Origin of the sequence: Sporosarcina luteola, from assembly GCF_023715535.1 — a bacterium.
Lineage (GTDB): Bacteria > Bacillota > Bacilli > Bacillales_A > Planococcaceae > Sporosarcina > Sporosarcina luteola_B.
In genome coordinates this window covers 401,857-443,563 of the sequence record NZ_JAMBOI010000003.1, presented here as the reverse complement: position 1 = coordinate 443,563, position 41,707 = coordinate 401,857, and the positions used below count along the sequence as shown (strand labels likewise).

The window sequence follows — 41,707 nt, the reverse complement described above, 5'->3', positions numbered from 1 at the left end:
CGCAACTTTCGTGGAAGAGCAGTTGGCTTTTTAACTGCTCTTTTACGAAAGTACACCAAGCGCAGCGCGGTAGGCTTTTCGAAAAAAACGCTCATTTTCTCGTGTCCACTTTCTTGACCGAAGACCATTTGCGCTCAAAGAAGTAGCTTCGGCGCTCAAAGAAACGGAATTCGCGCTCAAAGAAGTAGCTTCCGCGCTCAAAGAAACGGCATTCGCGCTCAAAGAAGTAGCTCCGGCGCTCAAAGAAACGGCATTCGCGCTCAAAGAAATGGTTTCCGCGCTCAAAGAGACGGCACCAGCGCCCAAGCTAACCGATAAACCAATTAAAGTTAAACAATGACTTGATTCTAATTAACCCGAATGGGGTAAAGTGAGTGTAACTGTCTACAGAGAGGGAGAGGAGAATGGACGAATTTAATCAAAGACCCGGCAATGAAGAAGAAAAGCCGGTCATTCAAGAAACAGAAAGGCATGAAGAACCGCCAAGATATAGCGAAAGACCAGTCAAATCGAAACGTCGTGGCGGCTTTCTACCAGCCCTCTTTGGAGCAATTCTCGGGGGACTCATCGTCTGGTTCCTCATGAATTCCACTTTCGACAATGAGAAAGTGACTCCACAAGTTGGCAGCGAGACGACTGGTGAAAACAACCTGACGAGCGAGAGAGTCTCCATCGATATTAATACGGATGTTACTGATGTAGTATCGGAAGTCGCAGATACGGTTGTCGGCATCACCAATCTTCAAACAGTGCGTGATTTTTGGTCGGCGACGGAAACGACGAGGGAAGGCAGCGGATCGGGAGTCATTTATAAGAAAGAAGGCGACAAGGCGTATATCGTCACAAATCATCACGTCGTCGAAAACGCTGAGGAGTTGGAAATCACGTTCGATGACGGAACGAAAGCTGACGGAAGACTTGTCGGCAGTGATATGTGGACTGATTTGGCCGTCGTGGAAATCGATGCAGCCCATGTTAAAACAGTCATCGAATTTGGAGACTCTGACGCTTTGAAACGCGGAGAAACGGTCATTGCAATCGGTAATCCGCTCGGCCTTGGCTTTGCAGGTTCCGTAACAATGGGGATTGTCTCTGGGAAGGACCGATCGATACCGATGGACTTCGATCAGAATGGGACGGTCGATTGGCAGGCGGATGTCCTTCAAACGGACGCTGCCATCAACCCTGGCAACTCGGGCGGCGCGCTCATCAATATGGCGGGCCAGCTCGTCGGTATCAACTCGATGAAAATAACGGAAGCAACCGTTGAGGGAATCGGACTTGCCATTCCTATCAATATTGCGGTACCGATCATCAATGATCTTGAGAAGACCGGTACGGTTCAGCGGCCGACAATGGGCGTGAGTCTCTTTAACTTGGAGGATGTACCTTCTTCGGAGCGAAAAGGAATGCTCAAGCTGCCAGAGGATATAGCAGGAGGAGTCATCGTCACTCAAGTTTTCCGCAATACGCCGGCTGAAGCGGCCGGCGTGCAGCGATATGACGTCATTGTGGAAATGGACGGTAAGAAAATTACAGACATGGTCGGCTTGCGCAAGCATCTATACAATGACAAAAAAGTTGGCGACATGATGAAAATGAAAGTATACCGTGATGGAAAGCCGATCGATATTGAAATGGAACTGAAGGACGGCAATACATTCTGAGGAAATTAACATAAAAGCGAGCGGAAAACCGAACAGAGTGTTACACTTTTTACAAGGATGTAATAAATACTTATCCACAACAGGCGGCATAGCAGAACATCAGCTATACTGCCTGTTTTCCTGTTGAAGTTATAGACATGTGGATAAGAAAACAAAATTGTGAATAACTTTGTGTAAAAAATAAAGGATGAAAGAAGTGTGGACCATGAAAATATATAGCTGTGAAACCCATATCAATCATGCGCTCGATGTGTTTGTTGCGAAGGAGGAGACATTTCCGATCATGGAAAAAATCGCCGACGTGAAAAAGTTATCAACAAAATGCGAGTACTGCGACACACCCGCATCGTATATTGTGGCGAACGAATAATCGGGCACAATATGTAGTTTTTCCTGTGGATATGTGTATAAGTTCTGTGTATAACATTTCAGCAAAGGTGGACAACCCTGTGAATATTACAATTGTGTCAGTTGGCAAACTAAAAGAAAAATATTTGAAAATGGGCATCGATGAATATGCCAAAAGGCTCGGAGCTTATGCAAAAATCGATTTAGTGGAAGTGCCGGATGAAAAAGCGCCCGAATCATTAAGTGAAGCCGATATGGAAATCGTTAAGAAAAAAGAAGCGGATCGGATTCTCGCGAAAATCAATCCAGATGCATACGTTGTTGCGTTGGCGATTGAGGGCAAAATGAAAACGAGCGAAGAATTGGCGGCGGGAATGGAATCGTTGATGACATATGGCCGAAGTAAAGTTGTCTTTGTCATCGGTGGATCTCTCGGATTACATAATGACGTGTTGAAACGTGCAGATGAGCTGCTTTCTTTTTCAAAGATGACTTTTCCACATCAGTTGATGAAATTGGTTTTGTTGGAGCAGGTTTATCGGGGATTTAGGATTATGCGGGGTGAACCGTATCATAAGTAAAGGCGGTTTTAAAAACGGAAAAAAGCTAGTCAAGACTTTTAAATAAGTATAAGTCTTGCCTAGCGGACCTATTTTGTATGGAATGTTTAAATCAATAAAGCAAGTTTTCTTAAATGATTCCTAAATGTATTCCATAGAAAAATTACTGAATGTCCCCCAGTTCTCTTGCCTAGCAAACTGAGGATAAGTGGATATAAAATTAACGATGATAGTAGCGTTATCGAGGGTAGGGTATTTGTTGAATAGGAATCTATCGCCATATCGAATAGCTGTTAGTGCAAGTGGTAACTCACGTCTAAATATTTCATTGCGTTTTGCGGATGCATTTTGATTGTATTCTCCCTGGTCTATATATAAATATACATAGAAATAGATGCATTCCTCATTACTAATCCATTCGCCTAAGACCTCATCTCTCATCTTAGTATTAACTCTATCCCAAGCATATTCATTTCCAATCGTTAAAAATAGATCTGCAGTATCATCTGAGTGAGTAAGTGTGTAACGTCTTGGAATGATAGGGTCCATTATAGTAATATCATGCCTATATTGAACGAATAGTTTTTCTGGGTTGAACTTGACCAAGCGATCAACTCCATTCGTTTTTATATCAATATGCGGATACTTATTAAACAGTTAAAAGGATATACCATGGGGAACGTATCATAAGTAAAAAGGCGGATATAATAGAAAAATTGAAAAGGGGCCTCTAAAGGCCCCTTTTCAATTTTCATTTTCCTCTTTATAAAAGCGTTCCCCAGATTCAGGGTTGAAGTAAACTATCAATTTTTTATTTGTGATCGGATCAATTGAAATCTCATTTGTCCGTATGAATCCTTTTGGTACTTGCCTGCCATGTTTTGTTTTGAAACGGCGATCCCAAATGAGCCATGATCCAATGATTAAAACAATGAGAATAAGGAATTGGATACTGTAAAATCCTATAATCCATTTCATTAGTTATCTCTTTTCTACAATAACTGCTGTTCCATAGGCTACGATTTCACTCATATTTTGACCGATTTCACCTGAGTCAAAGCGCATCATAATAATAGCGTTTGCACCCATTGCTGTAGCATTTTTCACCATACGATCCATTGCTTGTTTTCTGGCATCTTCAAGCATTTCCGTATATTGATTTATTTCTCCGCCTACTAGCCCCTTAAAAGCAGCAGCAATATCTTTACCAATTCCTCTTGCTCTTACGGTTAAACCAAATACTGGACCTAACACTTCTGTAATTTGGTGATTAGCAATGTTTTCAGTTGTTACGATCATCATATGGATTCACTCCTTAACAATAATATTAATTATATGTCCAAATGGGTGCGTTTACCAGTTCATTTTAGAGAGATCACGGTGAACCGTACCACAAGTAAGTAAATAATAAAGGGACAGATTCCTCGGCTTACTTAGCCGAAAATCTGTCCCTTTTAAAAATATTGTTCTTAATAATTAAGTAGTTCTTGATTTCGAAATTTAAATAAAATAGATTTGCCCTGATTTCAAATTCTTCCCTTGTCTTCGGTAATTCTGTTTCCCGTATTGACTCCTCGTATTCCTCTACTAGCTTCAGTGCAATCGTGGTATCTCCCGAATCAACATGTTGACTGATATTCAGAAAGATACCGGCAAGCATGCCTCTTTGTTTGATGTCTAACTCTGATGAAGAAACAATGCTTATGATGCCAACCATCTGTTTTAGAATTTCCAGTTGATCCTCTCGCATTTCGAGATAATAATAATCCTTATTTTCTTTCCGCAACAGATGATTTTCTACATCTTGTATTGCGATGTTTTTAGCCTGGTTCAGGATATTTTCCACTTCGATTACCTCTTTGCCATCCCACTTGTGCTCACTATCATTTAAAAGCAAAGAAAACTGATAGAGAATGGCGCTGAATTTAGTTTCGATTTCCGTTCTATACTTTTTAATTTCATTCGTAAAGCTTGGCATAATGCTGTTGATGAGTAAGGCGATTCCTATACCAATGAAAATAACGTAAAGTTCATTCAATAAGTTTTCCAAGTTGGCTTCCTTCACTGTGTAAATATGTAAAATGACAACCATACTTGTGACGAAACCTTCCTGAATACGTAATTTTATAAGGGCTGGAACAAACAACAAGATAAATAAAGTTAATACTATTGGATGATACCCTAATAATTCAAAGCAGATGGAACCAAGAAGTAAAGATAATAGAGACGCGAAGAACTTCTTCCGGATGGAATGTAATGTTCTTTTTTTTGTCTTCTCAATACACATAATAACGATAATCGCCGCAAATGTTGCAAACTCCAAGTCGAATAGACTTGCAATCCAAATTGCTAGTCCTGCGCCTATTGCAGTCTTAATTGTCCGATATCCCATTCCAACCATAAGCATCACCTACTGTTTCTATACTTTCATTATACCCAAGCTAATGGCATTTAGTTATTCTGTGCTTGGACTTTAAAATAAGATTGACTTCATAGAATAAATATATTATTCTTCAATATGGTTTATTATACCATTTATAGTAATGATTATTTGATATAATTTAAGAAATGGCTTACAATTACAAATGTAAACGCTTCACTTTTTATATCTAATTGAATAGCAATTTCTTAAAAAATTAGGAGGGTTATTATGTTATTAGAAGAAAAAGTTGCATTGATTACAGGAGCTGCGTCGGGTCTAGGAAGAGCACAAGCAATTGAATATGCAAAAGAAGGCGCAAAGATCGTTATTACTGATGTGAATGAATCAGGATTAGCTGAAACAGAGAAATTAATTAAAGATATTAATGGAACTGCACTAAGTGTTATTGCGGACGTTTCTAACAAAGAAGATGTACATAAATTGGTCAACAAGGCTATCGAAGAGTTTGAAACAGTAGATATTTGTGTTAATAATGCAGCTATCTTGGCTGATTTTAAAGCTTCTCTCGATATTACGGAAGAAGAATGGGATAGAATCATGGCTGTTAACGTAAAAGGAGTCTATTTACTGACGAATGAACTTTTACCTTATATGCTTGAGAAAAAGAAAGGAACCTTCATTAATATTGCTTCAATTGGAGGAACAATTGCAGGTGTCGGAGACGCGGCGTATATCACTTCAAAGCACGCGGTTGTCGGATACACGAAACAGCTGACATTCAGTTACGCTAAAGATGGCATTCGCGCTGTTTCACTTTGCCCAGGCTTAGTCGATACGCCAATGGTACGATACGCAATTGAGCAAGAACATCCAGCAGCAGCAAGACAAGTAGCTTCTATTCCTTCTGGGCGTGTCGGAAGCCCTGAAGAAGTTGCCGCTTTCTCTGCCTTTTTGGCAAGCGACAAAGCTCAGCATATCAACGGTGTCGAAATGAAAATTGATGGTGGTCAATCCATTGGGTAAGTAAGGAATAAATTTTTTTAACGGGTTGACACTAGTCAACCCGTTAAAATTGATTAAGAAACTGTAAGACCTATGGATAAATACAATCTAGGAGGCAATTTCACATGGGTAATCTACTAATACGAAATGCACATATTAAAGATGGAGAAGCTCATAAAGACATTAAAATGAGTGGCGGCAAGATTGTAGAAATAGCGGCTAACATCCACAATGACAATAACTATAAAGAGATTGATGCAAAAGGCAATGCGGTACTACCGACACTCATTGAAAGTCATATCCATCCTGATAAAGCTTTTCTGGAAGAACGTAAACCGAATTTATCAGGTACTTTAGAGGAAGCATTGAAGAATACAGCTGAATTAAAGAAATTATATACATACGATGACGTGAAAAAACGTGCTGAAAAAGTGTTAAGGTGGTCGGTGATGAACGGAACCACAGTAATGAGAGCACACCCTGATGTGGATCCCTTTGAGAAGACGCTTGGGGTGGAAGTGCTTCTGGATTTAAAAGAAAAATATAAAGAAGTTCTAGATATGCAGATTGTTGCATTCCCTCAAGAAGGCATTATTCAATCACCTGGCGTACTGGAGATGATGGAAGAATCCATCAAAATGGGAGCCGATGTAGTTGGGGGTTGTCCTTATAGTGAAAAGACGATGGAAGACACAAAAAAACAACTGAAAATCGTTTTTGACTTGGCGGAAAAATACAATTTACCGATTGATATGCATGCCGATTTTGGTACAGATGCGAATGATCCTCAAAATACATGTATCGAATTAATTTGCGATATGACAATCGAACGAGGATACCAAGGCAGAGTTGCAATTGGACATGTGACAACATTAGGGTCGCTTGATCCAGAAGTAGCAGCACCTATCTTTGATAAAATTGCTAAAGCAGAAGTTTCAATCGTACCGCTGCCCGTTACAGATATGTTTATGACTGGACGTGCCGAGAGAAAAAATATTCCTCGCGGTATGGCACCTGTATTGGCAATGATGGAGCGTGGAGTAAATCTAGCTTATTCATCCAATAATATTCGAAATGCTTTTACGCCATTTGGCAATGCTGATTTAATCGCCGTTGGGTACTTACTGCAAGTTTCACAACAAATGGGCTCCGCGGATCAACGTCGTTCAGTTTTAGATATGGTAACTTATAACGCAGCTAAAGCAATCGGGATTACGGATACTTACGGTTTGGAAGTTGGTAAAAATGCTGATCTAGTTATCTATGACTGTGATGATCTGAGTAATCTAGTGAATGATCAGCCACTAATTCGTTATGTCATTAAAAATGGTAAGATCATTGTCCAAAATGAATTAACACGAAATCTGGCACCTGTATTAATGGAAGATTAATAACATATTTCAACTATTATTTTTAATCCGGAAAGGTGAAGAATATTGACTGTAACTAATATGCTAAATAATTCCCGACTAACTGTCTCTGACACTCCACCTTATGATGCGCTGCAAGCATTTGTTCGAGAAAACCACATCGCAATTAATGGAACGGGTGAAGGGAATCTAGAAGACCTTGTGTTTGCAGTAAAAGATGTATTTAAGATTTTAGGAAGCACTTATAGTAATGGGCATCCGGAATGGCTGCGGACGCATGCTCCAGATGATTTCACTTCTAGCATGGTAACTAAATTATTAACTGCAGGAGCCGATTTAGTAGGGAAAACGGTTTGTGACGAGTTATGTTACAGTATTAGCGGTGAAAACTGGAATTACGGTTCGCCCATTAATCCTCACGACCCTAGACGTTTTGCAGGAGGGTCTTCGAGCGGAACGGGAGTTGCTACAGCAGGTGGTTTAGTTGATTTCGCCATTGGAAGCGACTGCTTAGGATCCGTTCGGGTTCCTGCAAGTTATACCGGCATATTAGGAATGCGTCCTACGTATGGACGAGTTGCAAATGATGGAGAGGCGCCATATTGCGAGAGCATGGATGTTCTAGGATACGTAGCCGGCAATACAGATATTTTCAGACGAGTTTCTGAAGAAATATTAGGACAAGATACTAAACAAGTACCATTTAATAAGTTGCTTATCGCAGATGATTGTTTTGATTCGATAAACAAAGATGTCGCAGAAGCACTACAGCCTGCTGTTACCCATTTAAAACAACATTATGAACAAGTTGAACATGTTAGACTAAGTCATAATGGTTTAGAAGAATGGACAGAGATTTTTAGAATTATTCAAGGGTATGAAGTGTGGGAAAGCTACGGTGGTTGGATTAGAAAACATCGTCCGCATCTGTCGCCTGGTCCAAAAGAACGCTTGGCGTGGGCATCTACCATTACCTTGAGCGAGTATAAAGAGGCATTAACTAAAAGAAAACCTATTATTGAAAGAATGAATGAAGTTTTGACAGACGGTGCACTGCTTTGCTTACCTACGGCTGCTTCTGTAGCGCCTTTACGAAATAGCTCTACGGAGGAAATAAATGCAGTCCGTGCCCAATCTAGCAACCTGTTATGTATTTCACCTTTATCCGGTACTCCACAGATTACTTTGCCACTAGTTAAACAACATGATGTGCCACTTGGTATTTCGTTAATTGGCGCCCCTGGTTGTGATTTACAGCTAGCGCAGACTGCCGCGGATTTAGTTGATAGTTATACTAATTGAATTGAAAACCTGAAAGATGAGCCGGATATAGTATCCGGCTTAACCTTTCGATTTTTAAGATATGAACTAGGTAATTATCATTCCTCTGGGAGGTATAGGTCAATATGAGTCAATTAGGTATTGGAGCAACACAACAAAAAGGCATGAGGGCGGTTGCTCAAGAGGAAATAAAGGTAACGCAAGACGATGTTACTTTATTCAAGTCTAGAGGGTACGAGAATGAGGACTTGTTACCGAAAACAAAAGAAAAACGAAATATGGGTCCCTTAAATTATTTTACATTATGGATGGGGAACTTACATAATATCCCGAATTACGCTGCTGTGGGTGGTTTAATAGTTTTAGGAATTGCGCCTCTGAATATAATGATAGCATTGATACTAGGTGCCATTATAACTGGTCTATTCATGGCTTTTAATGGACAAGCAGGTTCAAAATACGGTATTCCCTTCGCGCTCCATTTGCGGGCGACATATGGAGCGGCTGGAGCTAAACTTCCGGGCATTTTACGTGGTATTGTAGTGGCGATAGGTTGGTTCGGTTTACAAACCTTCGTCGGATCTCAAGCCCTGCTTATTATAATCGGAAAATTATGGCCAAGCTTCTTGAAAATTGGCGGTGACGTTACTTTCCTCGGAATCGGTATGCCGGGACTAGTATGTTTTATAATCTTTTGGCTTGTGAATGTAGCGCTCGGCATAAGTGGGAGCGGATTTTTAAATAAATTCAATACAATATTAACAGTCTTCATTTATGTTCTGTTTATCTCCATGGGAATTTGGGGAGTTATCGTTGGCGGTGGTTTCAGTAATATTTTAAACTACGCCATTGAAGGACCGACTCAATCCATCAACCCTCTTTTTGCTTACATATTGATCATTAGTGCCGTATTGGCATTCTGGGCTGCACCAGCAACAAGCGTTTCTGATTTTACGCAAAATGCAAAGTCAAACAGGGACCAAATGATTGGACAGTCATTGAGCTTAATTATTGGTTACATCATTTTTGCCTTTACTAGTATCTCCATTCTCATCGGTAGTTCTATTTATTATGGAATGGAACAATGGGATGTACTAAATGTTATTAATAAATGGGATAGTTTGCCGGCTATATTCTTTGCAATGCTTGTTTTATTGCTGATTACTGTCAACTCAAATGTAACGGCAAATGTCACTCCAGCTGCATATCAATTAACTGCGCTCTTCCCTAAATGGGTTACTTATCGAAGGGGAGTATTCATTGCGAGTATCATCGGTTTCTTGATTATGCCGTGGAAATTAATGGAGAACCCTGACAGCATTTATACCTTCTTGAGCGGAGTTGGCGCCATTTTAGGTCCTGTAACTGGTGTTATGATCTATCAGTTTTTCTTCGTAACTAAAAAAGAGATTGATCTTGACCAACTCTATTACGATTCGAATGATCCGACAGCGGTCAGTAAGTATAAGGGTGTCAACAAGAATGCATACATTGCAACGATTTTAGGAGTAGCCGTATCCCTAAGTGGTAATTTCATCCCCTTGCTTTCAAGTATTTCTGATATCTCTTGGATAATTGGATTTGCGACGGCATTCATATCATATGGATTACTTGTTAGGTTTTCACCAACAATTAATAACGTATAAACTGTTAAAACGGCGACTTGGAGTCATGCATGATACAATAATTAGGTTGTAAATACTTCGATTTATTTAACACGAAAGGTTGAGTTTGTATGAAGATTGGTATCATCGGCGCGGGAGCCATAGGCGGACTGTATGGTGCAGTCTTGTCCGAAACAGGACATGACGTTTACTTGATCGATATATTTAAAGAACATATAGACGCAATCAATACTAAAGGACTTACAATCTTCCATGGCGACGAGAAAAAGGTATATACGAATCTCAAGGCGTTCACTGATGGGAGAGAAATTGGCGAAGAACTTGATATAGTCATTGTTTTAGTCAAAACATATATTACTGAAATTGCTATGGAGCAAAATAAAAATCTCTTTGGCGATAATACAATCGTGTTAACTTTGCAGAACGGCATCGGTAATATTGAAAAAATCGCTAAATTTATTGATGAAAGAAAAATTATTGCAGGGAATACGAGTACAGCTGGCTATATTGAGGAGCCTGGTGTCATTCTCCACACAGGCAGTGGAGGAACTGTGATCGGTGAGGTTGATGGTCAAGTCACTGATCGTATCAAAGAGATTCAACGCATGTTTGACCATGAAAAACTCGGGGAATCAAAGATTTCTGAAAATGTAATGTCATTAATTTGGGAGAAGTTAATCGGCAATTGCGGCATTAATCCGTTAGGTGCACTGACCGGCCTGAGAAACGGCGAGTTGGTGGAAAACGAGGAGACTTCTAACTTGCAGGATAAAATTGCGGAAGAATGTCTGATGGTTGCCAAGAGAGCGGGCATTCCTTTACGTTTTACTGACTCCTCTATTATTAAAGACTTGGCTAGGAAAACCGCGCCAAATCAGACTTCGATGCTGGTAGATGTATTAAATAAAAGAAGAACTGAAATTATGGCTATTAATGGCGGAGTTGTTGAAAAAGCCAAAGAACTTGGCTTGGAAGTTCCGATTAATGAAATGCTCGTCAATTTAGTGTTGGCGAAAGAGAAAAGTTATTTAACCAAATAACAGTTGATACTGTTCATTTTGGTCTTGGAATAGTAATGCAAACGAGGAGGATTCAATTATGATAAGTAATTCAGATTTGAAGCACCTGCGACGTTGTATTGAATTAGCAAAAACTGCGCTAGAGAAAGGGGACGAGCCATTTGGTTCAGTCCTTGTCTCGGCTAGCGGGGACGTACTTGCGGAAGACCATAACCACGTAGCAGGTGGAGACCATACACAACACCCAGAATTTGCTTTGGCACGATGGGCGGCTGCGAACATGACGCCTGTTGAGAGAAGCAAGGCAACGGTATATACCTCTGGTGAGCATTGTCCTATGTGCGCAGCGGCTCACGGCTGGGTAGGGTTAGGCCGGATTGTTTACGCAAGTTCCTCCGCTCAGCTCGTACAGTGGTTGAGTGAAATGGGGGTTGCCCCATCACGCGTCCGTAATCTTCCTATTGAAGATGTTATTCGTGATACGACAATTGACGGACCTGTCCCTGAACTAGCTGAACAAGTTCGCGAACTCCATCGTCAGTTCCATGCAAGCAGATGATAGACAAAGCAATTAACACATGACTCAGACTGTAGACAAACACTATGAATTTGGGTGTTAGCCTACAGTCTCTTTTCTTTTGAAATAGAGATAAAGCTACAATGTTGATTTGCGCTACGAGCGGACGCTTTCCGCGGGCACGGCTTCAGCCGCTTCCCTCGCTGCGCTCAGTCCAGGGTCTTCAGCTCGCGCTGTTCCCGCAGGAGTCGCCGCTCTCCGCTCCAATCAACGGTGTTTTCTATTAACTGAATGTGGTGATGGATATTATGACGAGGAATCAAATTAAAGAACGCGAACAGTTGGAAATGCTGACCATAAAGAAGTTGGTTCCTCATGACCATCTGGTGCGCAAACTGGGTGCCGCCCTTGATCAGCCACCAATAGATGATTCAACGTTATATCTGGCAAGATTACTTGGGTGTAGTTGAGGACTTGCGTCACAATCATGAAATCAAAGAAATATACGGGAAGCGTAAAGAGACGATTGAACGTGAACGTGTCTTTGCCGATGCCAAAGATAAGCATGGCATGCGATGGACGACTTAAAAAAATGTACATACAGGCGATGCTGACTTTTGCTGCCTTAAATCTTAAGAAGCTGGCCAGTTGGACGTGGAGAGCGCCGGATATGGAGGCTGAAATGATACCTCTGTCTTAAAGGATTTTCAAGTTGATTGGAGTGCAGGGCGGCGACTCCTGGGGGATTAGCGCAGCGTGAAGACCCCGCAGGAGCGAAGCGACGAGGAGGCTGAGGGCAAGCCCCCCGGAAAGCGTCCGCCCGGAACGGAAATCAACGTTATTTCAGTCTACTGACAGTTAGAATGTACATGTTTAAGCAAAAGGGTTGGAAATCTATGATTTCCAACCCTTTTGTCTACAGTCTGAGTCCAATCTCCAAAGAGGAGATTGGACTTTTCTTATTCTCAAATATGAAATATCCATACAACAATCGGTCCAAGAACGGATCCGATGATTGCACTTAATGCCATTGTGATAGAGCTCATCGAAAAGGTGAGTTCACCGTATTCAGCGGCTTTGGCAGTCCCGATTGCATGCGATGCACTTCCAAGGGCAATGCCTCGGCCGATCGGGGTATGCACGCGCGTCCATTTGAAAATAGAAGGTGCAACTATTGCGCCAAAGATACCTGCAATCATAACACAGACAACCGCCAGCGATGCACTTCCGCCCAATCCTCTGGCGACTTCAATTGCAACAGGAGTCGTAAGGGATTTTGGGATAAGGGAAAGGGCTAATGAGTGGTCGATCCGGAAAAGTTTAGCAAGGAGAGCAACACTGACCATCCCCGAACTTGCGCCAACCAAAACCCCTCCTATTATGGGCAATAGATTATCAAGTAAAAAACGACGTTGGTTATACAAAGGATAAGCAAGTGCGACAACGGATGGACCTAATAGGGAACTTATCCATTGCCCTCCAACCATATATCTGTCATATGAAATATGAAACAATGACAAGATAATGATAATAATAGTAGTCGCAGTTAAAACAGGTATGAGAACTGAGTAAGAATACCGCTTATAGACTTTAGCCATCGCTAGATATGCAATGATGGTTACTAAAATCATACAGAAGGCGAATGTGGCTTGCTGCATTCTTGATCACCCTTTCTGTTTTGTGCCTTTTTCTCAAAAAATTGTCCTGCCGTACCTGTAATTGCAATGGAAATGACTGTGCTTACTAGAACAGCAAGGATGAACAGTGCACCTTGAAAAGAGAGTAACGAGGAATAGTTCATGACACCGACTGTTGTTGGAATGAAAAACAACATTAATAAACTGAGTAGAAATCCCGCTCCACTTTCTATCCATTTCACCGGAATAATTTTAAAACATAAACAAGTGAATAGTAATAAGAGTCCTATAATACTGCCCGGAATGACTAAGTGGAAAAAGTTCTGAATAACGTTTCCAATATACGAAAATATATATAAAATACAAATTTGTAAAACAACGATGAGAGTTTTCATAATGTGTTGCTTAATTTGAAACAACGTCCTTTCTATCTAGAAAAAATTTTCTTTTCCTGATGACCAACCCTTCATCAGCCTTTCGCAGTTGGAAGTATATCATTGCTCTCCTCCCTTTACAACACTGGAATAGGTCATTCACAGAATAAATCTGCTCCATTTCTAATCATATATTAATCTATCTCTCAAAATATATTAGCTTTTGAAAGGTACATTACAGTTATCAATGATTTCAAGGAGGAATTTTACATGAAAATTGTAATTGTACCATCGGGATTTAAGGAATGTTTAGACGCTGAAGAGGTTGCGATCGCGATGGCTAAAGGGGTAAGACGGTTTGATGAGGAAATTGAAGTTGTAGTTGTCCCGATGATTGACGGAGGGGAAGGGTTTGCAAAAACAATTGTGAGCTTAAAGGCCGGTGAATTAATTTATAAAGAAGTGACGGGCCCTGTTGGAAAGAAAATTGTAAGTCATTTTGGGATTTTTACTGAGAACGATAAACGGACGGCTGTAATTGAAATGGCGGCTGTTGCTGGGTTGAAGCATGTTCCCCGAGATCAAAGAAACCCGTTGAAAACGACTACATACGGGGTAGGTGAACTGATACTCGCAGCCCTAGATCTTGGAGTCGATAATATCCTGATTGGGTGTGGGGATTCCGGTACATCTGATGGCGGCTCGGGGATGGCACAAGCTCTTGGCGTTAAGTTTTTCGATCATCATCGTAAGCAGCTGTTCATCCAAGGTGGTGAAGATTTGCTAAAGGTTGCCCATATAGATTCAACACATGTAGACAAACGACTCGCGGAAGTTTCCATCGATGTTGCTTGCAATTGGACGAACGTACTGTGCGGGGAGAAAGGGGTCGCTCGAGTCTTTGGCCCACAAAAAGGAGCGACTCCCCACCAAGTGGAAAGGTTGTCGGCTGCACTGGAGCACTATGCCGCTTTAATTCAAAAGAATAGTTCACTCGATGTCAGAACATTGCCAGGCAGCGGTGCATCCGGCGGGCTTGGAGCAGGATTAATTGCCTTTACAGGCGCAACCCTTCACCCGAGGTTCGATCTTATTAAAAATTATATTGATATAGAGCAAAAAATTGCAGGGGCGGATATTGTACTCACGGCGGAAGGCAGTATCGATTTTCAAACACCGAACGGAAAAATTCCAGCTGAAGTGGCTAGGATTGCGAAAAAGAATCAAATTCCGGTTATAGCGATCACAGGTACGATCGGTAAAGGTGCAGATCTAAACTACCAGGCAGGTATCGATGCATATTCAAGCATCATTCAAAAACCGACAACATTGGAAAAGGCGATCAGCAAAGCACCCCAATGGATTGAAGACAGTATTGTAGCAGTTCTTCGCCAAGTGAGCGTAGGACTACGGATTGCTAGAAGAAAAATGGCATAGATGAGGTGGTGGACCGATGATTACGAGAATGAATAAAAGAAGGACAAAAGAAAGCTTCGCAGTTGCTCTAGTCGACAGAATTTCAACGGCAACATTAGGGATTATTAGTGTCCATGTCTTCTACTTGATGATCATTGCTTCAGCCGCCCAACTTGGCTATGCTGCCAAGGTTTCTTTATTTGCATTCTTGTCTGCCATGACTTTATGGGTTGCGACCAAAATTCCTGCGGGTTTTGTAGCAGTCTCGCTACTCATATTTATTGTATTATTCAAGGCAGGTAAACCAGAGCTCCTCTACAATTCCCTTTCGGAGGAGATTGTATGGCTGATGGTCGGCTCATTTATTATAGGTGAAGCGGTCAAACAATCAGGGCTTGCAACGCGTTTCGTTGAGTCGATCGTAAAATATTCCAGCAATAAGAATAGAGTGCTAGGAGGTGTTTCGTCGGCATTGTTCGCCTCCGCCTTTTTTATCCCATCCACTTCTGGAAGGGCCGCTCTTTCCATGCCGATGTTGGAACAGTTGCGCAACAAGTTTTCCGCTAAGGAACAAAGCGTTTTGGCAATCATGGCGCCAGTCGTTATTTTAATGAGTACTTCCGCAACATTAATAGGAGCCGGCTCCCATCTGATTGGAATAGGGTTACTGGAAACGACGGTCGGACGGTCCATTTCCTTTGTCCAATGGCTTATTTGGGGTGTACCGTTTGCCCTCGTTATCACTATTATTTCAGTCGTGGTTATAAAGTTCATGTTATGGCCAAAAGAAGCATCGAACGAATTTGAATCGACGGAGAGCAGAAATGATATTTTGCCGAATAGAACATTTGGGAAAAACGAAAAAAAGACATTGGTCATCATATTTATTTTGATGGCCGGCTGGCTGTCAGAGAGCATCCATGGTTATGATATTGCTTTTATTACGATGCTTGGCGCGGTGCTTATCATGCTTCCAAACTATGGAGTGATTACTTGGAAACAAGGAATCAAGGCGGTATCATGGAATCTTATTCTATTTGTAGCTGCGGCAACTGCACTTGGCCAAGTCTTAGTAGACACTGGCGTTGTCTCTTGGATAGAGAATGGGATGTTCAGCGCTATTCACCTGTTTAGCGAGGCGCCTGAGTGGGTGGTTGTAAGTATTATTTTACTTGTAACGATCACGAGCCATTTATATATTACATCTCATACGACTAGGGCGATTGTCTTCATCCCAAGTTTTATATTGTTCAGTCAAAGTATTGGAATGGACCCAGCTGCGGTAGTTTTTCTAAGTTTAATAGGGATGAATTACTGCATAACGGTACCTGTCAGCTCGAAGGCATTACTGCTTTTCTATGAAGAAGGTGAAGTTTCCTACGATGCAAAGCAGCTAGCCAAAATCAGCTCCGTATTAATGCCGATTTACTTACTAGTCATGCTGTTATTTTATTTTACGTACTGGCAGTGGACAGGACTGCATTTATAAATGAGGTGATAAAATGTCTGACCATATATTAATTATCGAAGATGATAATAAAATTGCTCGAATCATTCAGCTAGAACTGGAGTATGAAGGTTATGAAGTAAGCATCGCCCACACAGGCAGGGAGGGTATGGCCTTAATTGAAAACGAAAAGGTAGATTTGGTGATTCTGGATGTCATGATTCCGGAATTAAACGGAATGGAAGTACTGCGACGTATCCGTCAGGCGAATAACGAAATTATTGTTATTATGCTAACAGCAAGAAGTTCAGTGTTTGACAAAGTGAACGGCCTTGACTTGGGTGCTAATGATTATATGACAAAACCATTTGAAATTGAGGAACTGTTGGCCAGGATCCGCACGAACCTGCGTTTCAAGCCGAAAAGCGTTTCGGTGAAAAAAACAATCCATAAAATTGGCTCTGTTGAGATCAATACAAATACGAGAGAAGTGTACAAATTCGGCAATTTAGTGGAGTTGACTCCGAAGGAATATAATTTGCTGCTCTACTTGGTGACGAATAAAAATCAGGCGATAGAGCGTGAACAAATTTTAACAGAAGTATGGGGCTATGACTATTATGGAGATACAAATATAGTAGATGTTTACATCCGCTATTTACGAAAGAAATTAATTGACTCAAAGGAAGAATCATTCATTCAAACTGTCCGTAGTGTCGGTTATATGATAAAGGATTAACATCATGAAATTGCAAACGAGAATACAGTTATTTACGACGGTTGTATTAATCGTGCTGTTACTAGCTGCAAATACGAGCATTTATTTTATCTTTAAAAACACAAGTATTTCATCAGAACTAAATCGTTTGTCGAACATCTCCAATCATATTCTTATAGAAATGAACGAGAAACCGGAAATTTCAATGGAATCCATGTTGCAAGCATATTTACTAAGTGACGGACTGATCCGAACTGTAGTTAAAAGAGAAAGGCACCCGTCCATTCAGGTTTTTACTGACAATACCTATCGAACAATTCCATCCAGCTATTATGAAAAACAGTTTGAGGGAGTCTTTGAATTTGAAGATTCGATGTTTGCTATCGTTTCCATTCCTGCAATAAGTGAAGGCGGAGAAATTATCAACCTGCAGTTGATTGAGAATATTGATCTGTTGTATGAAAATATACAGGAATTAAAATGGGTGTTAGTGATGACTACAATAGTCGTTATCATCATTTTATATTTCACAAGCGGTTTTGTAGGAAGGTTAATTTTACTACCGATTCAACGATTGACGAACACGATGAACACGATTGAAAAAAGAGGGTCATTTGAAAAGATTGCTGTTGCTTGTGAATCGAAGGATGAGATAAATAAAATGGCCATGACCTTTAATCGAATGATGATAAAGCTAGAAGCTAGCTACTTAAAGCAAGAACAATTTGTTTCAGATGCTTCTCATGAATTGAAGACGCCTTTGACGGTCATAGATAGTTACATAAAAATGTTGAAGCGTTGGGGGAAAGAGAGACCGGATATGCTTGAGGAAGCTATCAACTCAATTGAATCGGAATCGCGCCATATGAAATATTTAACTGAACAGCTTTTGCAATTGGCGAAAGTGGAAGAGGGTATTGAATATGAAAAAGAAGTGGTGGATATTGCCGCTATTGTTCGAAGCACGATTCAGCGGCTGCAGCCGTCCTTTAAACATACAATTCACTTTCTGAATGATTCCGGTTATAGTTACGTCAAAATACATGAACAAAGCTTTGTTCAATTGCTTGTTATTTTGCTTGATAATGCTAATAAGTATAGTGACGACAGCATAACGGTGGAAATGACGGAAAGTAACGGCTTTGTAAGTATTACGGTGAAAGACAGGGGAGTCGGCATACCGAAAGATGCACAAGCCTTTGTATTTGATAGAATGTTCCGGGTTGATAAGACACGAAGCCGCAAAACGGGCGGAACAGGACTTGGCCTGGCAATTGCAAAAAAGGTCGTAGAGCAGCATGACGGCAAAATCATTCTTGAAAGTGTAGAAGGAATGGGTTCGAATTTTATCGTGACCCTTCCGAAGCTGGAGGTATAAATAATGAAGGTGAAGCTCCTTCTGATAGGCTTTATTATTCTTGGCCTATTGTTTTCGCTGTTTCAGATTTTTGGTGATTCTTCAGCGGAATTCACTGAACAAGAAGCTCAAGATATAGCTATAAAGCTCTACGGTGGAACAGTGCTCGACTATGCCGAGCAAAATGGAGAATATGAAATAACGCTTGAAAACGATAGAGGTATTTATTATTTGGTTGTCGATGGGAAAAACAAAAAAGTGAATACAATAAAACTTATTGAGAAAAAAGACGAACTTGATTCCGCAGGAGGAAAAGTCGTTAGCGGTACTATCGACATCCCTGAAAATGAAGATCATGTAGACAGCAAAATAAACAGAAGTGAAGAAAAGTTGGAGGCGATATATGAAAAGAAGGCAATAGAAATTGCTTTGAAGCAAGCCCATGGAATCATTACGAATGTTGTAAAGGTCACTACACAAAAAGGTGATCATTATAAAGTAACAATTGATAGCGTGAAGGAAGTTGCCCATGTATATGTTCAATCAGACACAGGTAAAGTATCCTCAGTGTCATCCATCCCGAAAAAACAAAGGTATGATGACGATGATGATCATGAGGGCGAAACTGAAGATATTGCCGATGATGATTAACATGCCGCCAAGGTATTTTTAATGAGAAGTAGAAAACACCAGCTTCTACCGGCTGGTGTTTTTAGCCATCAGTATTCTGAAGTTCCTCGTAGAGTGCATGAGCCTTTTGCTCGGCTATTTGCTGATCCTTATCATAGATGGTGATCAGTTTGTTTCCAATAATAAAGTTGAATTGTTTCGTCATGTTATTCACCTACCTTTGAATCTATCTCTATGAATACCACTTCTGAGCGGTTTCTAAACATCACGCATAGTTTCTGGATATTTTACAATACTAAGATCGCCGCAACTTATCTTATGTGCAGGAGGGGAAAACATAAATGGCGAAGGATTCAAAACCGAGCTGGAAAAAGGACCATCCGAGCACTTTCTTAAGCAACTCTGTTCTTAAGGCGGATCGATCGGTAAAGCAGGCGATGTCACATCCGGAAGAGATGGCAGCGGAGCATGCGTTCAACTCGATCCTACGTGCTGAGAATGCATTCGCGAACGCCGTGGAACGCAATGAGCATATGGATACAGTTCAGCAGAACAAAGAACAGTTGGACTTGATGAGACAGCAATTGAATGAAGTGCATGAGCAAGTGGAAGATCAGTAAGAACTGTACGGCCATGACCTCCGAAGACTTTCGGGGGTTATTTTTACGTTATACTTACTGTATAGGAATAAAGGAAGTGAATGATAAATGATTTACGCAATTATAGTATTTATATTTGCAGGACTTGCTGAAATAGGCGGAGGTTACCTCATATGGCTATGGTTAAGGGAGGGTAAGCCGTTTTACTGGGGTATGTTGGGTGGCGTAACTTTAATTTTATATGGTGTAATAGTTACCTTTCAATCATTCCCTTCGTTCGGCAGAGTGTATGCTGCGTATGGGGGGATATTCGTCGTTCTTTCCGTGTTATGGGGATGGGGCATTGATAGAAAAACACCTGATTTATATGACTGGCTAGGTGCGGCTATTTGCATAGTCGGTGTTTCGGTGATGTTATTGGCACCGAGGCATTAAAATTCGAAATTGATTGTGTTCCTGCTATCCATGCAAACATTGATATAATAGAGGAGTGTCACAAGCTGAACGATAGCTTTGACACTCTTTTTTCATATGACAGATTAACTGGGGAGTTGAACTATAAATGAACAAGAAAGCAATCGCGGATTTTCGCAAACGTTTTAAGTTGGATACAGATCTATTGAGAATCATTGATATTTACAATGTTTACATTCGGCAGGAGAGCAATGAAATCTATCACGAGGTGAGCCAACCTTTCGCCCTCTTGGATCGGGAACAGCAAGAATTATTCCTCTCCAATTTCAAAAAAGTACTGGGTGGCAAACTGGATGCAAAGCTTTTCGAAGTGAAGTTCCGAAGTCAAACGGAAGAGGAAATAGACCATACGCAGCAGGTTCTATATGATGGTCTCCAGTCGGACAACGTCGAGGAATGGAAGGCAGAAATGCAAAAAATTGCTCAAAAGATGATTCAAGATACGCAATATGAAAAAGACATCGTTGTCACGTTCATACGAGGGAATTATTACAGACCGACGAAACGGCATAGCGAAGAGGCAGAAGTGGCGAACAGGGATGAAGTGTACAAAAACCCATTCATTCTCTGCAGCATGAATCAGACCGATCTGCCGAAACAATCTCTTGTATTTGATTTCAATGAGAAGATATTCAAGTCTCGTATTACGCTTGACCCGGTCATCAATCTGACGTCCCCGATCGGCGGCTTTTTATTCCCGTGCTTTACGGATAATGCGGCAGACGTCAATCACGTCCTATATGCTGCGGGGAAAGTGAATAAGCCTAATTTCCACTTTATCGAAAATGTGTTGGATGGCGAGGAAATCATGACTGCCGAGGAAGATAAAGTCGTTTTTGAAGAGATTGTAAAGTCGGTTGTCGGTGATGAAATGAATACACGAACGATTGCGAGCGTATATGACGAGATTCAGCGCATGATGGAAGTGGATGACGAGGATGAGGAAGATGAGAGCATTCCTACCTTGGACACAAAAGAAGTTACCCGCGTCCTGAAGGCGAGCGGCGTGGAGGATGTCGATACCGAGAAGGTGGAAATGGCATTCCGGAAAGTGATCGATGATGACAAGTATGAGATGAAAGCAAGCCATATCGTCCCTAGCTATACTTCGAAATCGATCAAAATCCAAACGAAAGTAGCAAATATTGCAATCAGCCCGCAGGACTTGCGCTTTGTAAGGCAAGTTGAAGTGAACGGTAAAACATGCATTTTAATTGAGGTGGAAGAGGACACGATGATTGAAGGATTTACACTCCTTTCGGAAGAGCTGTTGGATTAAAAGAGAAATGGAACACGTTTTTAATAATTTCTCATTTTAAAGACAAGCTAAGGGAAAAGAGAAAGGTGATCACATGGATACCAAACATGGATCAGAACGTGCACAGCATGAATAAACCCTTCACACCACAGCTTGTCTATTTTGAACCAAATGCATTGGAATATCCGCTTGGAAAAGAATTGAAAGAGAAGTTCGAGAAAATGGGGATTGAAATCCGTTTTACGACATCACATAATCAAATCCGGGATTTGCCGGGTGAGACGGATGCCCAAAAGTATCGAATCGCTAAATCGACGTTAGTCGTCGGGATTCGAAAAACGTTGAAGTTCGATACATCGAAGCCGTCAGCGGAGTATGCCATTCCATTAGCCACGGGATGCATGGGGCATTGCCATTATTGTTATTTACAGACGACAATGGGGACCAAACCGTATATACGGACATACGTGAACGTAGAGGAGATCCTCGAAGCGGCCGACAACTATATCGAAGAACGGGCACCTGAAATCACCAGGTTCGAAGCAGCTTGTACATCGGATATTGTGGGAATTGATCATTTGACCCATTCATTGAAAAGGGCAATTGAACATTTCGGCCAAACTGAACTGGGGCGGCTTCGGTTCGTGACCAAGTTCCATTACGTGGATCACTTGCTCGATGCAAAGCACAACGGTCATACGCGATTCCGGTTCAGTGTCAATGCCGATTACGTTATCAAAAACTTCGAGCCAGGCACCTCTCCTTTAGCGAAGCGCATTGAGGCCGCTGGAAGGGTGGCTAGGGCAGGTTATCCGCTAGGCTTTATCGTAGCGCCAATTTACATCCACGAGGGCTGGGAGGAAGGGTATCGGCATCTGTTTGAGCGACTCGATGAGGAATTGCCGCAGGATGCCCGGGAAGACATCACCTTTGAATTCATTCAGCACCGTTTTACGAAGCCTGCGAAAAGGGTCATCGAGAAGAACTACCCGAAGACAAAACTCGAATTGGATGAGGAGAAGCGGCGCTACAAATGGGGGAAGTACGGCATCGGCAAATATATTTATCAGAAAGACGAAGAGGATGAATTGAAGGATCGCTTATATAGCTATATGGAACAGTACTTTCCGAAGGCCAAAATAGAATATTTCACGTGAAACAAAATGAGTAGCGCAATATAACAAAAAAGTATCAGCACACCCCGCAAGTTTCGGGAGCAGCTGATACTTTTTTGAATTAAATCACAATCACGCCGAGTAGAACTGCAATGATTAAGAGGGTGATACTGAGTCCCCACATCATCATGAAGGAATAGCGGATATGTTTCCCCATTTCCAATCCGGCGAGTCCTAACGCCAGCCAAAGCGCTGGTGATAACGGGCTGACAAATGTACCGATAATGTTTCCGATGATCATTGCATAAGCCGTAGAAAGTGATGGGATGCCGAACGAAAGAGCAACCTGGTCAATAATCGGCAACAGGGCAAAATAGTATGCATCCGTGCTTAACAGCAAGTCGAAAGGTACTCCGAATACACCGATGATGATATGCAAATATGGAGTGACGAATGCCGGCAAAACTTTCACAAGATCCGTAGCAATCGAGGTCAGCATATTCGTACCGTTTAAGATTCCTAAGAAAGATCCAGCCGCCAAGATAATCGTCGCCATCATAATACCGCCTGGCGCATGCTCTTTAATGCGTTCCATTTGGTCTTTAACTTTCGGGAAGTTGAGTGGAAGTGCAATACTGACACCGATCATAAATGCAAAACCTGCTGGAATGATACCCCATACAAGAACGCCGATGACAGCAATCGCGAGAAGGGCATTGATCCATAGAAGTTTGGGACGCTTTAAATCATTCTCTTCTGCAACAGTGGCCGCCAATTGTGCTTCCGCAATTGTTGCATCGGAAACTCCTTCTTCCATCACACCTTCGCCTAACGAAGCTTTTTTCGCTATTAAGCGTTTTTCACGATAGCCTAGAGCGACGGCAATGATAATTAATAATACAAGGCCTATAATCTGAATTTGAATAAGTGGCCTCCATAGCTCAGTCACATCCACATCCAGCACAGAAGCTGTTCTACCGAGCGGACCAGCCCAAGGCACCATATTCATAATGGCGGCAGCTGTTCCAACAAGCATCAGGAGCAAATATGGATTCATTTTTAACCTTTTGTACAAAGGCAACAATGCCGGGATTGTAATGAGGAATGTCGATGCGCCGGAACCATCCAAGTGTGCGATTGCGGCAATGATAACAGTGGCAACGGCAACTGCAATGACATTTCCCCGGGAAATTGCAATCATTTTATTAATAAGCGGGTCGAATAAACCGACGTCTTGCATGATTCCGAAGAATAAAATCGCAAAGATGAACATAATGGCAACGCTTGCAACTTTAGTTGTACCTTCTGTGAAAAACACACCAATTTCATCGAAACTGAAGCCTGCAGCAAATGCCCCTGCAACTGGCACTAACACGAGTCCGACAATGGGAGAAACTTTCCCGCTAATAAGTAAAGCTACAATGATGACGATTGTTATCAAACCTATAATACTTAGCATATTGTCTCCTTTCCAGTGAACCGGAGTGCACTTATGAAAGAGAAAGGCATTCATGTAAGCGGATACATACTTGATGAAAGTCAAGAATCACCGTACCCGTACAAAAACCAACCTCTCTATTTCAAAATATTCTATAGTTAGAAATTTATCATAAGGAGGTTAGGAGTATAAGATTATTCAACTAAAAACACTATTGAGCGTTCTGATCGTTTTGTTCATTCTGTCCACGGTATGTATCTTCGTTCCGGACGGCCAATATCCCCGTATTTCAACTGGGCATCCGCTTCTTTTATGGACACTAAATATTCCAGATACCGCCTGGCTGTCGATCGGCTCACCCCTACTTTGCTTCCGGCGTCTAACGCTGTAATGCCGGACTCATCGCTTTCATGAAGAATCACATTTATTTTTTCCAATGTAAGTTGATCGATCCCTTTCGGCAATCTTTCATCTGTGTCTTTATATGGCGTTGTAGTAATTTGCAAGCCTGTCAGGAGATCGATTTCTTCTTGCATGAGCTCTGTCTTTGTCGTCAAAAGATGCTTTTGCTTTCGATAGCTCACAAAGGTCCGTTCAAATCGGTCAAAGTCCACCGGTTTCACGATATAATCGAAAATCCCTCCACGCAATGTTTCTGCAACCGTCTCCACCTCTTTTGCGGCCGTCATCATAATGACATCGATTTCCGTGAACTCGGATCTTAACGTCCAAAACAAATCTAATCCTTCGACGTCCGGAATATAGACATCTAGTAAAATAAGATGCGGTAACTCTTCCGTGCTGCGTAAATAAGTAAGTGCTTCCTCACCCGTCTTCGCAACGTATGTCACAATAAATCCTTCCACGCGATTGACAAACTGACGATTAATTTCTGCAATCCGAAAGTCATCTTCAACAATGACTACATGAATCGGCTCAAGCATACGATTCCCTCCCTTCTTTCGGCATGGACAGCACGAAGCTTGCACCGCCAAGATCTCCTTCTTCCAAATAGAGTTCTCCATCTACTCCCTCGATAAGTCGCTTCGTAAGCGCGAGCCCAAAACCGCCGTGTTCGCCTTCTTTTAATGTAAAACCCTGCTCAAAAATCAACTTCACATATGGATCGGGTACGCCCTCGCCGGCGTCGTCTATTTCAAAAATGATATCATTGCCGATATCGGTAAAAGAGATAACTATTTTCCGGTCAGCAGGCGGGTTTTGATTCACTGCATCCATCGCATTGTCAATCAGATTCCCGATAGCGGTCAACAGGGCTTCCCTTTGCTTTTCGCTTAAACGGGTTGCGAGTCTGCTATCTTCTTGCACTGCAATATTGATTCCCATCTCACTGGCCTGATTTAATTTGCCAAGTAAAAGGCCGCTTACCTGTGGATCGGCCACTTTCTGAATGAGCAGTCGGATCCAGCTTTTTTGAATGGAACTTTCCCGTTGAATATAGCGAAGCGCCTCTTCCTTTTTATCTAGTTGCAATAAGCCGAGAATCGTATAGAGTTTGTTCGAAAATTCGTGTGTTTGGGCGCGTAGTGCATTTGTATATTTTTTAATCGTTGTCAATTCATTTGTCAATAAATCAATTTCAGTTTTGTTCCGGAAGGTGAATACTGTTCCGACCAACGAATCCTCGAAATAAATAGGCACCTTATTGGCAAAAACAATTGTATTGCCGATCATCATCTCTTGATCAATCCGATCGTTTTCATCTTGGAGAAAACTGAGTAGCTGTTGCGCGGGTGCGAGGTCTTTGATTGACACTCCTTCATATTGTTGAGGAGGTAGGACTTGATCGAACAATAGACGTTGCGCCGCAAAATTGATCATCGTAATCATACCGTTTTGATTAACAGCGATAATGCCTTCATGCGTCGATTGAAGTATCGTCTCTTTTTGGATGAATAAATGAGCGATTTCCTCCGGCTCTAAGCCAAACAACACTTTTTTAAGATACGATGCAATCAGAATGGCAACTATAATGGCGACAATAGCAACAGTTAACAAGACGATCCATAGGTGGATATTGTAGGACGTTACTATTGCTTGGATATCATCCACTAAAAATCCTACCGATACGACGCCTACAATTTCCCCGTCCAAATACACGGGGACTTTGGCGCGCACAGAATCGCCCAATGACCCGGCTGCCTTGGAGACATATGATTCACCATGGACCAACGCCCTTTCACTGTCTTCCCCGACCATTTTCTCTCCGATTTTGTTTGTGTCAGGATGCGCGTATCGGATTTCTTCTTTATTGCCGACGACTATGAACTCGGCCTTTGTCGCTTTTTGGATAGGTGCGACAAGGGGAGTAATAATGGAAGCGGGGTCTTCGTGGCTAAATGCATCAGCCAGCTCAGGAATATGCGCCACGCTTTCCGCTACACTGAGCGCGCGATTGCCAACTTGTGCTTCCATCGTGACAGATATGAAATGACCAATAAAAAGCCCGATCACCATAATAATCGCAATGATGAGGGAGCAAACTAATAAAACCATTTTCATTTTGAAGCTAATAATGATAGTTGGTTGTAGATGCGGATTTTTACCCCGTCTTTTATGTAGTTGATTCATATTCGTCGCTCCGATTCATTTTAATCGTAATAGTAATTCAAGATAATATGTTAGTATTTGTTTATGTCTTCGATAACGTACATCATGCAGAAAAAGCTGTCCAATCGCATATAGTAAAGTGAATTATTTCATAGGCAATAAAAAAACATGAAGTAGAGGTAATGTAGTATGAATGACAAGTTACAAAAAAATGCCGATGCTGGCTATCGGCTTGCTGAGAAGAAAGCTGCCGAATATTTCGCATCACTTTCGGGACAGCGAACAAACAAGACTTATGCTACTACCTTAACGAAAGATATACTTAATTGGAAACAGAATCATATACATCATTATTCACTGTTCTCGCGGTGGAAGGGAAAATCCAATTCGCACGGCTACCACCATTATATACAATGGCTTGACTACACCGGGAAACTCGATAATTACTTAGATCGAAGCATCTCTTATATTTTCTTGCGGGACCTAGGGAAGTCCTTGGATTCGCCGCATACGCAGAACAGGATACGGCTTGTAGTTAATGATAGTAAAGAACAACTACAAGGACGTACTACGGAGATGTTCAGCATGGCGGGCTTGTATCGTTGGGCTCAAAAAGAAGGCGTGGAAACAACGATGATCTGGTTAATTAGCAAACTGAAGTCCGTTTCCGCAAATATTCCAGAAGGGATGAATGCAGAAGAAGCTAAGCGGAAACTGATGAAGATCATTGCAGGAGTCATCTTGCACCAGATTGAAGAAATGGGTGAGGAGATATCGTCCGAAGAACGTACCCGGAAGTTAGATCAAGCGATAAGACTTGGCTACTCGTACGGCCTCACCTATCCATTCATTGATGATCTCTTGGATTCGGATGTCCTATCCGGTGAGGAGAAGGGACAATTTTCCGGTTTGATACGAACAACCCTTGTTACAAGGTCAGTACCCGAACTAGGGAAGTGGACCGATACTAATAAAGAGTTGATGCAATATATTCATTCCGAACTTCGAGACGCTTTTGCGTATATTAAGGGTTGTTTGCGCCAAGAGACAAAAAATAATTTCTTCGAGCAATCCTACGTATTTTTTCATTCTCAGGAAGTGGACCGTGAAAAAGATCTGTTAAACGATAAATATACGAATGAAGAGCTTTACATTCCGGTTATCTTAAAATCAGCCTCTTCCCGCTTGATTGTCCGCTCGGTACTTAGTGCAGAAGGGGATGACGGGTTTGACAACCGCACATTCTTTTACGGCATTTACAATCAGCTGGCGGATGACTTCGCGGATATGTTTGAAGACTTGGAAGCTGGCGCGGTTACTCCCTACACCTACTACATGAAATATCACCACATCCGTCCGGATCTCATCAATCCATTCGAGATGTATTGGACGGTCATCTCCAATTTAATTCATAATGTATATCATTCGGATACGAAGACACGAGACGTGATTCTGAACCGTGCAATCAACGGTTTGAAACGATTTAAAGAGCGCATGGGAGTCGAAACATACAATGAGGTGATGGAGCTGTTCGCAACGGGGAATCTCAAATTCGATCGACTCATTCAAAAGGTGGTACGAAAAGCGGATGATGTTGACTTCTTTGATAAATTGCTCCGGGATCATATTATCTACAATTTCAAAGATGAACGGGAAGAGCGGGAAGTCTTTAAAGACATGGTTGAAACAATGCGGAATGAGATAAACGATTTCTTACATATCCGCGGGAATAATAATGTTACATTCATGGAAGAGCCGATCATGGATGCTGCAAATTACAGTCTGCAAGGCGACGGAAAGCGACTTAGACCGATAATGACATGGGTCATGGGCGTTCACGAATATGGATTGGATCCGTCTGCAATTATACCCCTATTGAAATCATTGGAATATATGCACACAGCCTCTCTGATCTTTGATGATCTTCCATCCCAAGATAATTCGTCCATCCGCAGGGGGCGCCCAACGCTGCATCATAAGTATAATACAGCCACAGCGGAGTTGACCGGCCTCTATCTGACCCAGAAGGCGGTCGAGGAACAAGCATCGCTCAAACAATTCGACCCCGAAACCGTGCTCCGCCTGATTCATTATTCATCTGGAAAGACGACGGATATGTGTAAAGGCCAGGCGATGGACTTGAATTCCAAAGGCAAACAATTGACAGTCGAACAGTTAAATACGATGTGCTTTTACAAAACCGGCATCGCCTTTGAGGCCTCCCTCGTCATGCCGGCAATCTTAGCGGGAAAACAGGAATCTGAACTTGAGGCATTGAAACGATTTTCTTATCACGCAGGCATCGCTTTCCAGATCAAAGATGACTTGCTAGACGTTGAAGGCGACCTGGCATCCCTCGGAAAGCCAACCGGCAAGGACGCCGAAAACAACAATTCAACCTTCGTATCAATCCTAGGCACTGAAGGCGCCCGAAAAGCAATGTGGGACCACTACTGCACCGCCATGGAAACATTACAACAGATGCAGCACAAAACAACCTATTTAAAACACTTCTTACACTACATCATGAATCGTAATAACTGATGAGCTGTCAGAATCTTTCCGGTGCCTGTGCAGCAAACTATTCAGATTATGAACTACAATTGCATAAAGAAAAAACAAAACCCACTCACCTCCGAGTTGGGTTTTGTTTTCGTGTATTATAATACGATGGATTGAATAGTCATAAATGGGTCTTGCACAGGCACCCGAACAATTCCTGGTACTATTTGTAATAGTTTTCGTGGTATGATGAAATCTGAATATATCAGAAAATACGACAGTGGAAGATTCTCTGCACTATAGTGTTTTGAAGCATGAATGGGAAGAAAAAAATTCATTATGATGAAATGAATTTGGGGAGTTATAATGACTAAAATTGGCCTAATACGACATGGAATTACTGAATGGAATGTTCTAGGAAAGGCACAAGGTATCTCTAATATTCCTTTGAATGAGGAGGGTATTCAGCAAGCAATCAAACTTGGAGACCGACTATCAAGTGAAGAATGGGATTTGATTATTTCAAGTGATTTATCAAGAGCTAAGAAAACCGCAATAATAATTGGTAGTAAGATGAATCTATCAGTGGATTATTTAGATAAAAGAATACGGGAAATAAACTGCGGGCAAATTGAAGGAACTACTGAAGAAGAAAGAGTTATTCGATGGGGAAGGAATTGGCGTGATTTAGATCTAGGTATGGAAAGATTTGAACTGGTAGCTAAAAGAGGAATTGAATTCATTGAGGATATAGCAAATCTACATAAAGGAAAAAGAGTCTTAGTAGTGAGCCATGGTGCTTTGATCGGCCTAACTCTACAACATTTGATACCTGAAAGATTTCCGACTACTTATATTGAAAATACTTCTATAACAGTACTTCAGAACATCGAAGACGTTTGGGATTGCAAACTTTATAATTGCACTCATCACTTACAATAACTTTGTATTAAATTGAAGAATCAGGCTCCCATTTTAAGATTTCATGAGGGGAGCCCATTTTGTTATGAGTAACTTCTAAAAATTAAATCCGATGAAACTGGTTTTAAGCCAATTTCCCTCGACCAAATAGATAATTGACCAATATGGTGGATTTCATGGGAGAAAATATGGCGAATGATCTTGCCGTATGTAAATGAATAGGTCTTTCCGTTTCTGCTATTAATCTCCACTACTTTGCTCTCATAGTCTCCAGTCCAATTACGAAGAAAGCTTTCAGTTATTTCTTTTGTGAAATTTGAAAACTTTATTACATCATCTAATTTGGTAATGGAGTCCTTTTCACTATAAATATAAGGTTCTTCTAGCATATGGTTCATCCATATCAATTCACAATCAATTACATGAGATAGAGTTTTTAGGATACTCCCCATACCGCCAACTCTCTCAGCTCGTAACTCTTCTTCAGAAATTGATTCACACCATGTAAACCAGTCTTCTCTAACTTGCCAATTGTACAAAAACATATCTAACAATTTACTCGCTCCTTTTAAAAAATCCTATGTTAATAATAATCTTATATTTCAATTATGTGTTAAAATTTGCCTATGCAGGACTTCTTTCTAATTGGAAGGTTGTTTTGAAAGGGTTATAAGATAGTATTGCTTTTGCATTGAAAAAGTTTGGAGTGATTTGATATTGATTAAAGCAGCGATCTTCGACTTAGACGGAACGCTATTGAATCGAGATGAATCTGTGAAATTGTTCATCGACAATCAATACGGCCGGTTACATAGATTCGTAGGCCATATTCCAAGGGCGCAGTTTGCAGCAAGGTTCATCGAATTAGATAACCGTGGATATGTTTGGAAAGATACAGTTTATCAACAGCTAGTTGATGAATTTAAGGTTAAGGATATAACGTGGGAGGAACTACTTCAAGACTATGTCGATGAATTCCAGAACAACTGCGTGCCTTTCCTTGGTCTTATCGAAATGTTGGAGGAGATAAAAAGAATGGATTTGAAGCTGGGGATCATCACGAACGGCAAAGGGCAGTTTCAAATGGACAACATAAGAGCGCTTGGCATTGAGGACTATTTTGATGTTATTTTAGTATCCGAATGGGAAGGCATAAAAAAACCTGATTCACAAATATTCGAAAGAGCATTGGAGCGGTTAAATGTTTCGCCTACTGAAAGCATATTTGTAGGGGATCATCCTGTAAATGATGTAGAGGCTGCTAAGAATGTTGGAATGATTGGGGTTTGGAAAAGGGATTTTCAATGGAATGCAGTGGAAGCCGATTTTATTGTTGATGATTTGGCAGAAGTGCCTTTGATTATAGAGAAGATAAGTGCCTCGTAAGAAAAAAAGGGGGAAATACAGATGCAGTCGAAAGCAATAAGTAAGCCTATTATTATGATCTTGGGGACATTCCATATGGGCAGCACTTTAGATATGATTGAAATAGAGAAGGACAGTATGCTATCAGCACAAAGGCAGAAAGAGATCAAAGAGGTGGTCGGCCGTTTAAAAGATTTCAAGCCTACGAAAATCGCTTTGGAAGTTGAGAAGAAGAAGCATGGTCCCATCAATGAGGAATTCACGCACTATTTAAAGGGCGACTATCAGTTGCAAGAGACCGAAATCGACCAGATTGGATATAGACTGGCAAAAGAGATGGGGCATCAGGAAGTTTACGCTGTCGATTGGATGGAAAAAGGTGCTCTTCAAAGAGAGATCAGTGAAGTTGCTGAATGGGCGAAAGAGCATCAGCCCAAGTTGTATGAAGAATTATTTGGGCCGTTGTACCGGCTTGTGTTAACAACCGCAAGAAAGAGTGTCAATGATCTACTACTTTATTACAATCAGCCGGAAGTAGTCGAACAACTTCATCGCAGCTATGTGAATATGGCGCGCATTAAAGACACCAAGCAATATGTCGGCATGGACTGGCTGATTTGGTGGTATCAACGCAACCTCATCCTATTCTCGAATCTCTCGGATTTGGTCACTACTCCAGACGACCGCATCCTCTTCATCGTTGGCGGCTCCCATGTCAGGATTGTAGAGAACTTCGTCAAAGAGAGCGGGCTTTTCGAAACTGTGTCCGTGCAGTCATACTTACAGTAATCCAAAAAAACGATCGCATCCTTTAATTGGACGCGATCGTTTGAGCATTTATGGAGTGAAGCTCTTTCCAATCATGAATTTCATAAGTAGGCTGGGCCAAGCCATTATTCTCTTTTCGTTTCGGATTGTACCAGCATGTATCGATTCCGTAGTTATTGCCGCCGCGGATATCCGACGAAAGTGAGTCTCCTACCATCAGGACACGTGATTTGTCTTTGATTTGCAGCTGCTTGAAAACATGCTCGAAAATTTCAGGCTGTGGCTTTTGGTGACCGATCTCTTCGGATGTGAAGATCGCTTCAAAAGTATCGGCTAGACCGGAAGCGGCAATACGAGCTAATTGAACTTCTTTAAAGCCGTTCGTCAAAACCGCAATCCTCGAACCCTTCAGAGAACGAAGCATGGATGCTACTCCGTCGATCAAGTGGACTTCTTTCCCTAAATAATCAAGATACAATTGGCCGAACTGTTCTGCATCCATGTCAAGACCATGTTCAAGGAACAACCGTCTGAACCGCTCCGTTTTAAGCTCCGCAAGCGTTATCCTACCTTGCTCCAAATCCTCCCATAGCACCGTGCTGACTGTCCGGTACGTGTCCCTGAAGTCCGCTAATGCGTTCGGTAAACCGTGTGTAGTGAACACATTCGTGAACGCATGTTTTTCTGTCTCAACAAAATCCATCAACGTATCATCCAAATCGAATAAAAACACATTATATCTCATTCTCACATCTCCTGACTGACGTAGCTGTAAATCCAGTATAACACCATTATTTATGTTTTATTGATCGGATAATGAAGAAGATCATAGAACCGAACATTGTGACGAGAAAGATAGGCATGAATAGGATACCGAGCGATTTAGCTTTTCCAAATGCCAATTGCACAATATTATAATCCACGAAGACAAACAGCAGGACGCATTCATTTTTTATTATATTTAATAATAAAATAGAGTTTTTGTATTGGAATTCAATGTTATTTTCATTGAGATTTATATAATTATGCCATTCCGGATGTTTTTCGAGAAACGTCATGAAAATGGCTAACAAGGCGGCAATAATCGGAAGAAGGATGAGTTCCCATTTTGATCCCCAACGATTCACTTCACCAGCTGCATTAAAATGTACGGGAACTTGGTCAGGCAACTGCCCCCAAACAGCGATCAAATGGACGAGTCCTGCCGTAAAGACAATCAGTGTAAAGAGGTCGAACACTTTCTGAAATGTGGATTTCGGGATATTCAACTTCGGTTTATTATACTTGTATTTATCCATAACTATTAACACCCCTTTGATGTTTTCTTTACGTGGTTGGCCAGGAAAAAGTTTCATAAGGTCATCAAGACCCTGTTTGGTGCCTGTGCAGCAAACTATTCAGACAATGAACTACAATTGTATAAAGAAAAACCAAAACCCACTCATCATTGAGACGGCTTTTCTTTTCCGGTATTTTCATTCATTCCGGTGAATAGTCATAATTGCACCATGCACAGGCACCCAAACAATTCTCACTCAATTCACCTAAACAATTAAACAATTATGCATATGGGGGCATCCTGACAAAAGATTGTGATATAATATATGAGGTTATTATTGAACAGAAAAGGTGTGTTCCTAGCTCGCGTCTTGTCTTGTTTTGACGCCTAAGAAGGAGCGTCTACATCCTTTCTGCAAATTCAGGATATAAGGATGATAAAAATGAGCAACGGAGAAACAAAATCAGACGTCATCTTAATTGGCGCCGGAATCATGAGTGCAACTTTGGGAACAATGTTGAAGGAATTGGCACCGGACTGGAAAATTACAGTGTTTGAGAAGCTCCCGGGCGCAGGAGAAGAAAGCTCCAATGAATGGAACAATGCGGGGACTGGACATGCTGCACTGTGCGAGCTCAACTACACCAATGAAAAGCCAGACGGAACTTTAGATATTAGTAAAGCAATTAAGGTCAACGAACAGTTCCAGCTCTCTATGCAGTTTTGGTCTTATCTCGTGAATAATCAATTGATCAGTAATCCAGAAGACTTCATTATGCCATTGCCTCATATGAGCTATGTGCACGGGAAAGACAATGTTGAGTTTTTGAAAAAGCGTTTTGAAGCGCTTTCCAATAATCCGCTGTTCGAAGGGATGGAATTCTCCGATGACCCCGAGCAGTTAAAGGAATGGCTTCCGCTCATGATGAAAGACAGGACCGTGAATGAACCACTGGCAGCGACAAAGATTGATGCAGGCACGGACGTTAACTTTGGCGCTTTGACACGCATGTTATTTAACCATTTGAAGAATAGTAATGTTGATATAAACTATAACCATAGTGTGAACCAATTGAAACGTACAGCTGATGGTCTGTGGGAACTGAAAGTGAAAAATCTCGATAGCGGAGCCGTTGAACGCCATACCGCGAAATTCGTCTTTATCGGTGCCGGAGGAGGAAGTTTACATCTCTTGCAAAAATCCGGTATTCCTGAAGGAAAGCATATTGGGGGATTCCCGGTAAGTGGTCTCTTCCTAGTGTGCAAAAATCCCGAGATTGTCGAGCAGCATCACGCCAAAGTTTACGGCAAAGCTTCGGTAGGTGCTCCGCCGATGTCTGTTCCGCATCTTGATACAAGATATATTGATAATCAAAAATCATTGTTGTTCGGACCGTTCGCCGGCTTCTCGCCGAAGTTCCTGAAAACGGGCTCCAATATGGATCTCATCACTTCCGTGAAACCGAGCAATGTCATTACGATGTTGGCGGCAGGCGCGAAGGAAATGTCATTGACGAAATACTTGATTCAGCAACTGATGCTATCGAAGGAACAGCGGATAGAGGAGTTGCGCGGCTTCATCCCGAGCGCGAAAAGCGAGGATTGGGATACCGTCGTAGCCGGTCAACGCGTCCAAGTCATCAAAGACACGGAGGCGGGCGGCAAAGGGACGCTTCAATTCGGTACGGAAGTCGTCAATGCTTCAGACGGCTCGATCGCTGCATTGCTCGGAGCCTCCCCAGGAGCTTCCACTGCCGTTCACGTCATGCTGGAAATTCTAAATAGATGCTTCCCGCAACACATCAAAGAGTGGGAACCGAAAATCAAAGAAATGATTCCTTCTTATGGCTTGTCGCTCGTCAACAATCCGGATCTCCTTAAGGAAATCCATGCGACAACCGCGCAGGCGCTTGGTCTTGTGGACCAGACAGACGAACAGGAATCTTCAAATGAAGAAACAGAGTCATTGGTAGAAGAATCTGTTGTTGTTGAAACCGGGGATACCGAGCAAGACCCAGCCCTGGGAGTAGACAGGGAAGTGCCAAACGTGGATGACACGTTGGTTGTAGAAGAAGAGCCAAGTATAAAAGAATAAACTAGGAAAGCTGACTCGGAATCGTACCGTAGTCAGCTTTTTTTGCTTGTTCAGAATGTATAGCGCGCCACTTGTTCGTCGCTAATAAGTAGCCCTTCGACTTCTTTAAACCCCATCTTTTCATAAATGCGTTTTGCATGTTCATTTGCCGGTTCATAAGAAAGCGTGATTGTATGATGGTGATCTTCTTTAATGGACTGAATATCATCAATTACAAGTTGAATCGCTTCTTTTCCATACCCTTTTCCCTGATGTTTTTGGTCGATCATCATTCGATAAATCCAGTATTCATGATCGTCTTCATCGATACCGTAAAGGGCAAATCCGATCATTTCCTCGCCCAGGTAAATTCCTTTGGCGTGGAAGTTTTCAAGGAAATTCAACTGGGCAAGCGACACCGCATTTGACGCGACGAAATTCACTTGATCTCCCCGGACGCGAAGTGAAATGGCTTTCACCCAATTGTCCTTCGTAATTGATTCTAAATGCAGCATGTTCATCTCCCCTTTGCTAAATTATAATCGATGATTTGGCAGCCTTGGAAGTCTAACTTTTTAGAACAGGAAACTTTTTCAATAACCAGGAACAGTTTGAAATTACCAATAATAGTATATAAATGATAATATGACAGCCTAGTCAGATTGGGTTATAATAGATAACGTCGCAATCACCCTTCAAATCGTGGAAAGGGGATTTTTTTATGATTACATTACATAATATCAGTAAAAGTTATTCGGGTTATCAGGCTATTCAATCAGTCTCCCTGTCAATAGAAAAAGGCGAAATTCATGGCATTATTGGGGCGAGTGGCGCCGGCAAATCGACGCTTCTGCGACTGATGAATTTGTTAGAAAGCCCAGATGACGGGGATGTGGTGGTCAATCATCAGATGCTGACAAACTTGAACAGCAAACAACTCCGCCAGGCGAGGAAATCAATTGGAATGATATTTCAGCATTTTAATTTGGTGGCAAATAAAACAGTGTATGATAACGTCGCTGCATCGTTGGAGTTGGCTAAATTCCCTAAAAAAGGTCGCCGATCCCGAGTGGAGGAATGCCTTCATTTTGTCGGATTGGAAAGTTATATGGACAAGTACCCTGCCCAATTGAGCGGCGGGCAAAAGCAACGCGTGGCAATCGCCAGGGCATTGGCGAACAATCCGCAGGTTTTGCTATGCGATGAACCGACGTCTTCGCTCGATCCGAATACGTCTGCAGAGATTCTAACTGTGTTGCAAAACATTAACCGGAGCTTCGGAGTGACGATTGTCATTGTCAGCCATGAGATGGATGTGATCAAAAGTATCTGCAACCGCGTCACGGTCATGAGTGAAGGACAAGTATACGATACGGTTTCCATCCAGCCGAGAGGGATTGGAATGATGAACAACAGCCCGAAGTTCTTTGTGGATCAGCTGACAAAGGACGGTGACGTGGGTCATGCCTGACGTTTTACTTCAATATGAAGCGGAAATTTGGAGTTCAATAGGGGAGACCTTCATAATGGTTGGGGTTTCAATCGCTGCAGCCGTGTTCGTCGGGCTTCCCGTCGGCACATTGCTCTTTTTGTGCAGGAAAGGGCAGATCTATGAGAATCCGGTTGTCTTTTCAGTATTGAATTTATTGGTGAATATCATCCGTTCATTCCCGTTCCTATTATTGGTCGTTTTCCTCATCCCGTTCACAAGGATGCTCATTGGAACCGCAATCGGAACGACGGCAGCAACCGTGCCATTATCGATAATCGCTATTGCGCATTATTCCCGTCTCGTTGAACAATCTTTACTCGATGTGCCGAAAGGGGTAATGGAGGCGGCAATCGCTATGGGGGCGTCGGTCAGACAAGTCATCTTTAAATTCTTATACGTCGAGGCCCGCTCAGGACTCGTTTTAGGATTAACGACGTCAATCATCAGTTTCATATCGTATTCAACGATAATGGGTGTCGTCGGAGGCGGCGGCATTGGAGACTTTGCCATCCGGTACGGTTACCAGCAATTCAAAACGGATTTAATGATGTACATGATTATCATAATGGTCATACTGGTGCAGCTCATCCAATTTACGGGGACAACTGTATCAAGAATGATAGATAAACGATAACAGGAGGAAACAACATGAGAAAACTATTATTGTTGATGGCGTTGCTGCTCGTTTTATTAGCAGGCTGCGGCAAGGATAAAGCAGCGGATACCCCTGCTAAAGTAGAAGAGAAAGATGAAACAGTGACGTTGAAAGTCGCTTCGTTGATTCCGCCAATGACGGAAATTCTTGAGCTTGTAAAACCGAAGCTTGCTGAGGAAGGAATCAATCTTGAAGTTGTTGTATTAGGCGATAATGTCCAGCCGAATAGCGCACTTGCAGCGAAAGAAGTGGATGCGAACTTCTTCCAACACGTTCCGTATATGGAGGAATTCAACCGCAATAATAATGCAAACTTAGTTCCGATTACACCGATCTACTTTGCGAATTACGGTGTTTACTCCAAAGACTTCGCATCAATTGATGAACTGCCGGAAGGCGCTGTCATCGCAATGGCGAACGACGTTTCAAACATCGACCGGTCGTTGTCATTGCTCGCTCAGCATGAAGTCATTACGTTAGGTGAAAAGAAAGACACATATTATACAAAAGCGGATATTACCGACAATCCGAAAAACTATAAGTTCGAGGAAGTCGATTTGCTGATGCTTGCGCGTATGTATGACGATGCAGATGCAGTTGTTATGACACCGGCATATGCCGCGCCACTTGGATTGACACCGAAAAGCGATGCATTGCTAACAGAAGGAGTCGAAAATGACTTTGCAATCACGTTAATCGCACGTGAAGACAATAAAGACTGGGAGCCGATTCAAAAGTTGGCAGATGCAATGACAAGCCCTGAAGTACGCAAGTTTCTAGAAAAGAACTACGACGAAACCGCAATTCCAGCGTTTCAATAAAAGATGAGAAGAGCCATTCCGGTTGATTTTGCAAATTGGAATGGCTCTTTTCATTTGCCGCGCAAAAGATATCAATCATTTCGGGACAGATATCGATTATTTCACGGGATATAACGATCACCATACGACTAATATCGTTCATTTCCCGAAAGTTATCGATCATTTCCCAAGATATATTGTCATTTTAGGACTTCTGACCCATATGTTTTGCTTAAAAAAGCCATGCCCTTTTCAATTTAGGCATGGCTTTTGTCATTCAGCGTTTCAGTTTGTCCTCTTCGACAATATCAGTTGGTTCTTGTTGCAAATAATATGCGCCCTTTGTCAGTATCGCGATGATGACCGTCAAAATAGCGGCGAGCACCGCAGCGAAAAACGCGGCTGTCGATTGGAGGAATAATCCCATATAGCCAAGTGCGGCAACTGTGCCGATCACACTTGAAACGAGGAGGGAAACAACGCCGACCGGATTCCACTTATACAAATACTCTTGTGTGGCAACATAATAATTCGGTCCGATTTTCAACCATTTTTTTACGACTAGCGCATCCGTCACCAAGATGGACGCCCATGAGAACAGGAAGACTCCTTGGAATGTCATGACCGTAGCAAGATGGTCTACAATGCCGCCGAGCATTAGAGCAATCGCCGTCAATGCGGAGACAACGACCCAAAATCGTCGGCCGGGGGTGAAACGGAAGATGTTTTCAAAGAAGTTTGATAAGGAGAGTGAACTACTATAAATATTTGTGACATTAATACGCAATTGCGTCAACATGGTAAATAACGCACCGCCGATTCCGAGCAGCAGTACAATATAAACGCCTGGATCCGACTCCAAATAACGGACACCGAACCAGATGCCTAATCCTCCCATAACGCCATAACAAAAAATTTGAGGAATGAACCCGATTGCTAAAGATCCGATTTTGATATCTTTAGGGCGTAAAAAGCGGGCATAATCTGAAGCGAGAAGAGCGGTCAAGCCCATAATCCCATTATGCATACCGATGCAGAACAGCAGCGCGGTTCCGCCAAGCTGGACTCCTTCTGGCATGTAAGAGAAAACAGGACCCGTATAAATAGCAGGTTTGATAAAAGAAATGACAATCGCAGTGATCAAAAAGAGGATAAAAATTGGTAATGACCATTTTTGCAGCTTGTCCAGTTGTTGAATTCCAAACCAATTAAGAGGAATAACAATGAGTCCAAATACGAGGATTAAAACCCATTTCGGAAAGGAGGGTAGAAAATGATGTACGGCTGATATTAGAATTAGGCCTTCAAAAGCACAATACATAATAAAATTCGATGCGTAGATGAGTGATGTCAAAGATGCTCCAATATAGCCGAAGCCGCCGCCCCTCGATAGGAGGTTCACATTCATGCCGGTTTTCGCAGATAAGTACACAATGACTGTACCGAGTATACCCGCCACGATAATTGCGTAGCCTGCGGATAAAAGGGCATTGGGTGCTCCGAATTGAAGTGCCATCACACTTCCCATTTGGAAGTAAAAAATCGCTGTAGCGATACCGAACGTAATGTTCGTTATGCTAAGCCAGCTAGCTTTTCGTTCCTCGCGAGGTACACGGTCCAAAGAATAATCCCGAACGACCTCTTCTCCTGTGTCTTGTTGCAATGTAGTAGTTTGTTCTGTTGTCATAAATTCCAGCTCCTTATTGTGAATCGCTCACTCCTTTAGCCCTTAGGCAAATTTAAAATCAAACTTCTTTTTATTAATGCTCACCCCACCATTTTATCAAAAAGTAATGAAAAAACCAATCGTTTTGATTGGAGTAGACCTGAATTATTGCGTGAATTTCAATTTAAATTCAATACGTCCTTAGCTAAAAAAATATGGAATAGCAACAATTATTAATGAACTGACAATGAAAAATGCCTGGTTCGGTAGCGATTGGTTATTTTTGGCGTCGTTCGGCATGTATGAAAATCCTCATTTAGCAAAAGCTAATTATAATTGTTTATAGAGGAGGAATATGTATGGGAGCGCTTCGACGTATTGCATTGGCATTGGTTATCATAGGAGCATTGAATTGGGGATTGATCGCTTTTTTCCAATTTGACTTGGTTGCGTCATTATTTGGCGGACAGGATGCATTTATGTCAAGGGTGGTTTATGCCCTTGTAGCAATTAGCGGATTGATTTGTTTAGGTCTTTTATTCAAACCGGATGAGAATAAGGAAGCCGTTGAGACTCGGAGCCGCACTTCCACTCCGGCCTATACTGAGTTCGGAGAAGAACCGGACTTCACGAAGGAACGAAAGTTATCTGATAAAGACGAACAATAACAAGAGTGACAGCTAACCCACGAATGTGGGCTGCTGTCACTCTTCTTTTTCTTCCTCAATAATTTCCTCGATTTTCTCCATTTGTTCCTGAACTTCTTCCTCCACGTCAGTTGTGGCGGGAATGATAGGCTCGGTGTTGTAATCAGTCCGTTTTCCATAACGGAGCAATTCGTATAAAACCATGCCATTGTTCGGTTTTCCGTTCACGGTGAACATTGGGACAATATCCAACAGCACATAGTAGAATACATAAAATATGAAGCGTTCCCAAAAGGTCCGAAAATCTTCCAAGAAACCATTCGCCAGCAAAGTATTGATGGCAAAAGCCACCGCAAGATTAATGAGGATAGGCCCGGCGTAAATGCATATATATGCAAACTTGTTATCCCTTTTCAAGGAATCAAAAGAAAACCAACTATATAAGTGATAATATCTTCGAATGTCAAAAATGCCGATTTTTTTAAAACGAGGTCCCGATCCGATCGTCAGCCTTGGATTCTTGACGCCAAAAATGGCACTTATGATAAAATATCCGGATTCCCTAATGAACGTGACAACTGGCAGAATGATGAAGACGGAGATGATCAACGAAATTAAATCTGAAAGTCCAAACATAGCAGCCCCTTCTCTTCAAACAAAAAAATATTTTGTCACCTCTACTCAACCTACCCAAAGGAAGGGGAGTTGAATCTTTGCCTGACGAGCAGGAAT

The 41,707-nt window shown here is 41.9% G+C and carries 43 protein-coding genes and 1 pseudogene; 28 read left to right on the top strand and 16 right to left on the bottom strand.

Translation table 11 applies throughout. The annotated features are described in order from the left end of the window. The first annotated feature begins 404 nt into the window (after nucleotides 1-404). The 3 genes from M3191_RS09305 to rlmH all read left to right on the top strand — a co-directional run bounded on the left by M3191_RS09305 (nucleotide 405) and on the right by rlmH (nucleotide 2,596). Nucleotides 405-1,667: a S1C family serine protease gene (locus M3191_RS09305; protein ID WP_251700106.1), complete on the top strand. Its 1,263-nt coding sequence runs from the start codon at nucleotides 405-407 to the stop codon at nucleotides 1,665-1,667. A 205-nt stretch (nucleotides 1,668-1,872) separates the two neighbouring features. Beyond that, nucleotides 1,873-2,037: a CxxH/CxxC protein gene (locus M3191_RS09300; RefSeq protein WP_251700105.1), complete on the top strand. Its 165-nt coding sequence runs from the start codon at nucleotides 1,873-1,875 to the stop codon at nucleotides 2,035-2,037. Nucleotides 2,038-2,116: 79 nt separating this feature from the next. Continuing rightward, the gene (rlmH, locus tag M3191_RS09295) at nucleotides 2,117-2,596 is read left to right on the top strand and encodes a 23S rRNA (pseudouridine(1915)-N(3))-methyltransferase RlmH (RefSeq protein ID WP_251700104.1); all 480 of its coding nucleotides are present in this window, start codon (nucleotides 2,117-2,119) and stop codon (nucleotides 2,594-2,596) included. Nucleotides 2,597-2,716: 120 nt separating this feature from the next. Here rlmH and M3191_RS09290 read toward each other — a convergent pair whose 3' ends face one another. The 4 genes from M3191_RS09290 to M3191_RS09275 form a co-directional block, all read right to left on the bottom strand. Next, entirely contained in the window at nucleotides 2,717-3,181 is a 465-nt protein-coding gene (locus M3191_RS09290; RefSeq protein ID WP_251700103.1) for a staygreen family protein, read from the bottom strand. 138 nt (nucleotides 3,182-3,319) lie between these two features. Further along, complete coding sequence (locus tag M3191_RS09285; RefSeq protein ID WP_251700102.1) at nucleotides 3,320-3,553, bottom strand: hypothetical protein; 234 nt, start codon at nucleotides 3,551-3,553, stop codon at nucleotides 3,320-3,322. A gap of 3 nt (nucleotides 3,554-3,556) precedes the next feature. Further along, entirely contained in the window at nucleotides 3,557-3,877 is a 321-nt protein-coding gene (locus M3191_RS09280; protein WP_099675914.1) for a YbjQ family protein, read from the bottom strand. Nucleotides 3,878-4,004: 127 nt separating this feature from the next. Further along, nucleotides 4,005-4,976, bottom strand: coding sequence for an aromatic acid exporter family protein (locus M3191_RS09275; RefSeq protein WP_251700101.1), 972 nt, complete (start codon nucleotides 4,974-4,976; stop codon nucleotides 4,005-4,007). Between the two features lie 249 nt (nucleotides 4,977-5,225). On the opposite strand from M3191_RS09275, the gene M3191_RS09270 reads away from it, so the two are divergent. From M3191_RS09270 to M3191_RS09240, 7 genes and pseudogenes are all read left to right on the top strand, one after another. Beyond that, nucleotides 5,226-5,981 (top strand): glucose 1-dehydrogenase, encoded by a 756-nt coding sequence (locus tag M3191_RS09270; protein ID WP_251700100.1) that lies wholly within the window; start codon nucleotides 5,226-5,228, stop codon nucleotides 5,979-5,981. 104 nt (nucleotides 5,982-6,085) lie between these two features. Continuing rightward, a complete protein-coding gene (locus M3191_RS09265) occupies nucleotides 6,086-7,351 on the top strand; it encodes an amidohydrolase family protein (RefSeq protein ID WP_251700099.1) in 1,266 nt (421 codons plus the stop codon). Between the two features lie 45 nt (nucleotides 7,352-7,396). Then, a complete protein-coding gene (locus M3191_RS09260; RefSeq protein WP_251700098.1) occupies nucleotides 7,397-8,632 on the top strand; it encodes an amidase in 1,236 nt (411 codons plus the stop codon). A gap of 104 nt (nucleotides 8,633-8,736) precedes the next feature. Next, nucleotides 8,737-10,257 carry an allantoin permease gene (gene allW, locus M3191_RS09255; protein WP_251700097.1) on the top strand — a complete coding sequence of 507 codons (1,521 nt, stop codon included), beginning with the start codon at nucleotides 8,737-8,739 and terminating at the stop codon, nucleotides 10,255-10,257. A gap of 89 nt (nucleotides 10,258-10,346) precedes the next feature. Further along, a complete protein-coding gene (locus tag M3191_RS09250; protein ID WP_251700096.1) occupies nucleotides 10,347-11,276 on the top strand; it encodes a ketopantoate reductase family protein in 930 nt (309 codons plus the stop codon). Between the two features lie 58 nt (nucleotides 11,277-11,334). After that, the gene (locus M3191_RS09245) at nucleotides 11,335-11,814 is read left to right on the top strand and encodes a nucleoside deaminase (RefSeq protein WP_251700095.1); all 480 of its coding nucleotides are present in this window, start codon (nucleotides 11,335-11,337) and stop codon (nucleotides 11,812-11,814) included. Between the two features lie 384 nt (nucleotides 11,815-12,198). Beyond that, nucleotides 12,199-12,472 (top strand): annotated as a pseudogene (locus tag M3191_RS09240) (transposase); the annotation flags it as partial. A gap of 265 nt (nucleotides 12,473-12,737) precedes the next feature. On the opposite strand, the gene M3191_RS09235 reads toward M3191_RS09240, so the two are convergent. Together M3191_RS09235 and M3191_RS09230 are read right to left on the bottom strand one after the other, a co-directional pair. After that, complete coding sequence (locus tag M3191_RS09235) at nucleotides 12,738-13,430, bottom strand: LrgB family protein (RefSeq protein ID WP_251700094.1); 693 nt, start codon at nucleotides 13,428-13,430, stop codon at nucleotides 12,738-12,740. Then, the gene (locus M3191_RS09230; protein ID WP_251700128.1) at nucleotides 13,400-13,804 is read right to left on the bottom strand and encodes a CidA/LrgA family holin-like protein; all 405 of its coding nucleotides are present in this window, start codon (nucleotides 13,802-13,804) and stop codon (nucleotides 13,400-13,402) included. The genes M3191_RS09235 and M3191_RS09230 overlap by 31 nt, the downstream gene beginning before the upstream one ends. Nucleotides 13,805-14,053: 249 nt before the next feature. Here M3191_RS09230 and M3191_RS09225 point away from each other — a divergent pair, with 249 nt between their 5' ends. From M3191_RS09225 to M3191_RS09205, 5 genes are read left to right on the top strand one after another with little or no spacing between them, the layout of a single operon-like run. Beyond that, nucleotides 14,054-15,220 (top strand): glycerate kinase family protein, encoded by a 1,167-nt coding sequence (locus M3191_RS09225; RefSeq protein WP_251700093.1) that lies wholly within the window; start codon nucleotides 14,054-14,056, stop codon nucleotides 15,218-15,220. Nucleotides 15,221-15,236: 16 nt separating this feature from the next. Next, the gene (locus M3191_RS09220; RefSeq protein ID WP_251700092.1) at nucleotides 15,237-16,688 is read left to right on the top strand and encodes an SLC13 family permease; all 1,452 of its coding nucleotides are present in this window, start codon (nucleotides 15,237-15,239) and stop codon (nucleotides 16,686-16,688) included. A gap of 13 nt (nucleotides 16,689-16,701) precedes the next feature. After that, complete coding sequence (locus tag M3191_RS09215) at nucleotides 16,702-17,385, top strand: response regulator transcription factor (RefSeq protein WP_251700091.1); 684 nt, start codon at nucleotides 16,702-16,704, stop codon at nucleotides 17,383-17,385. Nucleotides 17,386-17,389: 4 nt separating this feature from the next. Then, nucleotides 17,390-18,742 carry a sensor histidine kinase gene (locus tag M3191_RS09210; RefSeq protein ID WP_251700090.1) on the top strand — a complete coding sequence of 451 codons (1,353 nt, stop codon included), beginning with the start codon at nucleotides 17,390-17,392 and terminating at the stop codon, nucleotides 18,740-18,742. 3 nt (nucleotides 18,743-18,745) lie between these two features. Then, nucleotides 18,746-19,372 carry a hypothetical protein gene (locus tag M3191_RS09205; protein WP_251700089.1) on the top strand — a complete coding sequence of 209 codons (627 nt, stop codon included), beginning with the start codon at nucleotides 18,746-18,748 and terminating at the stop codon, nucleotides 19,370-19,372. A 61-nt stretch (nucleotides 19,373-19,433) separates the two neighbouring features. Here M3191_RS09205 and M3191_RS18540 read toward each other — a convergent pair whose 3' ends face one another. Beyond that, a complete protein-coding gene (locus M3191_RS18540; RefSeq protein WP_285853279.1) occupies nucleotides 19,434-19,556 on the bottom strand; it encodes a hypothetical protein in 123 nt (40 codons plus the stop codon). A 136-nt stretch (nucleotides 19,557-19,692) separates the two neighbouring features. On the opposite strand from M3191_RS18540, the gene M3191_RS09200 reads away from it, so the two are divergent. From M3191_RS09200 to splB, 4 genes are all read left to right on the top strand, one after another. Then, entirely contained in the window at nucleotides 19,693-19,971 is a 279-nt protein-coding gene (locus M3191_RS09200; RefSeq protein WP_251700088.1) for a hypothetical protein, read from the top strand. 87 nt (nucleotides 19,972-20,058) lie between these two features. After that, entirely contained in the window at nucleotides 20,059-20,385 is a 327-nt protein-coding gene (locus M3191_RS09195; protein ID WP_251700087.1) for a YnfA family protein, read from the top strand. A 127-nt stretch (nucleotides 20,386-20,512) separates the two neighbouring features. Then, on the top strand, nucleotides 20,513-21,703 hold the full coding sequence (locus M3191_RS09190) for a DUF4317 domain-containing protein (protein WP_251700086.1): 1,191 nt from the start codon (nucleotides 20,513-20,515) through the stop codon (nucleotides 21,701-21,703). Nucleotides 21,704-21,810: 107 nt separating this feature from the next. Then, entirely contained in the window at nucleotides 21,811-22,839 is a 1,029-nt protein-coding gene (gene splB, locus M3191_RS09185) for a spore photoproduct lyase (RefSeq protein WP_251700127.1), read from the top strand. Nucleotides 22,840-22,918: 79 nt separating this feature from the next. Here splB and M3191_RS09180 read toward each other — a convergent pair whose 3' ends face one another. From M3191_RS09180 to M3191_RS09170, 3 genes are all read right to left on the bottom strand, one after another. Continuing rightward, a complete protein-coding gene (locus M3191_RS09180; RefSeq protein WP_251700085.1) occupies nucleotides 22,919-24,256 on the bottom strand; it encodes a CitMHS family transporter in 1,338 nt (445 codons plus the stop codon). 215 nt (nucleotides 24,257-24,471) lie between these two features. Further along, nucleotides 24,472-25,179, bottom strand: coding sequence for a response regulator (locus M3191_RS09175; protein ID WP_251700084.1), 708 nt, complete (start codon nucleotides 25,177-25,179; stop codon nucleotides 24,472-24,474). Next, on the bottom strand, nucleotides 25,172-26,827 hold the full coding sequence (locus M3191_RS09170) for an ATP-binding protein (protein WP_251700083.1): 1,656 nt from the start codon (nucleotides 26,825-26,827) through the stop codon (nucleotides 25,172-25,174). The genes M3191_RS09175 and M3191_RS09170 overlap by 8 nt, the downstream gene beginning before the upstream one ends. A gap of 168 nt (nucleotides 26,828-26,995) precedes the next feature. Here M3191_RS09170 and M3191_RS09165 point away from each other — a divergent pair, with 168 nt between their 5' ends. Together M3191_RS09165 and M3191_RS09160 are read left to right on the top strand one after the other, a co-directional pair. Further along, entirely contained in the window at nucleotides 26,996-29,350 is a 2,355-nt protein-coding gene (locus M3191_RS09165; RefSeq protein WP_251700082.1) for a polyprenyl synthetase family protein, read from the top strand. A 324-nt stretch (nucleotides 29,351-29,674) separates the two neighbouring features. Continuing rightward, entirely contained in the window at nucleotides 29,675-30,250 is a 576-nt protein-coding gene (locus M3191_RS09160) for a histidine phosphatase family protein (protein ID WP_251700081.1), read from the top strand. A gap of 62 nt (nucleotides 30,251-30,312) precedes the next feature. Here the strand turns inward: M3191_RS09160 and M3191_RS09155 are convergent, their stop codons facing one another. After that, on the bottom strand, nucleotides 30,313-30,774 hold the full coding sequence (locus tag M3191_RS09155) for a DinB family protein (protein ID WP_251700126.1): 462 nt from the start codon (nucleotides 30,772-30,774) through the stop codon (nucleotides 30,313-30,315). Between the two features lie 172 nt (nucleotides 30,775-30,946). Here M3191_RS09155 and M3191_RS09150 point away from each other — a divergent pair, with 172 nt between their 5' ends. Continuing rightward, nucleotides 30,947-31,615 carry an HAD family hydrolase gene (locus M3191_RS09150; RefSeq protein ID WP_251700080.1) on the top strand — a complete coding sequence of 223 codons (669 nt, stop codon included), beginning with the start codon at nucleotides 30,947-30,949 and terminating at the stop codon, nucleotides 31,613-31,615. 21 nt (nucleotides 31,616-31,636) lie between these two features. Beyond that, nucleotides 31,637-32,383 (top strand): DUF5694 domain-containing protein, encoded by a 747-nt coding sequence (locus M3191_RS09145; protein ID WP_251700079.1) that lies wholly within the window; start codon nucleotides 31,637-31,639, stop codon nucleotides 32,381-32,383. A 22-nt stretch (nucleotides 32,384-32,405) separates the two neighbouring features. Here M3191_RS09145 and M3191_RS09140 read toward each other — a convergent pair whose 3' ends face one another. Both M3191_RS09140 and M3191_RS09135 read right to left on the bottom strand, forming a co-directional pair. Further along, nucleotides 32,406-33,107, bottom strand: a complete 702-nt coding sequence (locus tag M3191_RS09140) for a YjjG family noncanonical pyrimidine nucleotidase (protein WP_251700078.1) — start codon at nucleotides 33,105-33,107, stop codon at nucleotides 32,406-32,408. A gap of 46 nt (nucleotides 33,108-33,153) precedes the next feature. Continuing rightward, complete coding sequence (locus M3191_RS09135) at nucleotides 33,154-33,660, bottom strand: DUF1648 domain-containing protein (protein WP_251700077.1); 507 nt, start codon at nucleotides 33,658-33,660, stop codon at nucleotides 33,154-33,156. Nucleotides 33,661-34,083: 423 nt separating this feature from the next. Between M3191_RS09135 and M3191_RS09130 the strand changes: the two genes are divergently transcribed. Next, a complete protein-coding gene (locus M3191_RS09130; RefSeq protein ID WP_251700076.1) occupies nucleotides 34,084-35,736 on the top strand; it encodes a malate:quinone oxidoreductase in 1,653 nt (550 codons plus the stop codon). Between the two features lie 50 nt (nucleotides 35,737-35,786). Here M3191_RS09130 and M3191_RS09125 read toward each other — a convergent pair whose 3' ends face one another. Next, on the bottom strand, nucleotides 35,787-36,230 hold the full coding sequence (locus tag M3191_RS09125) for a GNAT family N-acetyltransferase (RefSeq protein ID WP_251700075.1): 444 nt from the start codon (nucleotides 36,228-36,230) through the stop codon (nucleotides 35,787-35,789). A 206-nt stretch (nucleotides 36,231-36,436) separates the two neighbouring features. On the opposite strand from M3191_RS09125, the gene M3191_RS09120 reads away from it, so the two are divergent. From M3191_RS09120 to M3191_RS09110, 3 genes are read left to right on the top strand one after another with little or no spacing between them, the layout of a single operon-like run. Next, complete coding sequence (locus M3191_RS09120) at nucleotides 36,437-37,186, top strand: methionine ABC transporter ATP-binding protein (protein ID WP_251700074.1); 750 nt, start codon at nucleotides 36,437-36,439, stop codon at nucleotides 37,184-37,186. After that, nucleotides 37,179-37,841 (top strand): methionine ABC transporter permease, encoded by a 663-nt coding sequence (locus tag M3191_RS09115; RefSeq protein ID WP_251700073.1) that lies wholly within the window; start codon nucleotides 37,179-37,181, stop codon nucleotides 37,839-37,841. Before M3191_RS09120 ends, M3191_RS09115 begins: the two co-directional genes overlap by 8 nt. Nucleotides 37,842-37,855: 14 nt before the next feature. Further along, the gene (locus M3191_RS09110) at nucleotides 37,856-38,683 is read left to right on the top strand and encodes a MetQ/NlpA family ABC transporter substrate-binding protein (protein WP_251700072.1); all 828 of its coding nucleotides are present in this window, start codon (nucleotides 37,856-37,858) and stop codon (nucleotides 38,681-38,683) included. 256 nt (nucleotides 38,684-38,939) lie between these two features. Here the strand turns inward: M3191_RS09110 and M3191_RS09105 are convergent, their stop codons facing one another. Next, nucleotides 38,940-40,349 (bottom strand): purine-cytosine permease family protein, encoded by a 1,410-nt coding sequence (locus M3191_RS09105; protein WP_251695760.1) that lies wholly within the window; start codon nucleotides 40,347-40,349, stop codon nucleotides 38,940-38,942. Nucleotides 40,350-40,687: 338 nt separating this feature from the next. On the opposite strand from M3191_RS09105, the gene M3191_RS09100 reads away from it, so the two are divergent. Then, nucleotides 40,688-40,996 carry a DUF378 domain-containing protein gene (locus tag M3191_RS09100; protein ID WP_251700071.1) on the top strand — a complete coding sequence of 103 codons (309 nt, stop codon included), beginning with the start codon at nucleotides 40,688-40,690 and terminating at the stop codon, nucleotides 40,994-40,996. 36 nt (nucleotides 40,997-41,032) lie between these two features. Here M3191_RS09100 and M3191_RS09095 read toward each other — a convergent pair whose 3' ends face one another. Continuing rightward, entirely contained in the window at nucleotides 41,033-41,611 is a 579-nt protein-coding gene (locus tag M3191_RS09095; RefSeq protein WP_251700070.1) for a hypothetical protein, read from the bottom strand. Between the last annotated feature and the right edge of the window lie 96 nt (nucleotides 41,612-41,707).

What these genes read in the sequence shown, in the direction of transcription:
- M3191_RS18540 (WP_285853279.1), bottom strand. Translation starts at nt 19,556, where the DNA reads ATGACGAAACAATTCAACTTTATTATTGGAAACAAACTGATCACCATC.
- M3191_RS09160 (WP_251700081.1), top strand. Translation starts at nt 29,675, where the DNA reads ATGACTAAAATTGGCCTAATACGACATGGAATTACTGAATGGAATGTT.
- M3191_RS09145 (WP_251700079.1), top strand. Translation starts at nt 31,637, where the DNA reads ATGCAGTCGAAAGCAATAAGTAAGCCTATTATTATGATCTTGGGGACA.
- M3191_RS09285 (WP_251700102.1), bottom strand. Translation starts at nt 3,553, where the DNA reads ATGAAATGGATTATAGGATTTTACAGTATCCAATTCCTTATTCTCATT.
- M3191_RS09195 (WP_251700087.1), top strand. Translation starts at nt 20,059, where the DNA reads ATGATTTACGCAATTATAGTATTTATATTTGCAGGACTTGCTGAAATA.
- M3191_RS09095 (WP_251700070.1), bottom strand. Translation starts at nt 41,611, where the DNA reads ATGTTTGGACTTTCAGATTTAATTTCGTTGATCATCTCCGTCTTCATC.
- M3191_RS09205 (WP_251700089.1), top strand. Translation starts at nt 18,746, where the DNA reads ATGAAGGTGAAGCTCCTTCTGATAGGCTTTATTATTCTTGGCCTATTG.
- M3191_RS09105 (WP_251695760.1), bottom strand. Translation starts at nt 40,349, where the DNA reads ATGACAACAGAACAAACTACTACATTGCAACAAGACACAGGAGAAGAG.
- splB (WP_251700127.1), top strand. Translation starts at nt 21,811, where the DNA reads ATGAATAAACCCTTCACACCACAGCTTGTCTATTTTGAACCAAATGCA.
- M3191_RS09200 (WP_251700088.1), top strand. Translation starts at nt 19,693, where the DNA reads ATGGCGAAGGATTCAAAACCGAGCTGGAAAAAGGACCATCCGAGCACT.
- M3191_RS09300 (WP_251700105.1), top strand. Translation starts at nt 1,873, where the DNA reads ATGAAAATATATAGCTGTGAAACCCATATCAATCATGCGCTCGATGTG.
- M3191_RS09130 (WP_251700076.1), top strand. Translation starts at nt 34,084, where the DNA reads ATGAGCAACGGAGAAACAAAATCAGACGTCATCTTAATTGGCGCCGGA.
- allW (WP_251700097.1), top strand. Translation starts at nt 8,737, where the DNA reads ATGAGTCAATTAGGTATTGGAGCAACACAACAAAAAGGCATGAGGGCG.
- M3191_RS09230 (WP_251700128.1), bottom strand. Translation starts at nt 13,804, where the DNA reads ATGAAAACTCTCATCGTTGTTTTACAAATTTGTATTTTATATATATTT.
- M3191_RS09250 (WP_251700096.1), top strand. Translation starts at nt 10,347, where the DNA reads ATGAAGATTGGTATCATCGGCGCGGGAGCCATAGGCGGACTGTATGGT.
- M3191_RS09175 (WP_251700084.1), bottom strand. Translation starts at nt 25,179, where the DNA reads ATGCTTGAGCCGATTCATGTAGTCATTGTTGAAGATGACTTTCGGATT.
- M3191_RS09180 (WP_251700085.1), bottom strand. Translation starts at nt 24,256, where the DNA reads ATGCTAAGTATTATAGGTTTGATAACAATCGTCATCATTGTAGCTTTA.
- M3191_RS09165 (WP_251700082.1), top strand. Translation starts at nt 26,996, where the DNA reads ATGAATGACAAGTTACAAAAAAATGCCGATGCTGGCTATCGGCTTGCT.
- M3191_RS09170 (WP_251700083.1), bottom strand. Translation starts at nt 26,827, where the DNA reads ATGAATCAACTACATAAAAGACGGGGTAAAAATCCGCATCTACAACCA.
- M3191_RS09245 (WP_251700095.1), top strand. Translation starts at nt 11,335, where the DNA reads ATGATAAGTAATTCAGATTTGAAGCACCTGCGACGTTGTATTGAATTA.
- M3191_RS09100 (WP_251700071.1), top strand. Translation starts at nt 40,688, where the DNA reads ATGGGAGCGCTTCGACGTATTGCATTGGCATTGGTTATCATAGGAGCA.
- M3191_RS09115 (WP_251700073.1), top strand. Translation starts at nt 37,179, where the DNA reads ATGCCTGACGTTTTACTTCAATATGAAGCGGAAATTTGGAGTTCAATA.
- M3191_RS09120 (WP_251700074.1), top strand. Translation starts at nt 36,437, where the DNA reads ATGATTACATTACATAATATCAGTAAAAGTTATTCGGGTTATCAGGCT.
- M3191_RS09235 (WP_251700094.1), bottom strand. Translation starts at nt 13,430, where the DNA reads ATGCAGCAAGCCACATTCGCCTTCTGTATGATTTTAGTAACCATCATT.
- M3191_RS09215 (WP_251700091.1), top strand. Translation starts at nt 16,702, where the DNA reads ATGTCTGACCATATATTAATTATCGAAGATGATAATAAAATTGCTCGA.
- M3191_RS09135 (WP_251700077.1), bottom strand. Translation starts at nt 33,660, where the DNA reads ATGGATAAATACAAGTATAATAAACCGAAGTTGAATATCCCGAAATCC.
- M3191_RS09155 (WP_251700126.1), bottom strand. Translation starts at nt 30,774, where the DNA reads ATGTTTTTGTACAATTGGCAAGTTAGAGAAGACTGGTTTACATGGTGT.
- M3191_RS09225 (WP_251700093.1), top strand. Translation starts at nt 14,054, where the DNA reads ATGAAAATTGTAATTGTACCATCGGGATTTAAGGAATGTTTAGACGCT.
- M3191_RS09220 (WP_251700092.1), top strand. Translation starts at nt 15,237, where the DNA reads ATGATTACGAGAATGAATAAAAGAAGGACAAAAGAAAGCTTCGCAGTT.
- M3191_RS09210 (WP_251700090.1), top strand. Translation starts at nt 17,390, where the DNA reads ATGAAATTGCAAACGAGAATACAGTTATTTACGACGGTTGTATTAATC.
- M3191_RS09140 (WP_251700078.1), bottom strand. Translation starts at nt 33,107, where the DNA reads ATGAGATATAATGTGTTTTTATTCGATTTGGATGATACGTTGATGGAT.
- M3191_RS09125 (WP_251700075.1), bottom strand. Translation starts at nt 36,230, where the DNA reads ATGCTGCATTTAGAATCAATTACGAAGGACAATTGGGTGAAAGCCATT.
- M3191_RS09305 (WP_251700106.1), top strand. Translation starts at nt 405, where the DNA reads ATGGACGAATTTAATCAAAGACCCGGCAATGAAGAAGAAAAGCCGGTC.
- M3191_RS09265 (WP_251700099.1), top strand. Translation starts at nt 6,086, where the DNA reads ATGGGTAATCTACTAATACGAAATGCACATATTAAAGATGGAGAAGCT.
- M3191_RS09280 (WP_099675914.1), bottom strand. Translation starts at nt 3,877, where the DNA reads ATGATGATCGTAACAACTGAAAACATTGCTAATCACCAAATTACAGAA.
- M3191_RS09270 (WP_251700100.1), top strand. Translation starts at nt 5,226, where the DNA reads ATGTTATTAGAAGAAAAAGTTGCATTGATTACAGGAGCTGCGTCGGGT.
- M3191_RS09110 (WP_251700072.1), top strand. Translation starts at nt 37,856, where the DNA reads ATGAGAAAACTATTATTGTTGATGGCGTTGCTGCTCGTTTTATTAGCA.
- M3191_RS09275 (WP_251700101.1), bottom strand. Translation starts at nt 4,976, where the DNA reads ATGGTTGGAATGGGATATCGGACAATTAAGACTGCAATAGGCGCAGGA.
- M3191_RS09190 (WP_251700086.1), top strand. Translation starts at nt 20,513, where the DNA reads ATGAACAAGAAAGCAATCGCGGATTTTCGCAAACGTTTTAAGTTGGAT.